Raw genomic sequence first — 55126 nt, forward strand, 5'->3', positions numbered from 1 at the left:
GACATGCGGTCCCTAGGGGCTTTGTCCCTGGCTCTGACAGCCCGTCGCGCAGAAACCCTGAAGGCGCGAGTATATGACGAGGACACTGCGCGTGTGGAAGTGCCTGCATCCGAGGGGAGAAACTGGATCCAAGCGATGGCAGATCCGTCGGGCGATCTGAACACACCGATGAAGGGCCCGCTGTCCAGCCTGCGCAGCGGCAGCGCAGACCTGCACAGGCTCGCCATTGCCTTGGCAAAATCCGCTCGCATGCTGCCCGCTGCTGTGCTTGTGCCTCTGAACGATCCGTCAGCTTTTGCGGCAAGCCACGGCCTGACCCTCATTTCACGCAGCGCGGCGGAACCGCTGCTGAGCAAAAGCTCCCCGTTGCACCCGGTAGCCGCTGCCCGCCTGCCGATGACGGCTGCAGAGGCCGGGCGGCTCCATATATACCGCCCCGAAGACGGCGCAGAGGAGCACTATGCAGTGGAAATCGGCCGCCCCGACCGCGGCAAGCCAGTACTCGTCCGGCTGCACTCGGCGTGCTTCACCGGTGACGTTCTGGGATCCCTCAAATGCGACTGCGGCCCGCAGCTGCAGGGGGCACTAGCACAAATGGGGGCGGAAGGCGCAGGTGTGCTTCTGTATCTCAACCAGGAAGGCCGTGGTATCGGCCTGGCCAACAAGATGCGGGCATATTCCCTGCAAGATCAAGGATTTGACACTGTCGAAGCCAACCATCGGCTCGGATTTGAAGATGATGAACGGGACTTTCGCTTGGGTGCAGCAATCCTGAAGAAGATGGGTTTTTCGCACGTGCGGCTGCTGACCAACAACCCCAACAAGATCGCAATGATGGAGAAAACGGGCATTCAAGTGGCTGAACGGGTGCCACTGAAAGTGGGGGAAAACGCCCACAATCAGCATTATTTGGCCACCAAGGCCCGCAAGTCCGGGCATATGCTGTAGTGACGCCTGCTGATTTGGTTCTGACCCCGGCAGGCGTCCGTTTTATGGGACGGGTGCTGCCCTGCACAATCGGCAAAGGCGGGTTGTCAGGTAACAAGCGTGAAGGCGATGGCGCGACACCGGTGGGTACTCACAGAATTGCAGGGATGCTTTTCAGGCCGGACCGCCTGCTCCAGCCGGCTCCTTGGGCGGTCCCAATTGGCCCCCGAGACCTATGGTCAGATGATTCCGCAGATGCCCTCTATAACCTTCAGGTGCGGGCACCCTATTGTTTCAGCCATGAAAACCTGCGCCGCGCAGACCCACTGTACGATCTGGTTCTGATCACCGACTGGAACTGGCCGGATGCCATTCCCGGCAAGGGATCAGCCATTTTCATCCATCAGTGGCGCCGCCCCGGTTATCCCACAGAAGGGTGTATTGCCTTTTCCAGAACGGACCTTCATTGGCTCGCTGCCAAGGTGCAAATCGGCACAAGGATCATTGTTCCTGATTTGGCTGGCGCCTGAGCTTTTCAATAGAATTCGCTTCAGTACGTGCGTTCGCCGAAAATTGCCGATCCGACCCTTACGTGCGTCGCGCCAAGGGCAATCGCTGTCTCGAAATCTCCACTCATCCCCATGGACAGGCCTTGCAAGTCATTCCGCTCGGCGATCTTGGCAAGCAACGCGAAATGCAAACTCGGCTCCTCATCCACGGGTGGGATGCACATCAGTCCCTTCACCGGCAGATTCAGCTTGCGGCACTCGGCAATGAAGCCATCCGCATCGGCCGGCATCACGCCTGCTTTCTGCTCCTCCTCACCAGTGTTCACCTGAACAAACAGGTCCGGGCATTTCCCCAACTCCTGCGCCAGCCGCGCGATTGTATTGGCCAGTTTGGGACGGTCCACTGAATGGATGCTGTCAAACAGCTCCATCGCTTGGCGCGCTTTGTTGGTTTGCAAGGGACCGATCAAATGCAGGTCGATACCTTCGAATTGCTCAGAAAAACCCGGCCATTTGCCAGCCGCTTCCTGCACCTTGTTCTCGCCAAAGCAGCGCTGCCCCTCCTCCAGCACCGCCTGAACCCGCTCGTTTGGCTGCACCTTTGACACTGCAACAAGCTGCACGCTGCCAGGTTCACGGCCGGCCTTTGCTTCAGCCTGGGCAATTCTCGATTTGATCTCTGCAAGCGGCATGGGTCCGGCCTCATCACTGTTTCGCCGCAAAAAACACTGTTTGCTCGGAAATGTTAAGAGGCAAAAAAAAAGGGCGGGTCCCAAAGGAACCCGCCCCGAATGTCACGCTAAGCGTGCTTCAGCTTAGAAGCTGAAGTGCACACCTGCCTGCACGGAGTTCTCACCAGTGTCAGCACCGGTGTTCACGTAGCCAGCGACGAAAGTTGCGCCGCCACCCAGGTCGTACTCGTAGTTGATGCCGAATGCGGTGTCGTCATTGCCTGCTGCAGTGTTTGCATCGCGGCTGCTGACCCAACCGATCAGGGTGGAAGCTGCGCCGATTTCAGCTTCGCCAACCAGAGTGATCGCGTCGGTAGCTTCGGTGGTGCCGTAGGACAGGGTTGCACCGTACTGGCCGAAGTCAGCACCGGCTGCCAGGAAGCCGACTTCGTCGTTGGCTGCAACGCTGGAGTCCTGGTAAGCACCAGTCACGAAGTAGTCGCCGAAGGAGTAGGACAGCATGATTGCGGTACGCTCTTCACCTTCGGTGGTGCCACCGGCGACAGCAGGGCTGATGGAGCCATCGGACGCGTCGGTGTCTGCTGCGGCAGCAGTAGTGACGGTGTCGTTCTGCTTCGAGTAGGAGATGTGACCGGTGAAGCCGCCAGCGGAGTAGATGGCTTCAACGCCGCCACGGCCAACGCCTGCGGAGGTGAAGGTGTCAAAGCTTGCGCCCTGGATTGCCAGGGAATTGAAGCCCATGCCGTCGATGCCGGTGCCAACCGAGGTGGTGTTCAGGTACAGGCCCGGTGCGGAGTCGATCGCGCCCCAGATGTTGCCAACGTTCACACGCAGACCGCCGTATGCGACGTGGAACTGCGGGCTGGACCAGCTGGCCGCACCTTGGGAACCGTCACGGTTTTCTGCCTGCGCGCGGATACGGCCGCCCAGGGTCACGCCACCGTCGGTTTCGGTCGAGACGTCGAACTGCAGACGGAAACGGCTGGTGATGTTGGTTTCGTCAGCGTCGGAAGCAGTCGCACCTGCAGCCGGAACCGGCGCACCTTCGTTTGCTTCGTTCCAGTCCAGACCAAAACGGCCGTAACCGGACACTTTAACTTCTGCCGCGGCCATGCCTGCGGTGGCGATCAGCGCGGTGGTCGCGAAGAGAACCTTTTTCATAGTTTTTCCCTCGGTTTCTATTCCACTGCCCAAACCGGGGAATCCGGCGTGGGTATGCCAAGGGGTTTCGCTCTTTCGCCCCCGTTTTGGCAAGACTTGGGAAAGCCGGGCGAAACGATGCGGCTCCGGATGGTGCAGCTTTGCCACAGTCCGCACTGCCCGGGTGCCTGAAACAGCCCCGATCCGTACTTCAGCCTGCCTCTAGCACGTGAAATCCTCCGCAGGAGCAGAGTCATAGAGACCAAAGCCCTTGCTCCGCCAGCGCCGCTTGCGTTAGGTGTTCGCGCAGAAAATGGCTCCGGGAGCGGTTATGAAATACGGAAAGACCCTGCGGGTATCAGTGATGGGCGCAATCTGCCTCAGCCTTGCGGCCTGCGGCGGAAGGGCAGACAAGTCGCCAGCAAGCACTGCGCGCACAACCAGCCACAAGGAAGAGATCCAGGGCGAAGCGACCAAATCCTCCGTCTTCGACTTCCTGAATGCCAAGCCGGACCAGACTGTTCAGGTGAACCGTTACCTGTGGACTGCCAGCCTGGATGTGCTGAGCTTTCTTCCCGTTCAGTCGGTTGATCCCTTCACCGGAGTCATCGTGACCGGATACGGCACCCCGCCCGGCGGCGGGCGGTCGTACCGCGCCACCATTCACATCAAGGATCCGGCATTGGACGCACGCTCCCTGAATGTTGCATTGCAATCCAAGGGCGGCCCGGTCAGCGCCAGCACCACCCGCGCGGTCGAGGATGCCATTCTGTCCCGCGCGCGCCAGCTGCGGATCGCGGACGGCAAACTCTGACCCTGCGCCCTCTGGAATCGCCGACCAAACCCCATTATCAGAAGCGCCGGGCCACCAGCCCGGCGTTTTCATGCAAAGGACCGCTCTGATGCCGCGTTACATAGCTCCTGAAATCGAAGCACGATGGCAGAAGGCCTGGGACGAGGCCGGGATTTTCCAGGCCAAACGTACCGGCGACAAACCCAAGTATTATGTACTGGAGATGTTCCCCTACCCGTCCGGCAAGCTGCACATGGGGCATGTGCGCAACTACACGATGGGCGACGTCATTGCGCGCTACAAGCTGTCGACCGGCCATAACGTGCTGCACCCGATGGGCTTTGACGCATTCGGCATGCCGGCCGAGAACGCCGCGATGGCCTCCGGCGGGCACCCCAAGGACTGGACCTATTCAAACATCGACACGATGGTGGAACAGATGAAACCGCTGGGACTGTCGCTGGACTGGTCCCGCATGTTCGCTACCTGCGATCCCGAATATTATGGCCAGCAGCAGGCGCTGTTCCTCGATTTTCTTGAAAAAGGCCTGGTCTACCGCAAGAACGCCGTGGTGAACTGGGATCCGGTCGACATGACCGTTCTGGCCAACGAGCAGGTCGAAAACGGCCGCGGCTGGCGCTCCGGCGCGCTGGTGGAGCGGCGCGAGCTGACCCAGTGGTTCTTCAAGATTTCCTACTTCTCCGAAGAGCTGCTGTCGGCGCTGGACGGCTTGGAAAACTGGCCCGCCAAGGTACGCCTGATGCAGGAAAACTGGATCGGCAAGTCACGCGGCCTGCAGTTCTCATTTGAACGCACCGACGGCGGCGAAGCGATTGAGGTTTACACAACCCGCCCCGACACGCTGATGGGCGCATCTTTTGTCGGCATTTCTCCCGATCACCCGATTGCCAAGACACTGGAAGCCGAATCGGACGAAGTTGCGGCATTTGTCGCCGAGTGCCGCAAGGGCGGCACCACCGAAGAAGCCATCGAGACGGCCGAAAAGCTGGGCTATGACACCGGCATCCGAGTCAAACACCCGCTGAACCCGGATTGGGAGCTGCCGGTCTGGATCGCCAACTTCATCCTGATGGATTACGGCACCGGCGCAATCTTTGCCTGCCCGGCGCACGACCAGCGCGACCTCGACTTTTGCCGCAAGTACGACCTGCCGGTGGTGGACACGTTCTTTGCTCTGGACAGCGGCGCGCCAGTCAAAAATGAAGCATTTGTTCCCCCGAAAACCGAGAAGGTCCGCTGGGTCGACCATTTCGCCGGCCTGACCGAGGCTACCGGCGAAGAAGCGATCAACACCACCGTCGATTTTGCGGAGAAGGCCGGCTGGGGCCAGGGCGTCACCAAATACCGCCTGCGTGACTGGGGCCTCTCCCGTCAGCGTTATTGGGGCTGCCCGATTCCCGTGGTTCACTGCGAAGGCTGCGGCGTTGTGCCGGAAAAAAAAGAAAATCTGCCGATTGCCCTGCCTTATGATGAAGGCGGCAAGCCGATCGACTTCTCTGTGCCAGGCAATCCGCTGGACCGTCACCCGACCTGGCGCAACTGCGCCTGCCCGTCCTGCGGCAAGCCGGCCCAGCGCGAAACCGACACCATGGACACATTCGTCGATTCGTCCTGGTACTTCGCCCGTTTCACCGCCCCGCGCGCCGAGACCCCGACCGACATGGCCGAGGCCGAATACTGGATGAACGTCGACCAGTACATCGGCGGCATCGAGCACGCGATTCTGCACCTGCTTTATTCACGGTTCTTTGCCCGCGCGATGCAGATCTGCGGCCACCTGCCGGAGAAATCCATCGAGCCTTTCGATGCGCTGTTCACCCAAGGCATGGTGACCCATGCTGCCTATTTGAATGCAGAGCGGAAGCAGCCCAATGGTCAAAAACTTTACCATTTCCCGGCTGACGTTCAAAGCGACGAGAATGGCAACTTCACCCTGCGCGAGACAGGCGAGAAGGTTTTGGTTGAGCCCTCGACTAAGATGTCTAAATCAAAACTAAATGTCGTGGACCCGCTGCACATAATCTCGTCTTTCGGCGCCGACACCGCACGCTGGTTCGTACTGTCCGATTCCCCGCCCGAACGGGACGTGGAATGGACTGCCTCAGGCGCAGAGGCCGCTCATAAACACCTGAACCGGGTCTGGAACCTGTGCGACCGGATCGGGGAAATGGACCGTACCGCAGAAGGTGAAGGTGACGAGGACCTGCTGCGCGAGATGCACAAATGCATCCGCGACGTGACACTGGGCATCGATTCCTTCGGCTTCAACGCGGCAATTGCCAAGCTTTACGCCTTCACGGGCACGCTCAGCAAATCCAAGGCCGGCTACAAGGCGCAGCGCGAGGCGGTTATGACCCTAGCCCAGCTGATGTCCCCAATGACCCCGCACTTGGCGGAGGACATCTGGAACCATCAGGGCGGCGAGGGCCTGTGCGCCACGGCACCCTGGCCGGTGGCAGACGAATCGATGCTGATCGAGGACACTGTGACCCTGCCGATCCAGATCAACGGCAAACGCCGCGGCGAAATCGAAGTCGCCAAAGACCTGGACAAGGCAGAGGTTGAAAAACTCGCGCTGGCGCACGAAGCTGTTCAAAAGGCGCTGAATGGCGGCGCTCCGAAAAAGGTAATCGTGGTGCCGGGCCGGATTGTGAATGTCGTTGCTTGATCGCAGAAGCCTGCTGCTGGCCCTGCCCCTGGTGGCTGCGGCCTGCGGCTTTACACCGGTTTACGCTCCAGGCGGAACCGGGTCTGAGCTGCACGGCAAGATCGAAGTTCAAGATCCTGAGGAAATCAAGGGCGCCAGCGGGGCTGACGCCTATTTCCTGGTGCAGAACCTTGAGCAACGCTTGGGCCGGGGCAGCAGCCCAGCTTATACGCTTGATCTGACGCTCAGCACCCGGGAAGAAGGTCAGGCAATTACTGCGGACAGCGAAATCACCCGTTATTCCGTCGTCGGGACCGCAAGTTTTTCGCTGACCCGGTTGTCAGACGGAAAGGTTGCATCCAGCGGGACTGTCCGTAACTTCTCCGGCTACTCCGCCACCGGCAGCACTATAGAAACGCTGGCAGGAGAAAGGGATGCGCACGAACGGCTGATGGTTGTTCTGGCAGACCAGATAACCGCACAGATCCTGGCAACCGCGGATCTCTCCGCTGCGGCTGAATGAAGCTCTCTCCACGCGAAGCCGACGGCTATTTCGCCAAGCCCGATCCAGGCAAGACAGGCATCCTGATTTATGGTGCCGACGCGATGCGCGTCTCCTTGAAACGCCAGCAGGTACTTGCAGCATTGCTAGGTCCCGGCGCTGAAGAGGAAATGAGGCTGACACGCCTGCCCGGCAGCGATCTGCGCAAGGATCCGGCCCAGCTCTTGGATGCAGTCAAAGCGGTCGGTTTCTTTCCCGGTGTCCGGGCGGTGTTTGTCGAAGGCGCCAACGACACCGCCACTCCCGCCATTGTCGCAGCACTGGAGGAATGGCAGCCGGGCGATGCACAGATCGTAGTCACAGCCGGGCAGCTGAAAGCGTCCTCAAAGCTGCGCAAAGCATTTGAGGGCCACGGCAACGCCTATGCGGTTGGCATTTACGACGACCCGCCCTCGCGTGCTGAGATCGAACGCATTCTGGGCGAGGCCGGCATCCGCGACGTGCCCGGCGAAAGCATGTCGGCGCTGACCGATATCGCCAATGATATCGGCCCCGGCGACTTTTCCCGCATGATCGAGAAGCTGGCGCTTTATAAACACGGTGACAGCAGCCCGCTGTCACTGGACGACATCGGCGCCGTCGCCCCGCAGTCGACCGAAGCCGCGCTGGATGACGTGCTCAACGTGGTCGCCGAGGGCCGCAGCCCCGAAATCGGCCCGCTGATCCGCCGCTTGCAGGCGCAGGGCACCAACGCTGTTACCCTCTGCATCGGCGCCACCCGGCATTTCCGCACACTCTACACCATCGCCTCCGCTCCCGGCGGCCCGGCCCAGGGCATCGGCCAGCTGCGCCCGCCGCTCTACGGCAAACGCCGCGACCGGATGCTGCGGCAGGCGCAGAACTGGGGCGCAAACCGGCTGGAAACTGCGCTGACGATCATCACCGACACCGATCTGGCTCTGCGTTCTGCCGGCCAGACAGCACCAGCGCTGGCCCTGATGGAACGGGCGTTGATCCGGCTTGCCATGCTCAGCCGCGCCCGCTGATCCCGAAACGCACCGTCCCGCTTGATCCGCCTTGCAGCGCCGCTCATCATGGCACCGTAAGAACAGGAGAAAGACGATGTATACGGTCACCGGCATTCCGCTTACCCGCACCTTCCGGGTGCTGTGGGCGCTTGAAGAGCTTGGTCAGGCTTACGAGCTGAGTCAGTATGGCCCCCGCAGCCCAGAAGTGCAGGCGCTGAATGTCTCTGGCAAGGTGCCGGTGCTGCAGGCGGAAGGTGAGGTCATCACCGATTCGACTGCTATAATCACTTACCTGGCTGACAAGCACGGTGCGCTGACCGCTCCCGCTGGCTCTATTGCGCGTGCCAAGCAGGACGCGATGACCCATCTTTTGCTGGACGAGGTCGATGCCGTCCTGTGGGCCGCTGCCAGACACAGCTTCATTCTGCCGCAGGAACAGCGGGTGCCTGAGGTGAAAGGCAGCCTGAAATGGGAGTTTGCCCACAATCTGTCGCGTCTTGAAAGCAAGATCACAGGCTCCTTCCTGATGGGGGAGGACTTCACCATCGCCGATATCATCTGCACCCATTGCCTGAACTGGGCGCGCAGCGCCAAGTTCCCGATCGAGAGTGAAAAGCTGCAAGACTACGGTAAACGGATGCGGGAGCGCCCGGCTTTTCAACGGGTGGCCGAACTCGCCAAGTAACCCGCCGCCGCCTGCCCTGCCCAGCGCCCGGTTGCCAGACAGGCGGTCAGAAGATAGCCGCCCGTCGGGGCTTCCCAGTCCAGCATCTCCCCGGCGCAGAAAGCTCCGGGGATTTGCTTCAGCATCAAGTTGCCATCCACAGCATCGCGGCAAACCCCGCCGGCGGTCGATATCGCCTCGTCCATAGGGCGCAACCCCGCGTGTTGCACCGGCAGCGCCTTGATCAGACTTGCCAGGGCCTGCGCCTCCTGCGGCAGCGGACGCCCGAATTCCTGCAGCAGCGCCACGGATGCCGGTGACAGCTTCAAAGCCTTGCGCAGGTGATTGGAGAAACTCACCTTGCCACGCGGGCGGGACAGGCGGCGGGCAACTTCCGCCTCTTCCAGATCCGGAAGCAGATCCATATGCAGCACCGCCCCCTCCCGCACCGCGGCACAGACGGAATAGATGCCTCCGCCCTCCAGCCCGCGCTGCGAAATCACCGCTTCACCGCGCGAAACCTGGCCGCCCGCCCGCAGCGCAATCCCTTTGAGCGGCTGGCCGAATTGCGGTGCCAAATGCTTGGACCACTCCACCAGCAGCCCGGCATTGGCAGGCTTGAATGGCGAGACTTCTACAGCTCGCTCCTGCAACAGCGGCCGCCACGCCCCGTCCGACCCCAGCCGCGCCCAGCTTGCGCCGCCAAGCGCCAGAACAACGGCACCTGCCTCAATCCGCACAGAACCGTCCGGCGTTTCAAATATTAGAGCTGAGCCGTCCCAGCCTGCCCAGCGCCAGCGGGTGCGGATCTGCACGCCATTGCCGCCCAAACGGCCCAGCCAAGCCCGTAAAAGCGGCGACGCTTTCATTACCTTCGGGAACACCCGGCCGGTAGAACCGGTGAACAGCTCGCTCCCCAGTCCCTGCGCCCAGACCTGCACGGCCTGCGCATCAAAGGCCCGGATCATCGGCTCCAGCCAGTCCGCCGCCTCACCGTAGCGGGTGATCAGCTGTTCGAAAGATTCGTCCTTGGTCAGGTTCAGGCCGGATTTACCCGCCATCAAGAACTTGCGGGCAGCTGACGGCTTGGCCTCAGCCACCAGCACCTGGTGCCCGGCGCGGCCCAGTTCTTCGGCAGCCATCAGCCCTGCTGGCCCGGCTCCGATCACCACTGCGTCCCACGCCTCTGTCATGCCATCCCCTTGCCAGCCCTTGCCGCCGGCGTGTCTAGTGCCCGCACGAAACCAGTTGAGGCTTGTGCATGTCTGATCCGTACTGCCCGCTGTGCGGCCGCCCCATCCCAAAGGGCGCGCCGCAAAGCCTGCACCATCTGATCCCAAAACTGAAAGGAGGCAAGGGCGGACCAACCGTTCTGCTGCATGACATCTGCCACCGCGAGATTCACGCCACGCTGACAGAGGCGGAACTGGCCCGCGACTTCAACACACCGGAAACGCTGCAAACCCATCCGCGGCTGGCAAAGTTCATCGCCTGGGTTCAGAAACGCCCGCCGGAATTCCGCTCACGCGTGCCCGGCAAGCGGCGCAAGCGCTAACTAATCTCAAGCCCCTTAAAGGCCGGGCTGTCACGCAGCTGCGCCCCGGGAATGTGCTGAAATTCCAGCGTTGTGTAGGGCCGCCGCCACAGCCATTCCCGGTTCGCCACCGACTGCAAGTCCGGGTCCGGCGGCGTCTCTTCGGTATAGGCCAGGAAATGCAGGTCGAAACCGAACTCCGCCACGTCCTGTACCGATAGCAGTTTCATGTCCGTGTGAAGGATCAGCTCAGCGGCGATGTCCCCGGTCCGCAATGTGATCTGCCCGACATGAGCCCCGCCGCCCAGAAGCTGAGCAGGATCACCAGCACCGTCAGGCCGGTTGCACAGGAAATCATGCTGCAACAGTTCCAAAGCGAACCCTTCAGGATCATGCAGATGCGCCATATAACCTATGTCGCGAAACTGATGCGGCGCCGATACCTCTATGCCCTTTTGCCGCAAGTGCTCACACGCAATATCCAGATTGGGCAGGCAGATGCCAATCTTCCAGAAGCGCTCATCGCGGGCATGAGGAGCCCGGGTTCCACCGGGCAGAAAGATAAGATCTGCGTCTTCACCTGCATAACCGGCCCGCCAGATCTCGCCGTCGGCCCAAGCCTTCATGCCAAACACATCCGCATAGAAGCCAGCCAGCCGCTTGGGGTCTTCGACTTGCAACTGGAGCCCTGAAAGCCGCTTCACCGGCACATCCGCAGGATGCCCGCCGCGACCTCCGGATTGGCCTCCAGCGAATGCGTCAGAAGATCACGGGCTGTGTCCATCAGTGCTTCCGGCTCAACGATCCGGTCCACCAATCCATAATCGTAGGCCTCCTGTGCCGTGATTTTCTGCCCGGCAGCCACAATCAGCTTGGTCCGGGCCGGCCCGATCAGTGCTGACATCCGACCTGCATCCGAAGGCTGCGGCAGGTAGCCGAGCTTCATGACCGGGTAGAAGAACTTTGCCGACGGCACCGCTATACGGATATCGCAGGCCAGCACCATACCATTTGCACCGCCCGCCAATGTGCCGTTCAGCGCAGCTACTTTGAGGCAGGGAACTGCTGCCATTGCCGCCGACAGCCGCTCCCATACAGGCGAGGTCGCAAGGCCTGCCCGCGCCTCCTCCAGATCGGCACCGGCGCTGAACACCTTGCCTGTTCCAGTCAGGATAAGCCCACGGGCCTCCTGCGCGCGTTCGGCGATCTCTGCCAGTTCCGTCAGCATCGACTCAGTCAAAGAGTTCGCCTTGTCCGGCCGGTTGACAGTGACAGTCCACAGCCCGTTTTCCGCGATCTCCAGCCCGATCATTTCAGGCCCACCCGCTGGCGGATGCCGTCCTCACGCAGAGAGACTTCCTGACCTATAAAGTCATCCGCATCCGGCGTGCACATCCACATAAGCGTCCGGGCGGGCCATTCGGCAGGAATGTGGTCTTCCCATTCCAGCTCGCTCACCGGGTTAATGCCGCTGGCCTTGATCTCCCGCTGCATCTGGGTCGCCACAGTTCCTGGCGACAAGCCCATAGCGCGGATACCATTTGCGCGCTCCTCTAAATCGAGCGCAGAGGTCAGCATCGCTGCGCCTGCCTTGGAAGAGCAATAAGCGCTCCACCCCTCCAGCGGCCGGTGCGCGGCGCCGGAGCTGACGGTGATTATGGTTCCGCCTCCCGATGGCTTCATCAGCGGCAGAGCAGCCCGCATACCGTTGAACACGCCTTTTAAGTTGATGTCGATCAGCTTACCCCAGCCCTCCGGCGATGCGTCCTCCAGCCGGGAAATCGGCTCGATCACACCGGCATTATTGATCAGGATGTCCAAACTGCCAAATTTCTGGTGCGCCGCGCCCAGCGCGGCCTCAATGGAAGCGTAGTCAGAAACGTCGCACGCAAATGTCAGCACATTCTTGCCGATCTCACCCGCAAGGTCCTGCAGTGCATCCGCATTCCTTGCCAGCAAGGCCAGATTGGCTCCAGCGGCGGCAAATACACGGGCGGCATCCGCGCCGATCCCGCGGCTGGCTCCTGTAATTGCAACTGTTTTTCCGTTGAATTCCATGCCCGCAACCTCCAAGTGACTGATAACCCAAGTGGTAAAGCGGTTAGGGGGAACGGTCCAGCCCAAGGCCCCCTTGACGGCACCGCCCGCCGGGCCGACGATGTTTTCAATTATCTCTCAGAGAAAGGTTCTCTAATGTCCGTTATTCTTGCGCGCGGCGGTGCCGCAGCGGCAATTTTGGTTGTTTCCGCTCAAGGCGCCCTCGCCGACCTGAGCGCACAGGACGTCTGGGCCGACTGGAAGGCGTATCTGACCAGCACCGGCTACACCGTCTCCGGAACTGAAGCTGTTTCAGGCAACACCCTGACCGTTTCCGATGTGTCCATGGCCATGCCGATCCCCGAAGAAGACGGTTCCGGCACCATCAGCTTCCCCGAAGTCCAGTTCGTTGAGAACGGCGACGGCACCGTCAATGTGCTGCTGCCCGCCGAGTTTCCGATGGGTTTTGAGTTCTCCGGCGATGGCGAAACCTTTGCAGGCAAACTGATCTATTCCCACGATGGCTCGCCGATGAAAGTCGCCGGTGATGCCGGGAACATGAGCTACGACTACAGCTCCTCCAAGGTGACCATGACGCTGAACGAGCTGTCAGCGGACGGTGAGCCAGTTCCCGCAGAGGTGGCAAAAGTTCAGGTCGAGATGAACGACGTTGTCACCAAAAGCACCATGAAGGTTGACGGGGGCCGCAGCTACGACCAGACCATGACCGCCTCCAGCCTCAGCTATGACATGGGTTTCAATGATCCCGAAGGCGAAGGCACCGGCGCATTCAAGGGCGCGCTGCAGGGCCTGAGCTTCACCGGCACCGGCACCGTTCCCGAAGGGCTGAAAAGCCCCGACATGGGTGCGCTGCTGAAAGCTGGCTTTGCCTTCGACGGCACGTTCACGTTCACCGGCGGCAATGGTTCTATCTCCGGCGTGGATGGCAGCGAAAGCTTCGCCATGGAAAGCAACTCCCAAGGCGGCGCCTTCACCGTTTCGATGGACAAGCAGCACCTGACCTACGACGTGTCGCAGGTTGCAACCAATGTGAACATCTCCGGCTCCGAGATTCCGTTCCCACTGGCGCTCAGCATGGCGGAGACCGGCTTCAAACTGATGATGCCGCTGGCCAAGTCTGAAGAAGAGCAGGACTTCGCACTTGGCGTTACCCTGCGCGACTTTGCAGTTCCGGAAATGCTGTGGGGCATGGTCGACCCGACCGGCCAGCTGCCGCATGACCCGGCAACCGTCATTCTGGACCTGGCCGGCAAAGGCAAGGTGCTGTTTGACCTGTTCGACACGGAAGCCATGGAAGCCGTGGAAAAGGGTGAGGAACAACCTGGTGAGCTGAACGCGCTGACCGTGAAGCAGCTGCAGGTTTCCGCTGCAGGTGCCGAGCTGACCGGCACCGGCGACTTCACCTTCAACAACGAAGACCTCACCAGCTTCGACGGCATGCCGGCACCGGCAGGTGAGGCCAACCTCAAGCTGGTCGGTGCAAACACCTTGATCGACAAGCTGATCGGCATGGGCCTGATGTCCGACAGCGACGCCATGGGCGCGCGGATGATGATGGGCATGCTGGCGATTCCGGGCGAAGGTGAAGACACCCTGACCTCCAAGATAGAAGTCACCGAAGACGGCCAGGTGCTCGCCAACGGCCAGCGCATCAAGTAACCGTCAAATCCTTTAGAAGATCTGGAAAGGGGCTGCCTCACGCAGCCCCTTTTTTGCACCCCGCACTTGCGGCATGTCGCTTCACTGGATAGCTCTTTTAAAGAGCAGAACAGAAGGTGCCCATGACCCAATTCCCCGAAGCGCTTTGCCACGCCCTGATTGATGCCGCCCGCAAGGCCGGTGCGGATGCCGCTGACGCCATGGCGGCCGAGGGCAGCTCTCTCAGCATCGAAGTCCGCGAGGGCAAGCTGGAACATGCGGAACGTTCCGAAGGCACCGATCTGGGACTGCGGGTGTTTGTAGGCAAACGTCAGGCGCTGGTCTCTTCCTCCGACATGCGGCCCGAAACCATCGCAGCGATGGCCGAACGCGCCGTTGCCATGGCCAGGGAGGCGCCAGAAGACCCTTATGCAGGCCTCGCTGACCCGTCTCAGCTTGCGAAGAATTGGAATTTGGCAGCACTGGAGCTGGAAGACCCGAGCGGCGAGCCTGAGCCAGCAACCCTGCAAGAGGACGCGCTTGCAGCCGAAACCGCCTGTCATGCGGTGGACGGTATCACACAGGTACAATCCGCGGCCGCCGGATATGGCTGCCATGTGGTGCATCTGGCAGCCACCAACGGTTTCTCAGGAGGCTATCAGCGCACCGGCCGGTCTCTATCCTGCACCGGGATCGCGGGCAAAGGTACCGGCATGGAGCGGGACCACGACGGCGATTCCCGAACCTTCCAGTCTGATCTGCGCAGCGCCGAAGAGATTGGCCGCACCGCAGGTGAGCGCGCAGTCGCGCGGCTGGGTGCCCGCAAGCCCAAGACCGGCAGCTTCCCTGTGTTATTTGATGAACGCATTTCCTCTTCGCTGATCGGCCATCTGATGTCCGCTGCCAACGGCGCCGCAATTGCCCGCGGCTCCTCCTGGCTGAAGGACTCGCTTGGCCAGCAGGTGCTGCCTGAGACGCTCTCTGTGGTCGAGGATCCGCATCGGCCGCGGATTTCCGGCTCCCGCCCCTTTGACGGCGAGGGTCTGGCGACCCGCCAGCGCACTGTTGTCGACAACGGCGTTCTGACCGGCTGGACGCTGGACCTGGCCTCAGCCCGAAAGCTGGGGCTGGAAAGCACCGGCAACGCCGCCCGCGGCATCGGTGGGGTGCCGTCGCCCTCGACCTGGAACATCGCGCTGACCCAGGGCGAAGCCAGCCGCGAAGATCTGGTCGCCCAGATGGGCACCGGCCTGCTGGTCACGTCGATGATCGGCTCCACCATCAATCCCAACACCGGTGACTATTCCCGCGGTGCATCCGGTTTCTGGGTGGAGAACGGCGAAATCGCCTATCCGGTCAATGAATGCACTATTGCAGGCAATCTGCACGACATGCTGCGCCGGATTGTGCCAGCCAATGACGCACGCACGCATCTGTCCACCGTAGTGCCCTCACTGCTGGTCGAAGGAATGACTCTTGCCGGCAACTGACCTTTCCCTGCTTGTAAAAGCGGCGGAACAGGCCGGAGACATCGCATGCCGCTACACCGGACCCGACGCCAAACGCTGGGACAAGCCCGGCGGTGCGGGACCAGTGACCGAAGCTGACCTAGCCGTAAACACCATGCTTGAAGACATGCTGCAGCAGGCACGGCCCTGTTACGGCTGGCTGTCGGAGGAGACGGAAGACAACGCTGCCCGCCTGACGCGCGATCGGGTGTTCATCATAGACCCGATCGACGGCACCCGCAGCTTTGCCGAAGGCTCCCGCACCTGGGCGCATTCCATCGCAGTTGCGGAACATGGTGAAGTGACGGCTGCGGTGATCTATTTGCCCCAGCGGGAACTGATGTACACCGCCGCCAAGGGACGGGGAGCGGCCTGCAATGGCAGCCCGATCAGAATTTCTTCTGCGACTGAGCTTGCGGACACCGAAATCCTGGCCGCCAAGCCCAATCTGCTTCCGCACCACTGGCAGGGCGGCACACCGCCTGCCTTCATCCGCAGCTACCGGCCATCGCTTGCTTACCGGCTAGCCAAAGTGGCAGACGGCCGGTTCGGTGCCATGCTGACCCTGCGCCCGAGCTGGGAATGGGACATCGCCGCCGGTGATCTTCTTGTGCGCGAGGCAAGCGGCACCATCACGGACAGGTCAGGCAGCCTGCTTTGCTTCAACAACCCGCACCCCCGGCTGAACGGAGTGGTTGCCGGAAACACGCCCCTGCACACGGCGCTGATGGCGGCGCTGGACCCGGCGGGGCCTGGCATCGCTGGACATTGAACCAGCTGCAGCTTATGCGGTCTGCGCCGCCCGCAAAGGCAAGGCTCAAGTTTTTCACAGACAACCCCGCATGTTGCAGCTACCTTTGGCCGGAAAAATCAAATCGAAACAGATGCAACGGCGAACCACAAATTCCAGCCGCCCTGCGGTGCTGCAGCCCCGCCCTCCGGGGGAACTGCTCTGGGTGCACGCGACAACACCAGAGCGCTACCTCGCGCTCTGCGACATCGGACGCCGTCTCAAGACCCTGCGCCCGGATCTGTCTGTGCTGGCCAGCTGGGAGCCGGGATTGCATCTGACCGGCACTGTTGGCTGCGACGTCCCGGTCGGCCCGCTGGCGGAAGACACCCTGGCAGAGGCCCGCGAATTCGTCGCGCATTGGCAGCCCGATGCCTGTATATGGACCGGTGCGCCGGCCCGGCGGGTCATGCTGCGGCATTTGCGTGACCAGGGTACAGGTGTGCTTCTGGCCGACCTTCTGGATAATGAACTGCCGCACCGCACCAGCCGCTGGCTACCGGATCAGCGGCGCAGGATGCTGGAAAGCCTGACTGGCATTCTGACACCATCCCAAACGGTTCGGGACCGGCTGATCAGGCTGGGCTTCCCGGCTGAAAGGCTGGAACTGGCCGGAAAGCTACGCGTGTCTGCCGTTCCCCCAGGCTGCAATGACGATGAACTGGCCTCCATGCAGGAAACCCTGGGCAGCCGCCCGGTCTGGTTGGCGGCCCACGTCAAACTGGACGAGCTGCCCCGCGTACTGGATGCCCACCGGTCCGCGTTGCGGCTGCTGCACCGCCTGCTGCTGGTGGTTGCACTGGACAATCCCTCGGATCTGGAAACGGCCCGTGACCTGGTGCAGAACAGCGGGCTTTCCTTTGCCGATTGGGAAGCCGGAGGCGAGCCGGAAGACTACAACCAGGTTCTGCTCACCGCCGGCGAGGACCTTGGCCTCTGGTACCGCTTGTCGCCGGTTGCGCTGATCGCCAGCAGCCTGGACCCGGCAGCCCAGGGGCAGTCGCCGCTTGATGCCGCTGCACTCGGGTGTGCGCTGATGCATGGGCCAGGCATCCACGCCCACCGGGAGCTTTACGAAAGGCTGACCAAGGCCGGCGCCGCAACCAGGGTGCAGACACAAGGCGAAATGTCCGACACTGTTGTTGCGCTTTCGGCACCGGACAAGGCAGCTGAGATGGCCCTGGCCGGCTGGCAAAGCGTTACCGAAAGTGCGGCCACAACAGACACACTCCTGGAGAAGGTCCAAGCCCTCCTGGATCAGCGCGAGGACAGCAATGCGGGCACCTGATTTCTGGCACAAGCCGCCGGGAGAATTCGATCTGCGGTCAACTCTGCTGGCTCCGCTGGGTTGGGCCTATGCGCACGCGACTGCATCCCGGCTGACAAAGTGCAATCCCGTTGCACCCGGTGTGCCGGTGATTTGCGTCGGCAACCTAAATGCTGGCGGCACCGGCAAAACGCCGACCGTAATTTGGCTGCTCGATACCCTGCGCAGCCTCGGTCACGAACCGCATGTGGTCACCCGCGGCCATGGCGGAACGCTGGAAGGGCCGGTTCAGGTGTTTCCCGGCAAGCACAAGGCAGCGCAGACCGGGGACGAGCCTCTGCTGCTGGCCGCCTTCGGCGAGGTGTGGGTAGCCAAGGACCGTGCAGCAGGCGCCCGTGCTGCAACAGAGGCAGGGGCAACGGTTATCGTTTTGGATGACGGGTTTCAGAACCCCGCAGTCGCCAAGGACCTGTCACTTATTGTGGTCGATGCCCAGCACGGTTTCGGCAACGGGCGCTGCCTGCCCGCAGGCCCCTTGCGTGAACCTGTTGCCACTGGGCTGAAACGAGCCAACGCAATTCTGTCACTGGGCGCGGAGCCGGCTCAGGAAGCTTTCACCGCGGTTTGGAGCGGCCGGATTCAAGGACTGCCGCATTTCACTGGCGCATTGGAGCCCCTGCAGACCGGCATGCCCTGGCACGGCACCCGGGTGCTGGCCTTTGCCGGTATTGGCCATCCGCAGAAATTTTTCAGCACTCTGCGCGACCTTGGGGCCGATATTGCCCGGTCTGAGGCTCTGGACGATCATCAGCCGCTGACCCCGGCGTTGATGAACCGTCTGGAAAACGAGTCCAAGCTGCTAAACGCGCAGCTGGTCACGACCGAGAAGGACGCCGTGCGGCTGCCGGACAGTTTCCGCTCCAAGGTCATTACCCTGCCTGTCCGCCTGCGTATCGCCGGAGATGAGGGACTGAAAGACATGCTGAAAACAGCCGCACCTGCACTCTGACTTGCCATAGCCCTGCAAAGAAAAAGCCCGGGCACCAGGCCCGGGCTATTATCGTTCTGCTTACTCGTGCTTAGCTTTCGAGTTCAGCATCCAGCAGTTTCTTGAAGTCTTCGTAAGACTGGTTCGAAACCTTCTCGCCGTTCAGAATGAAGGACGGGGTGGATTCGATCCCATGCTCAGTCGCATTTTCCTGATACCAGGTCACCAGAGTCTGCGCCTTCTCGCCGTCCTGCAGACAGGCCTCCAGCTGGTCGTTTTCGATGCCTGCCAAACGGCCAATCTTGCGCAGTTCATCAATGATCTCCGGCGCCCCGCCGGCCCGCGCCCATTCCGACTGCTCCTTGTAGATCAGGTCGGAAATGCCAAAGAACTTCTCCGGTCCGCTGCAGCGGGCAATCATCGAAGCCCACAGCCCGTAGCGGTCAAAATAAACTTCGCGGTAGATGAACTTCACCTTGCCGGTATCGATGTAATCCGCCTTCAGCTGCTTGAAGGTATTGTTATGAAAGCTCGCGCAGTGCGGGCAGGTATAGGATGCATATTCGATCAGCGTGACCGGCGCATCCTCGGCGCCCAAAGTCATCTCTGTTATGGTCGAGGTGTCTACTTCAGCTTCCTGCGCAAACGCGGCGCCAACCAGCGGATTTGCCGGCAGATTGCTCTGGCTGCCCAAACCCGACAGGGCATAACCGCCCGCAACCACCGCAACCGCGGCCACGACACCAGACATCAAACGGGTCATTTGAACCCCTTTCCTTGCGTTTTCTGTTTTGTCAGCACATTGCGCCCCAGACGCTCCAGGGCGGCGCGCAAATCGTCATTTTCCACCCCTTCGGCTGCCTTGCTGGCCTCAGCCGCATCCTGCGGGTCCGGCTGCAGCGGTGCTTGAACCTTGGGGGCATATTTGAATTCCACGCGTCCGTCGGAAAATCCCGTCGGTGCCGTTTGCGTGATCCGCACCTTGGAAATAGCGTTAAAACCATATACCGCGTTCACCCGCTCGCGAAGGCGTTCCTTTTGCATTTCGAGCATCGGCGCATTGGCCCCAGTGGTCAGAACCGTCAGCGTAGCACCAAAGGAGCCCCGTCCGTAGCCGATGTTCACGGGACGGGCCATCGCAGCAATATCCGGCCCGGCGATCTCCTCCCAATGGGTCAGCAGCCGGGACACCGCGAAGCCGCGGCTTTCGCCCGCTTTGCGGATCTGCTCACTGAGGAGCTTGGAGGTCCGGGAGAACCCGCGTGTGGTGCTGCGCCTGAATGCCATGATCTAGGTTTTGCTCGACTGCCCGCCCTATTGTAAAGAGCGGTTATGCAGGCGCCAGCCAAACCGCCGCCCAAGGAATAACGAATGCGTGACTTAAAGAGCGATTCCGCCGCAATGAGCGAAGAGCTGCTTGCGTGGTATGACGTGCATGCCCGCGAGATGCCCTGGCGTGTCAGCCCGGCGGCCCGCGCCGCCGGCAACCGCCCGGACCCTTACAGGATCTGGCTCAGCGAGGTGATGCTGCAGCAGACCACCGTGGCTGCCGTGCGCGATTACTTCCTGCGCTTCACCAACCGGTGGCCAACGGTTCTGGACCTGGCCGCCGCAGAAGACGCCGACGTGATGAGCGAATGGGCCGGCCTTGGTTATTACGCCCGCGCCCGCAACCTGCTGAAATGCGCCCGCGCGGTAGCACAGGATCACGGCGGCAGCTTCCCGGACAGCTACGAGGGCCTGCTCAAGCTGCCCGGCATCGGCCCTTACACCGCTGCGGCCATCGCCTCCATCGCCTTTGACCGCGCTGAAACCGTGCTCGATGGCAATGTCGAGCGGGTGATGGCCCGTGTTCACGACATCCACGACCCGCTCCCGGGCGTCAAACCGGTGTTGAAAGACCGTGCGGCGGAGCTCACACCAGTGCAGCGCCCCGGCGATTATGCTCAGGCGGTGATGGACTTGGGCGCCACCATCTGCACTCCCCGTAACCCGGCCTGCGGTATCTGCCCCTGGCGCAGTCCCTGTTCGGCCCGCATTGCCGGAACCGCAGCCAATTTACCCAAGAAAACGCCAAAGAAGCCAAAACCCACCCGGCATGGAATCGTTTATCTGGCGGAATCGGCCGACGGCACCTGGCTACTGGAACGGCGGCCGGACAAAGGTCTGCTGGGCGGCATGCTGGGCTGGCCCGGCTCGGACTGGAGCGATGCGCCCGTCCCGAACCCGCCCTTTGAAGCGGATTGGCAGGAACTGGCTGGAGAAGTGCGGCACACCTTCACCCATTTCCACCTGATCCTGCGCATTATGACCGCAGAACTGCCTGGCGGGTTCAATCAAAGTGCGGAACAGGAATTGATTTCACGCCACCATTTCCGCACTTCCAGCCTGCCCACGGTGATGCGCAAAGCCTTCGATCTATACAAAGGCCGCTAGGTTACCCCGCGCCCCTATTGGGTTTTCAAATGTCTGGGCATAGGGTTTCCCCAAACGCGCGCTGACTGATTTGGGAGACCTGGCATGATTGCCCCCGAAACTCTTTCCCGCTGGCAAAGCGCCCTGCCGTTCTGGATGTCTTTCCTGCTGCTGCCGCTGGTCTGGATCGCGGCGCTGCAGGGCGGCTGGGCACTGCTGCTGCCGCCGCTGGTCACCTGGCACCTGTTTGCGCTGCTGGACGGGATGTTCGGGCTCAACCTGGAAAACGCCGACCCGGAAACACCGGACAGCGACCTCAAGTGGTACAAGGCACTGACAGCGGCCTGGGTGCCGCTGCAGTTCATCACGCTGTTCGGGCTGATCTGGTACGTGAACGGCGCTGAACACCTGAATGGCTTTGAAAAGTTCGCCGCATTCTTCGGTGTCGGGGTTGTGACGGGCGCCGTCGGCATCAACTACAGCCACGAACTGATGCACCAGTCCAACCGGGTGGAACGCTGGCTGGGGGATATCCTGCTGGCGATGGTGCTGTACTCGCACTTCCGGTCCGAGCACCTGCTGGTGCATCATCGCTACGTCGGCACTCCGCGGGACCCGGTTACCGCCCGCTACAATGAGGGTTTCCATCGTTTCTATCCGCGGGTGCTGCGGCAGTGCTGGCACTCCGCCTTCCGTGCCGAGAAGGAGAAACTTGCCAAGAAAAACCGCCCCTGGACCGACCGCTCCAACCCGTTCTTCCGTTACTGGACCTTGCAGGCGGCCATGCTGCTGCTGGCCCTGATGCTCGGCGGGGTGACCGGCATCCTCCTCTTCCTGGTTCAGGCCGGCACCGCGATCTGGCAGCTGGAAGTGGTCAACTATGTCGAACACTACGGCCTAACCCGAAAACACCTGGGCGAGGGCAAATACGAACCTGTCCAGCCGCGCCACTCCTGGAACGCGGCGCACAAGGCATCGAACTGGCTGCTGATCAACCTGCAGCGCCACTCGGACCACCACTACAAGCCGAACCGCCGCTTTCCGCTGCTGCAGAACTACACCGAGGCTGACGCACCGCAGCTGCCATACGGCTATCCGGTAATGACCATTGCCGCGATGATCCCGCCCTTGTGGCGGCGGGTGATGAATCCGCGGGTGCGCCGCTGGCGGCAGACTTACTATCCCGAAATCACCAACTGGCACGCCTATAACAAAGCGCAGAACCCGATGCCGCGCTAGAGGTCAGGCCCAAGCAAAGACGGTCATCGGCTGATCCAGCCCGCGCACTTCCTGATCCGGATGGCGGGCTGCGCCGTCCAGAAGGTCCAGCCCCGCCAGTTCAGCCTTGACCTGCGCGGCCATTGTTTCGCTGACAACAATACTGGTTTGCAGCCTGCGCGTCAGGTTCTCCAGCCGCGCGGCGATGTTCACCGTCATGCCCAGGACCGCATATTCCAGCCGGTTGGCACCGATATCACCCAGCAGCGCCTCGCCATAATGAATACCGATCCCGGCCCGGATCTCGGGCTTCCCTTGTTTGGCGCGATCCCGGTTCCATCTCGAAAGCGAAGCCCGCATCGCGTGGGCGCAGGCCAGCGCGTTGGTGGCGTCCTGCTTGCCAGCCACCGGCGTGCCAAAGGTCGCCATCAGCCCGTCTCCCAGATACTTGTCCAGCGTGCCGTGATGGCGGAACACCTCCCGCTCCATCCGGCCGTGAAACTCGCGCAACAGATCAATCACCGCATGCGGATCCATGCCCGCTGACAGCCGGGTGAAGCCGATGATGTCTATGAAAAGCACAGCCACATTCTCGCTGCGCACCTGCTTCAGCGGTTCATCATTCTGGGACAGCTGCTCCACAACGTTGGGTGAAAAGTAGCGCGACAGGTTCACCCGCTCCCGTGTCAGGTTCGCGTTGCTGCGCAGCAGCCCATTGAACCGGCGCACCGAGAAACCCAGCGTCACTGCCACCAGGACAAAGACAAGCGCTTCCTGCACCCGCAATTTGACCACAAAGCTGTTCGGGTCAAAGAACTCTGCCAGTTCCGGCTCAAAGCCAAGGGCGGCGCCAACAGCCTCCGTCAGGCCAGGAACCGGGCTTGAGAACCACCAGACCAGCCCCAGCGCACTCAGCCACATCATCGCGGTCCAGGTTCCAATCGCAATCACCGTGCGCCAGGAATAGGCCATGGTACCCGCTGCAAGAATGATGAAGAAATACTGGAAGTTGTCGAACCTGTAGTGCATCGCCGCAGGAATTTCACGAACATCAAATGGATTGGGCACAACCAGCGCAAAGGTCATAACCGCAAGGTCAAGGAAGATCAGGAACAGCTCCAGCCGCGATTTGCCAACCTTTCCGGCCCGGCTGATGAACCAGCCGTTCAGGCACAGAAGCGCAAGAAGCCCGTGGTAATACAGCACACTCCAGACTGGGTTCAGAAAGACGATGAATACCGCAACAATCGGCAGCGCAATCCAGCGCGCGCGAACGGCCAGCTGCAGCCCGCGCCGCTTGTGCGCGTCCAGTGCAGCTTCCGCAAACCTGCCTTCCGCAGCGGAGAGTTCCTGACTGCCTGCGTCTTCTGCTCTGGCTGCACCGGTTCCGGTTGCAAATGCCGTATCGGTCATTGGCTCTCCCTCTTCCCGCTGGCTGTAGCAGGCATCGAACTTCAGATAGTGATCCTGCGGCAATCAGGAAATAGCGCATCGGACATCAATCATGCAAAAAACCCCGCCTGATCCAGGCGGGGCAAGGTGTGCGCCTGTGCAAATTGCACAGGCGCCTGCAATAGACTGTTGTGTTCTGAATAGCTCCGCGGCCGTCAGTTCTGCATTTCAGCCCGGATCTGCTGGCGCAACACGTCGATCGGCACGGTCTTGCCGTCGCGCTTGAAGCACCAGTAGGTCCAGCCGTTGCAGGACGGGGCGTTTTCCAGATGGGCACCCACCTGATGGATCGAACCCTTGATGTTGTCGCCAATCAGGGTGCCGTCTGCACGCACCTTGGCTTTGTGGCGGCGGTTCATCGAATAGAGCTCTTCGCCCGGGCGCAGCATGCCGCGCTCAACCAGCTGGCCGAACGGTACCCGCGGCGCCGCGCGCTTGCTGGCGGAAACCTCCAGCGCCTCGCGATCGAATTTGCGCACTGCCTTGATCCGCTTCTCCGCCACATTGCGGTAGGCTTCCTCGCGCTCGATGCCGATGAACTCGCGGCCCAGCATCTTGGCCACAGCACCGGTGGTGCCGGTGCCAAAGAACGGATCCAGAACCACGTCGCCCGGGTTGGTCGCGCCCACCAAGATCCGGTGCAGCAGCGATTCCGGCTTCTGCGTCGGATGTGCCTTATCACCGTTTTCGTCCTTCAGGCGCTCGTGACCGGTGCAGATCGGCAGCACCCAGTCGCTGCGCATCTGGATGCCCTCGTTCAGTGCCTTCAGCGCTTCGTAGTTGAAGGTGTACTTCGCGCCTTCGGACTTGGACGCCCAGATCATCGTCTCATGCGCGTTGGTGAACCGTTTGCCGCGGAAATTCGGCATCGGGTTGGACTTGCGCCAGATGACGTCGTTCAGCACCCAGTAGCCTTCGTCCTGCAGCACGGCGCCGACACGGAAGATATTGTGGTAGGAGCCGATCACCCAGATAGAGCCATTCGGCTTCAGCACCCGGCGCGCCGCCTTCAGCCACTCGCGGGTGAACTGATCATAAGCCTGAAAGCTGGAGAACTGGTCCCAGTGGTCATCCACAGCATCGACTTTGGAGTTGTCAGGGCGGTGCAGCTGGCCTTTCAGCTGCAGGTTATACGGCGGATCCGCAAAGATCAGATCAACCGAATTGGCCGGCAGACTGTTCATTGCTTCGACGCAGTCACCGCCAATAATCGTGTTTAAAGGGAGCGCTGCCGCGCCCTTTGTCATGGTTTTATTCATTGCTCTGCCTCATAACCGCGGCGCATTTTTGCGCTCATTAGGTTGTCCACAGGATGAGTCATCGCGGATTCGAGGTCAATTTGTTTATTATAACAACGCCCTACGGTTCACTCTTGATACAAGATATTGTGTACCGGCTTGAACGAGCGCCGATGATGTGGGGTTACGCCCAGCTGAACTAGCGCATCCCGGTGCTGTTTCGAGGGGTAGCCTGCGTTTTTCTCCCAACCATAACCCGGGAACTGTTGCGCCAAATCCACCATGATCCTGTCACGCGCCAGTTTTGCCAAAATCGAAGCTGCCGCGATCGTCACCGATTTGGCATCCCCCTTGACTACGGCCTCTGCCGGTAAGGCCAGCCCCTTGGGAATCAGGTTGCCATCAATCAGCAGGTAATCAGGCTGCGGATCCAGCGCCGCCACCGCACGCTCCATTGCCAGATGCGACGCGCGCAAAATGTTCAGGGAATCAATCTCTTCAACCGTCGCATGGGCAATTGCCGATTGGGCCGAAGACAGGATATTCCCTTCCAGTGCCTCTCGCTTTTTCAGGCTGAGCTTCTTGGAGTCGTTGAGTCCTTCAGGGATTGCGGCAATATCCAGCACCACCGCTGCAGCCGTGACCGGACCGGCCAGCGGGCCGCGGCCAACCTCATCAACCCCTGCAATTCTGAGGAAACCCCTTTCGCGGGCGTCGGCTTCAAGACTGTAATCCGGCTGTGTCATGCCCCTGACAATGCTAATTCCGGCACATGATGCAAGCAGACAAAAAAAGGGGGGCCGGAGCCCCCCAGTTTGCTGCTGCCCGAACCCGTTTTCCGGCTTACCGATTCACCATCCGGTAGCCATGTTTCTTCAGGCACCCAGGCTTGTACCCGGTACGGTTGCGCTGACCGTTCCAGAACGTCACCTTGCAGACCTGCGGCAGATCGTGCGTGTAGCCATAATTGCGATCAAGGCAGCGCTTCGCTGCCAGCGGACGGTTTTGGCTGTAGCGCGGGAAGTAGCGGACGCAGTGCGCCGGCAGATCATAGCGGCGCACGGACTGCGGCAGCGGTTTGACGTGGCCATCGTGACGGTTGCGGCCCTGGCGCCTGTGGTTGTTATGGCTGTGGTTCTGCGGCGGATTATAAGTGCGGGTCACCGCGTGATCATCTTTATCCCTGGAATGCTTGATGGCCGCACCAAGAATGCCAAGCAGCGCCAGACCGCCAAGAATTTTTGCGACATCATTGTCAGCGCGGGCGGGGGCTGCCGAGAAGCCTGTAATCGCAATGGCGGCTGCAACGATCAGGGCTATGAATTTGCGGTGCGGCTGGGGTCGGCATGTCTGGGCCATATCTGAACCTTTCAAGGAAATGAGCGGAACGCAAAATGCGCTTGATGCGCTCAGCCTGCTCCCATCCCCTTCAGACAGGCAATATCGGTGGCTTGTTATCGGATATCAGCCATTCCAACCCCCTGCGGTTATTGAATTTCAAGCAGTCCGGACGCAGGATGCCCGTATGAAACAAACCCTTCTGATCCCCGCTCTTGCGGCTTTCCTTCTGGCGCTTTCCGCTCCGGCACAAGCCGCTGACTGCTATGCCGACTACAAGGCCAAGCAGGACAATCCGCTGCGCCTGCACTACGGTGTGATTCAGCTGTCCGGCGCCTGCCAGAAACAAGCCGCTCGCAGTGAAATCCAGGCCCGCATCGCCCCGGCCGGGTGGACGTTGCTAAATGTCCTCTCCGTCTTTGGCCCCGAAGGTCTGCAGCAAAGGAAGGCTGATGCCGGACCCTACTATCTCAGTTTCTGAAGCCCGTGCCGCCGGCAGCAGGGTCATTACTCTCGGTATTGCCGCCATCGTCGCCCTGCTGGTCATTGCCGGCACGGTTCTGCTGCTGACCCTGCCTGACGCCAATGCCTTCAACGCCCGGGTCGAGCAGCTGTTCGTGGAAAATGACCTGACAACCCAGGCCGAAATCAAGCTGCTTGAAATCCTGGCCCAGTCCGGCACCGCCTTTGCTGACACTTTGACCAGCTACCGCATGGTGATCTTTGTGCTGCTGGTTTTTGCCACCGCAATGATGGTGGCAGCGCTGGCCGTGCTTGGCATGCTGGTGATGCTGAACCGCCGCATGGCCCAGATCGAACGCTCCGGCATCCAAGTAAACGAGCTGCTGATCAGCCGCGATGAGAACACCGTCTACCTCAACAGCATGGGGTTCAAGCTGACGCCCGCCGCGATGGAAACTCTCTCGGTTCTGGCCGAAGCCCGGCTGGACGATGACGTGCTGTCCGGCGCCGAGATCGAGGCGGTGATTTCGGGCCGTGCCTCCGCCGATTGCGAGGAAGCCGCCGGCGCCACCCGGATCAAGCGCCTGCGGGACACCCTGGGCAACCAGATGGTCAGCGAGCTTTTGGTCAAAAACATCGCCAAACGCGGCTATGTGCTGGCGATCAGCAAGGACGTGATCCGCATGGTCTGACCCCTCCGCTCCGTGCCGCTCAATATCACGTGTCCACCTCTAGAATTTTCCGGCACAGCCCCCAGATAGTTCAGAACCGGCCTGCGCCGGCCGGTCCTGTTGAAGCCGCTGAAGGGCACTTAAGACAAGGATCTCTGGGATGGACACACAGGTGCAGACCCGCAACCGGGGCTACGGCATTGTTGTCGAACCGCTGCAAGGCCTGGTCACCGCCCGGCGCGGCGGCACGGTTCTGGCGCAAAGCACCCAAGCCAAGGTGATGTACGAAACCCGGCTTCCTCCGGCGGTCTACTTCCCGGCGGACGACGTAACCGCCCCTCTGTCCGCTCATACTCCCCTGCAGACTTTCTGCCCTTTCAAAGGCACCGCAAGCTACCGCGATATCCTGCTGCCAGACGATGCCGTGCAGAACGCTGTCTGGGCCTACGAGGACGCCTTGCCCGAGGCCGCCGCCATTTCCGGCCACATCGGTTTCATGCCCAGCGCAGAGGTCGAATTCGATTTCGGCAGCAACACCGTGGAGATGCCGGATTACGGCAATATCTCCGGCCCGGTAATTGACTGGCTTTTGCGTGATGCCTCGATGGTGGCAACTCCGGAAGAACTGACCGCCGCGCTGGCAGAGAAATTCGTGGAGCAGGGCATCTACTTGTCCCGGCTCTCGGTCATGGCTTGGTCCCTGCACCCGCTGATCGCGGGAAAGAACTACATCTGGCAGAAGAAAACTGGCGAGGTCACGACCTACGCCCCCTCGTATGAGATCCACGACCACCCGGCATATCAGAACAGCCCGCTGCGCCATGTCTCCAACGGGCTGGGCGGGGTGCGGCACCGGCTGGACGCCTGCTGCACCGACGATGCTTTTCCCATTCTTGAGGATTTGCGCAAGGAAGGCGCCACCGACTATGTCGCGATGCCGCTGCGGTTCTCGGACGGGCGGATCAATGTGCTGACACTTACCAGCGACCATCCGAATGGTTTTTCGACCGCCAACCTGGGCCTGATTTTCGAATGCTCCGGGGTGATCGCCCGCTACTACGAGATCTTCATGCAGCGCGAGAATGCCCAGGCGCTGCTGGAAACATACGTGGGCAAGCGCACCGGCGCCCGGGTGCTCGGCGGCGAGATCCGCCGCGGCGACGGCGACGAAATTGACGCCGCCATCATGTTCTGCGATCTGCGCGGCTCCACCCGGCTGGAGGAGCAGCTGGGCCGCCGGGACTACATCGCGCTCTTGAACCAGTTCTTCGAGACCGCCTCGACCATCGTGCATGACCACGGCGGCGAAGTGCTGAAATTCATCGGCGATGCTGTGCTGGCCGTCTTCCCGGCGGGCAGCAACCCGGACAGGGCGCGCGCACAGGCCCTGGACAGCGCCCGCGCCATCGTCGCCCGGCTGGAAGAGATCGCCCAAGAGGAAGAAGGCCACCGCTGCGAGGCCGCCATCGGTATCGCCTATGGCCGGGTGACCTATGGCAACATCGGCTCGCGCGAGCGTCTGGACTTCACGGTAATCGGCCAGGCCGCCAATATCGCCGCCCGGCTGGGCGACTACGGAAAAACCGCTGACCACGCGATTGTCGTCAGCCGTGACATCTTGGGTGACACCTCTCAAGGCATCTCGCTCGGCGCAGTCAGCCTGCACAATGTCTCCCAGCCCGTCAGCTGCTTTGCAATTCAAGCCGGCGGAAATTCCCAGGCAGCTGCAGAGTAACCCTGCCACAGACAGTCCTCTCAGCCTCCCCTTCGGTACTGCCTCCAGGGCAGTGCCGTGCCCAAGGCTGCTTTGCCGGCATCTGTGATGCAGGCAACCGGCGCGGGAGCCCCTCCCGCCGCTCGATCAGCCCGCCGCCAAGGAGCGCTGCCCCGCATCGCCCATCGAGACCAGCAGCGGCGCCTCCGCCTGCCGCGCCTTGAAATCCGCCTTGGAAGTCATCCCCTGCCAGCCCACCTGCACCAGCGATTGCGCTGCCGCGCCGCCGAGTGTTGTACCCGGACCCGTCACGATAAACAGATCCGGCGCAAACTCATGGGCGGCATTCTGCACAGCGAGCGTGAAGTCATAGGGCTCCACCACCTGATGACCCAAAGTGTAATCCCACAGGGCCTGCGTATCCGTGGCACCCGGCCACCAGATCTGCCCGCGCCCGTCGATCAGCGGCACATCCGGCTGGGTGAACATCTCCGCGGTCAGGCGCCTGCGCCCCTCTGCCGCGACTGGCGCCTGCAGGCTGGTATGAAACCCGGCATGATTGGCCAGCCGCATCGGGAAACGTTCCTCGACCACCGGCACCGCCGTCTCGAACGCAGCCAGCCCGGCCTCGTTCCCGGCCAGCACCAGCATCCCGCCCAGATCAATCGACAGCGCCAGGTCATGCCCATCGCGAGCATCAATCTCTGCTGCCAGCGCCAATAGCTCTGCCTTGCGCGCAGGGTCGCCCTGCCAGTCCGGTCCGGCAAAAGGGTAAACCAGTTGGCCGCCGATCAGCTGTTCCTGCATCAGCGTGCCCATGGTGTTCACAACCTTGAACCCATCATCAGCGCTCAGCGCCCCGCCCGCCGCCAGCGCAATATACCAGCCCATCGAATTGCCGGTGACCGCAACAACCTCGATATCCTCCGCCAGCGACTGCGCATCCGCCAATGCGGACGCATAGATCAGCGGCGAGGCGATATCCCCGCGTGAATACTTCGACACGGAGAACCGCGTGGCCCCGTCCAGCGCGGTGATCTCTTCCTGCCCGGCCTCCCGGCGCTGCGCGTCAAAGCCCGCAAACAGCGCCGTCTTGTCCGCATGATGGCGGTGCAGGTAGCCCAGCTCTGCCTTGTTATAGGTGCCCCGGCCAGGGCAAATCAGGACGGCGGTGCGGGTCATTTCTTTCCTCCTGCCAGCGTCATTGCTGCCGATACAATGCTGTCCTTCGATGGCAGTGTCGCGCCATATGCCGGCCCGGTTGCAATGAAGCAATCTGTGGCGGCAATCCGCGCCGTTGGAATATCACTCTGTTCTGCAAACAGCGCCATCAGCGCCTCCGACTGGCTGCCGGTGATGCGGCATTCATCAACGATCAGCACGTCTTTGCAGCCATTCACTGCTTCCAGCAGCGCAGCATCCGGCAAGGGCGCCAGCCAGCGCAGGTCCACGATCCGGGCGTCAACGCCTTTCAACGCCAACTCTGCCTGCGCCTGGGCCGACAGATAGCGCCCGTTACCATAGGTCACGATGGCCAGATCGCTGCCATCCCCATGCACGCCAACCTCCCCCAGGCCAATGCGCCGGTCCGGCGACGGGTAGGTCCGCATCCAGCCGCCATCCTTGATCTCGTGCAGATCCCGCATCGGATACAGCGCGATGGGTTCGACAAAGACCACCACCCGCTGTTCCTCGCGCGCCAGACGCACCGCCTCGCGCATCATCATTACGGCCTCCGCCCCGTCCGATGGGCAGGCAATCACCAGCCCCGGAATATCGCGCAGCACCGCCAGCGAGTTGTCGTTGTGGAAATGGCCGCCAAAACCCTTCTGATACCCCAGGCCTGCAATCCGCAGCACCATCGGGTTTGAAAATTGCCCGTTGGAGAAAAACGGCAGCGTCGCCGCCTCGCCGCGCAGCTGGTCCTCGGCGTTGTGCAGATAGGCGAGGAACTGGATTTCCGGGATCGGCAGGAAGCCGTTGTGCCCCATGCCGATCGCCAGCCCCAGGATCGACTGCTCGTCCAACAGCGTGTCAATCACCCGGTCCGGCCCGAACCGCTGCTGCAGCTTCTGGCTGACGCCATAGACACCGCCCTTCCGGCCCACATCCTCGCCCATCATGACGATCTCGCCGTGCTCCAGCATCAGGTCGGTCAGCGCCCAGTTGATCAGGCGCGACATCGGCTGCGGCTCCTCCATCGCCCGCATGTCGCTGCCAAAGGCCGCGGCGCGTGCCTCGGCACTGGGGCCGTTGGTGGGCGCGCACTCCCGCTTGGGCGGGATCAGGCTGGCCGCTACATCCGCCGCGGTTTTCAGGTGCGGTCGCGACACCGCTTCCGCCCGGATCCGCTCCACCCGCGCGCAGGTGTCCGTATAGATCTTCAGCGCCTCCTCGGGACGCAGCGCGCCAGCCTCATCCAGCAGCCGGACCGAATGCAGCAGCGGATCGTTGGCCTCATCCGCCTCCACCTCTGCCTTTGCCATATAGGTGGTCGGCACATCCGCCCCGGCATGGCCATACAGCCGCACGGTGCGCAGATGCAGGAACGCAGGCTTCTTGCGCGTCCGCACATACGCCGCCGCCTCCTGCGCCACCGCATAAGCGTTGTAGATATCCAACCCGTCCGCCTGGAAATACTTGATGCCGGGCCGCCCGGCCATTGAGGCCTCGATCCAGCCCTTCGGCGTCTTGGTCGAAATGCCGATGCCATTGTCCTCGCAGACAAACAGTAGCGGCAGCGGTGTCGACTGCACCGAGGTCCAGCCCGCGGTATTGATTGCGCCCTGCGCGGTCGAGTGGTTGGCGGATGCATCGCCGAAAGAACACATGACAATGGCATCCTCCGGCAGCTGCTGATGCTCCGGCTGATGCCGCCTGGCGGCGCCGACAGAATAGGCGGCACCCACCGCCTTCGGCAGATGCGAGGCAATGGTCGACGTCTGCGGCGGGATCATCAGCGCCTTGGACCCCAGCACCTTGTGCCGCCCGCCGGACGTCGGGTCTTCGCTGGAACAGGCGAAGGACAGCAGCATGTCCCAGGCAATCCGCTGCCCCGGCACCTGATCGGCACGGGCGATCTGAAAAGCCGCATCGCGGTAGTGCAGGAACGCCATGTCGGTGGGGTGCAGCGCACGGGCCACCGCCGCCATCCCCTCGTGCCCGGAAGAGCCGATGGTATAGAAGCCCTGCCCCGCTTTCTGCATGTCCCGGCTGGTCAGATCCAGCGCCCGGCTCAGGACCTGCGCGCGGAAGGCGGAAACTGCTTCGGCTGCGGCCAGCGGCCCGGCTGGTGCAGCGCCTGCAGGCAGGTTCCCGGTCTTAACCCGGTCCAGGAAATTCTGATGCACGATCTGAGCGCGGTCCATGCGGCCTCCTTACGCTGACTGACCATGGCTTTATCCGCGAATCCGGAACTTGAAGCCAATGAGTTTGCGCAATGAATTCATTCCAAAACGGCATGAAAAATCCATCAATCAGTCCGAATTGTCACTTAACGGCTGGACGCGCCGCGCTTACGCCCAAAGCCGCAATTCACTGCACGCCCCGCAGTTGGCTTTGCCCGCCTTTTCCGTTTGACGGCTCCGTCAAACCATCTTATACGCCCTCCCAACGACACCTGCCCAGGTGGCGGAATTGGTAGACGCGCTAGCTTCAGGTGCTAGTGTCCGTATGGACGTGGAGGTTCGAGTCCTCTCCTGGGCACCATTCCCCGACAATGACAGCCCGCAGCCTCGTCCCAGAGCCGCCGCGCGGATATTCGGCCCGCGTAAACCAGCTTGCCTTCGCGCAGTTGAGTTTGCAGGCCAAAGCGCCTATTTCCTCTGAAACAGCCCCGGTGCGGTGAATATCAAAAGGGAATTCCAGTGGCCAATTACCTGTACAAGAGCGACCTGCCCGACGGGCTGGATCTCGGCCCCGTTGTCGCAATTGACTGCGAGACCATGGGTCTGAACCCCCACCGCGACCGTCTCTGCGTGATCCAGATGTCCGGCGGTGACGGCAATGCCCATATTGTTCAGGTGGAAAAAGGCCAGACTGAGGCTCCCAATCTGTGCCGGATGCTCGAAGATCCGAATGTGCTGAAGCTGTTCCATTTCGGCCGCTTCGACATTGCCGCGATGTACCACGCTTTCGGTGCCCTGGCTGCACCGGTCTACTGCACCAAGATCGCCAGCCGCCTGGTGCGCACCTACACTGACCGCCACGGGCTCAAGAACCTGACCCAGGAACTGTTGGGAATCGATATTTCCAAGCAGCAGCAGATGAGCGACTGGGGCGCAGAGGAACTGACCGATGCGCAACTCGACTATGCGGCCTCCGACGTCCTGCACCTGCACAAGCTGCGCGACGCGCTGGACAAGCGCCTGGCCCGCGAGGGCCGCACCGAAATGGCCCAGGCCTGCTTCGGCTTCCTCCCCATGCGCGCCAAGCTTGATCTGGCTGGCTGGCCCGAAATCGACATATTTGCCCACTCATGACCGATACAGAAAAATTCCTCGTCACTGCCCGGCAAGTGATCACAGATGAGGCCAAGGCGCTGGACGCCCTGGCTGAAGGTCTGGATGAGCGTTTTGCCGAAGCTGTTCAGCTGATCCTGCAAGCCAAGGGCCGCATCATCGTCAGCGGCATCGGCAAGTCCGGCCACATTGGCCACAAGATTGCCGCAACACTGGCGTCCACCGGCACGCCCGCCTATTTCGTACACCCGGCTGAGGCCAGCCACGGCGATCTCGGCATGCTGTCCGAAGGCGATGTTGTTCTGGCAATCTCGAACTCGGGCGAGGCGCCGGAGCTGGCCAACCTGCTGGCCTTCACCCGCCGCTTTGCGATTCCGCTGATCGGCCTGTCCAGCAAGATGGACAGCACCCTGATGAAACAGGCTGACGTGCACTTGCAAATCCCCTCGCTGGGGGAAGCCTGCGGTTTTGGCATGGTGCCCTCGATCTCCACCACACTGACGCTGGCGATGGGCGACGCACTGGCAATCGCGCTGATGAAGCACCGCGATTTCCGCCCGGAGAACTTCCGCGACTTCCACCCCGGCGGCAAGCTCGGTGCCCAGCTCAGCAAGGTGCGCGACCTGATGCACGCGGACAGCGCACTGCCGCTTGTCTCTAAAACCACCCCCATGGCTGACGCACTGATCGAAATCAGCCAAAAGGGGTTCGGCGTCGCTGGCGTTGCCGCAGCCGATGGCTCACTGGCCGGCATCATCACCGATGGCGACCTGCGCCGCCATATGGACGGGCTATTGGACAAGACCGCGGCTGAGGTGATGACTGCGGACCCCGCCACAATTGCGCCCGGAGCCATGGCACAAGAGGCGGTTGCGGTGATGAACCAGCGCAAGATCACCTGCCTGTTTGTGGTGGACCTGGAGACCGGAAGAAAGGCCGAAGGCCTGCTGCATATCCACGACTGCCTCCGCGCAGGACTGGGCTGACACGGGACCCGGGAGCGCATCATGGACAGCCATTCCAGAGCCGTCGCATATCTCAAGGTGCTGCTGCCGTTGGCGGCACTGGTTCTGCTGTCAACGCTGTTTCTGATCTCGCGCGGGGTGAACACGGATGCGGTGATCCCCTTTGCGCAAAAGGAAATCGAGGACCGGATGAGAGGCCAGCTGGTCACCGCTCCTTTCTTTTCCGGCACCACCGCAAAAGGCGATGAGATTCTGGTGACCGCCTCTACGGCTCGCCCTGGCCGTAACGGTGCGCCCGCGATAGCCAGCGATATGTCCGCGGAAATCAATCTGGCAGAGGGCGGCAAGATCACGCTGGCCTCCGAAACTGGGGCCATCAATCCGGCCCAGGATACTGCCCGTTTTACAGGAAACGTTGTAATTACCTCGGCCGATGGTCTGGTCGTCGAAACCGAGGAACTGAATTCTATTCTCAGCGGTTTGTCAGCCAGCAGCCCCGGACCGGTCCGCGCGACCGGCAACATCGGCGTTCTGACCGCAGGCAATATGCAGATCGAAGCAAAAACCGGCGGCGGGCCGGTCCATATGCTGTTCAAAAACGGGGTGAAGCTGTTATATCAACCCCAGCAACCGGAAAGATAACCTGTGTCTTATTTGCGCGCATTGATTTTCAGCCTGCCTCTCGCGGTATTTCCCGGCCTCGCACTGGCACAAACAGCCTCCGTGGCCTTCGGCGCGGTCAAGGCCGACCCGAGCCTGCCGGTTGAGGTCACCGCCGACAACCTTGCTGTGAACCAGGCCGACGGGTCGGCTGAATTCACCGGCAATGTCCTGATCGTGCAGGGCGTCATGCGGCTGTCCGCCGACACGGTTCTGGTTATCTACAAGACGGCAGAAGAAAGCGGCGGCGAAGGCGGCATCGAACGGCTGGAGGCCACCGGCAACGTGGTTCTGGTCAGCGGCCCGGACGCTGCCGAGTCTCAGTACGCAGAGTACACCATCGACCGCGGAACGGTCGTGATGACCGGCAACGTGCTGCTCAATCAGGAAAACGGGACGCTTGCCTCGAACCGGTTGGAGGTGAACCTCACCTCCGGCACCGCGCAGATGGCCGGCCGCGTGAAAACCATCCTCAACCCGAACGGTGGCAGCAACTGATGGCTAAACCAGACCTGAAAGTGACGGAAGGCTCCTCCGGGCTGCGCATCGAACGGCTGCGCAAATCCTACCGCAAGAAGGTTGTGATCCGGGACGTCTCCCTGTCTTTGAACCGGGGTGAGGTGGTGGCCCTGCTTGGCCCCAACGGCTCTGGCAAGACCACCAGTTTCTACACGATTGCCGGCCTGGTGTTTCCCGAAGCCGGCACCGTGACCATTGACGGCCAGAACGTGACCGGCCTGCCGATGTACCGCCGCGCGCGCCTGGGCATCGGCTACCTGCCGCAGGAAATGTCGATCTTCCGCGGATTGTCGGTGGAGGACAACATCTCTGCCGTTTTGGACATCTCGCAAAAGCACGAGCACAAACGCCGCGAGCGGCTGGAAGAACTGCTGTCGGATTTCTCGATCGAGCACCTGCGCCGCGCGCCTGCGCTGGCGCTGTCGGGCGGTGAGCGCCGGCGCGTCGAGATCGCCCGCTGCCTGGCCGCCAACCCGAAATACCTGCTGCTCGATGAGCCTTTCGCTGGCGTCGACCCGATTTCCGTCGGGGACATCCGCCACCTGGTGGCAGACCTCAAGAAACGCGGCATCGGGGTGCTGATCACAGATCATAACGTGCGCGAAACGCTGGAAATCGTCGACCGCGCCTATATCCTGCACGATGGCCAGGTTCTGATGTCCGGCAGCCCCGAAGAAGTGGTGGAAAACGAGAACGTCCGCCGCGTCTATTTGGGCGATAACTTCCGTATTTCCTGACCCTCTTCCGCACCTCCGCGGCAGCGAATAACCGCCGCAAACCCGGGCTTCTTTTTTCGCGTTATCCATTGACTCTCCCGCTGTCTTGCCGTGGAATTGACCCATGGCATACGCGCAGTCCGATGCAGTCCGAACAACAGCCTTGGCGACAAGGCCCGGATGGATGCAACCGGACGGCTGGCCTGCCCCCCGGTTCCGGACCTGACGTGACACCGCCAAGGATTGCCTTGGCGGCAGGCCCGGCCGCAATAAATTGTGAAGGAGATCACATGCGTTACAAAATCAGCGGCAAACAGATCGACATCGGCGACGCTCTGCAGGTTCATGTGCAGAATGAGCTGGGTTCGGCCGTACAAAAATACGCCGAGCGCCCAACCGACGCGACTGTGGTCTTTTCCCGTTCGGCGCATGAATATGTATGTGAAGCAACTGTCCATCTGTCGACCGGGCTGAGCGCGCAAGCAAAAGCCCACGAAACCGAAATCTACGCGGCCTTCGACGCCTGCTGCGAGAAAATGGAAAAGCAGCTGCGCCGCTACAAGCGCCGCCTCAAGGATCACCACAAGGACCGCAGCGAGCCGGTTGAACATCTGGGCGCCAACTCGTATATCCTCGCCTCTGAAGAAGCGGATTCCGAACCGGACTCGCTGCAGCCGATCATCGTCGCCGAAATGGAGACCCGCATCCCCTCCCTGTCAGTCGGGGAAGCGGTGATGCAGATGGAGCTGGCAGGAGCCCCGGTACTGGTCTTCCGCAATGAAGGCAAAGACGGGTTGAATGTGGTCTACCGCCGCGATGACGGCAACATCGGCTGGATCGATCCGTAAACACACCTAAGGCATCGGCGCCCCCTAAGGGGCGCCGGAACGGAGCAGAAACATGCAGATTTCCAGCATCCTCAAGCCAGAGGCCGTCCGGGTTATCGGTGCGGTCTCCAGCAAGAAGCGCTTGTTCCAGGAAATCGCGGATGTCGCTCAGTCAGCCTACGGGCTGGACGCGCAGCCCACGGTCGAGGCGTTGCTGGATCGCGAAAGCCTCGGCCCCACCGGGGTCGGCCATGGCGTCGCCCTGCCGCATGCCCGCCTCGACACCATCAGCGAGGTCTGCGGCACCTTCCTGATCCTGGAAAAGCCGCTGGACTTTGGCGCGGTGGATCGCCAGCCGGTGGATATTGCCTTTGCCCTGTTCGCACCCGAAGACGCCGGAGTCGAGCACCTGAAGGCATTGGCGCTGGTGTCGCGCACCCTGCGCGAACAGAGCTTCTGCACCAAGCTGCGCGCCAACCATGATCCGGCCACGCTCTATACCATCCTGACCGAAGGCCAATCCGTCCAGGCGGCCTGAAGCATCAGGAAGCGCTGACGGCGCGGCCCCGGCATTCCCCGGAATTATTGCAGCTCTCCAGTTGCGGCAGGTCTCCCGCCTGTCATAGGCTGCCTGCCGGCTGCACTCTTTCCATTGGGCCGGGCCCGGACCGCAGCCTGCGGCCCGTGCGCAGGAGCCCCTTCTGTGAGGCAGGATAAGAGAGGTCAGCTCTGGCGCCACCAGGGCCCGAAGCCAAAGGCCAGGTAATCGCGCTGATAAACAGAAGCGATCAGCGCTTCCAGCTCCGCATCATAGATATCCGCCAAGGCAAAAGGCGTCTCAGGCTCGGCTTCCGGGACCGCCTCCGGCTCCATCCGGCCCAGCTTGCGGGCCAGCGCAGGCAGGTCTTCGCCCATCTCGTCCTCGCGGATCAGCAGATCCGGCGGGCCCAGTTCGGCGAACCCGGCCAGTGCCTGGGCTTGCGTTGCCCACTCCGCATCCAGCCGCACCGGGGTTTGCCCGGCAAGGCTGGCGCGCACAAACTCCAGAAACCCGGCAAAGGCATCACGGTGCTGGGCCCGCGAATAACCGGCATCTGGCCCCGCCTCCGGAATCGGCAGTTTGAACTGTCGCCGCAGCGTGTTGCGGATCTGCCGGTAGCTGCCCTCACCTGCATTCAGGATGCGGCGGCAGAACACCGCATGCGCCCGCGCCGCCGGGTGGCGCAGCACCGTAAAGCTGCGGAAACCCTTATTGCCGCGCTTCCACTGGCGCAGCTGTTTCTGGTTCATGCCCTGGATCAGCCCGTCCAGAGCCACATGGTCCAGGCCGGCCATCCATTGCACCACGCCGGCCTCCGGTCCGCCCTTCAGGGGCAGATACAGGATCGGCGTCACGGTCCCCGCCACGTAGCCCGGCACCGCCGGGCCGCGGCGCGGTTCGAAATTCGGGGTCCGCGTCAGATTGAACCGGTCCATGCCGGCCAGCGCGTCCTGCATTTCTTCCGGATTGGCCACCTTGGCCAGAACCGGTGCCGGGTTCTGCCGCTTGAGACTGCTGTCAAGCGCCTCCAGTTGCTGCGGAACGCCCAGCCAGCGGGCCAAACCGTTCATCACTTCAAGGCTCTGCAAGTCTTCGTAGGCCACGTAAAACGCCGTTTGCCCCAGCGCCTGCAGCCGGTTCAGGAGGCGGACCTGGAATTCCTGCAGCGCCTCCACGTGGGCCGCGAACTCCGCTGCGTCAAACCGCGCCTTGGCGTCCTTGCGCCGCTTCACATCGGTCAGTTTCCACTGGCCGGTTTCCTGAGCGATCTTCCACGAGACATAGCTGTCGAGCGGGTTGCGGGTCAGGATGATCTTGGCACAGCGCGGATCCTCCAGCATCAGGTCCAGCACCCGCGGGTCGTGATCGTGGAAGTAGCGAAAGCCTCCCAGAACGCCTGGCTCTGCCTTGATTTCCTGGATCAGCCGCTCAGGATCCGCGTCCCGCATCGCCTGGGTCATACCCAGAATTTCTGTCCTGCTCGGATAGCCGATGAAATGCGGATTGAACGCCTCGCCATGGCATGTCAGCCGGTCAAATGCATTCAGGTTGCTTTCCAGGAAATTGGAGCCGGTCCGCATTTCGGCAAAGACGGCGAAGTAATCAAAGGAGGGCTCAGACATAATGGATTATCGCACCAGATAAGGTTTGCGCTGCGGCTTGGACGGGCTTGCAGGGCTGTGTTCGACCGGAAAGTCCCCCATCAGATAGGGGTGCATGCCCTGGTTCTTCAGATTCTGCAGAAACTGCCCGAAGCCTTCAAGGTCCGTCATCCTGGGGGCTTCGCTTAAATGCCGGGCCGACAGCGGACCGATTTCGTCAGCTATGGTCTGCAAAGGCTCCATCGGGGCTTCAACAAACTCTGCCATGGTCCAGATCCGCACCCGCGCCTTGGTCCATTGGGAGCGCAGGATCTGCAACTGCTTCGCTTCTCTCTGCTGCAGCCTGGCCGCCTCCTGGCGCAGTTCCGTGAAATTGCGGCTGGACTTGAACAGCGGAATCGCCCAGGCACCGCTGATGACTGAGACCTGCGCGTTGGTATCCCGCGCCACCAGCCAGTTCACCGCCTGATTGCTGCGCGGCCCGAACTGAAAGCACTGCCTCTCGCCGCGGGTGTTCCAGATCAGGCTGGTCAGAAAGCTTTCCGGGTTATAGTCGCGCAATCCGGCGCTGCTGTTCAGGCAGCCGTTGATCAGGCTCTGCCCTTCAGAGAATTCAGCCCCATCCGGCGCGAAGATATGCCCGTGCACCTTGCTGCCGGTCGTGCGCGCCAGCCAGGTTTCGAAATCCTCGAACAGCTCGGAAAACCCTTGAAAAACCGAGTAAGGGCTTGAAGTGACCCCATTCTCGGAGCCATGGCCGGGAAACCGGCTCTGCATATAGAGGCCGGGCCGTCCGCGGGTGCGCCGCTCCACCGCCTTGGCAAAGATCCGGTCGATCTTGCCGGGGTTCGGTTCCGTCCGCTTCATTGCCGCTGCCTGATCGCTCAGGAAGGCCTGATAGAGCCTGTTTGCATGCGGCCAGATCTTGCGCGCGACAAAACAGTCCGAGCGGCGCAAAAGCTGCAGATGATCGTCGTAGAAGATATGCGGCTTGCCCTGGAAATCGAACTTGCTCAGCGTTAGGGAGCGGCTTTCGATGTTGCTGGAGTGCAGCCGCGCCAGGGTCTGGAAATAGCTTTCATCCGGGATCCAGACCTTGCGGAAATAAGTGTCATAGACCGGGCGCTCCGGATCCTGCAGGATCGCCGTCAGGGTCTTGCGCGTCAGGCACCACCACTGGCTGCCCATATGCGGCACCAACCCGGACGGGATCCGCCGCTTGAAGCGAAGTTTGCGCTGCAGGCTGACATAACGGTCGAACAGGTAGCGGTGCTTTTTCCAGGAAAACGGGAACCGCAGCGTGAACCGCTCGTGGCTGAGACCGCCTACGATCCAGGGCACATCCGCGGTGGTGGCACTTTCGATGAAATCGGTGTCCGGGCGCACAGCCAGGTAATCGGCCAGTTCCTGCACCGGCCTCAGCGGCAGGCAAGAACCGGAGGCCAAATAGACATGGCGCACATCCGGAAACTCCGCCAGCATCACTTCCGACGCCGACTGCGAGGCCGCCACGATGCCCCAAGTACCCCATTCGCAGCGGTGGCGCGCGGAGAACCGCACCAGCGGATTGCCATCCAGCGACTGACAGAAGCGGTCGAACACCGCACGGCTGACATTGCGGTCCACATGCAGCACCACCGGGCAGCCCGCTGCGGTCCAGTGGCCCACCACCTGCGCCGCGCGGTCCAGCGCCGTGTGCACCAGCATGACCACACCGACCGAATTCATGCCCAGTTCCCCTTGGACATCAGCCCCAGAATCTCAAGCTGGCGCCAATTGATGTATTTCTCGCTCCATTTGCACCACAGTTCCGGCTGATCTGCCAGCCTGGCGGCATAGGCCTTGTATTCCGCCGATCCGCCGTAGTGCTGGCGGCGGGTCAGTTCCTCCTCGGCCTTGGCGGTGAACGTGTCCAGGAACTTGGCGTGCAGCAGCATGCCGCTGGCTTTCTCTCCGCCATCGGTCTCATAGACCTGATTCAGCCCGCGCGGCAGCAAGGCATGGGTGGAGCTGGCATAGGCATAGCGCCGGTGCCATTTGACCAGCGGAATCTTGTTCAGCGCCGGTGCCTTCTTGGGCGCATCGGCAAAGAACACCCGCGCCCGCGGCCCCCCCTGGATCCACAGGTTGCCGTATTCCAGGTTGCGGCTGATGGTGTAATTGCCGCTGTCGAACCAATGGGCGATCTCCAGCGGGTTCTGCCCGGCCTGATACGGCACCTCACTAATCCGGCCCTTGGGGTACACATCCAGAAGCATCGCCGAAAAGCTGCGGATTGCCGAATTGTCCAGCCAGTCGGTCAGCGCCCGGATCGGCCTTGTGTCGCAAAACGGGTAGATGAAGAACTCATCCGGATCGACCACCAGCACCCAGTGATCATGCGCGTATTTGCGCTTGAGGTAATTCATCCAGTCGATTCCGAAACCCGCGCGCTTGTAGCTGGCAGCGGTGTGCCACAGCGAGACATCCTCCATCCCGCGCAAGTATTCCACCGTGCCGTCGGTGGAGTCATTGTCCACGAACAGGAAATGATCGATTCCCATGCCGCGGTAGTACTGGAGGAAATAGGGCAGCCGGATCTGCTCATTGCGCATGGTGCAGACCAGCAGGATATCACTTGGCCGGATCGCCCGGGTGTGGTCCTGCAGCGCGGTCAGCTCACCGGATTTGCGCACCGCGCGGACCAGCCGCCGCTTGCGCCGCAACCGCATCCGGTAAGAATCCCAAAGCCCCACGTTTACTCCAAACCATTTTCCAAGGAGCGCACCCACCTGCCCCGGCCTTCTGGCCACCGGCAAGTTTCCGCGCAATATGTCACGCGCTCAGTGTATTAACAATGGATTTAGAAACAGTTACGCGGGCGCACGGCGCAGCTGCAACAGTCAGGAATTCCTGTCCCTCTCGTTACCAGTCGACCGGCACCATCAATCCCAGCGCGGCCAACTGATCCGGCCCCTGATACCGTACCGCCCCGGCGTGCCACATATCCGGTGCACCGGTGATCCGGTCATAGTAGAAGTCAAACAGATGCGGCGTATGGAAATGCTGCTGCCGCTGCTTTTCCGTTGCCGATTTGGAAACAATCTCCGGCAGGAACTTCGTATGCAGCAGCACTCCGGAGGGCGACGTGCCGCCCGGCCCGTCGTACAGCCCGTTCATCTGCGGCGGCAGCATGGAATGGGTGGAATTGACGTATGCGTAGCGCCGGTTCCAGCGCACCAGCGGCAGCTTGTTCAGCGTCGGCGAGTGTTCCGGCTGATCGCGGAAAAACATCCTTTCACGCGCCCCGCCCTGAACCCACAAATTGCCCTTCGGCTGCTGCCGCACCGCCCGGTAGGGGCCTCCGTCGAACCATTGCAGAACCTCGCAGGGGTCCTGCCCCGGTGCATAGGTCTGGCTGTCCAGCGGCCCCTTGGGATACAGGTCCAGCATCAATGCGCCGAACCCTTCACGGCCGTCCTGCTCCAGCCGCTGCGTCAGGTCGCTCAGGCCGTGCGCCTCCATCCCGGAAAAGACCAGCAGCTCATCCGCATCCACGGTCAGGCACCAGCGCCGGTGGCCGTGCCGGATCAGCAGCCAGCCCAGCCAGTCTAGGCCAAAGCGCGTGTCCCGGTAGCTGGCCTCTGTGCGCCACAGGGAGACATCCGGCTGCTCGGCCAGCATCTCAGCACTGCCGTCATCGCTGCCATTGTCCACCACAAGGAAATGCGCGGCGCCCATCCGCCGGTAATGTTCCAGAAAATAGGGCAGCCGGGTGATCTCATTGCGCAGCACGGTAAAGACCAGAACACCCTGTCCGGGGATCTCCCGGGTGCGGTCCGCCACCTTCTGCAGCTGATGGCGCGCGCGCAGGGCCCGCCAAAGCAACCGCCGCCGCTTCCACCGCAGCCTATAGGCCCCGGTGAGGCCCAGCGGCGGCAGATCAGGGGCGGCGGACTGTGCCATCCTCAGCTCTCGTAATGGCCTGTCTTATGCCACTTCCAAGCGTCGGCAATCATCGTTTCCAAGGTGGAGCGGCGCGGCTCCCAGCCCAGATCAGTGATCGCGCGGGTCGATCCCGACACCAGCTTGGTGCAGTCACCCGCCCGGCGCGGGCCGGTTTTGCAGGGCACCGCCTGACCTGTCACCGCCTCGGCCTTGTCCATCACCTCGCGCACCGAGAAACCGCTGCCGGTGCCCAGGTTGAACACCTGGCTGCCCTTGCCGTCCTCCAGCCACTTCAGGCCCAGCACATGCGCGTCCACCAGGTCGCAGACATGCACATAGTCGCGAATGCAGGTGCCGTCCGGAGTATCGTAGTCGGTGCCAAAGATGGTAAGTGCTTCGCGCTTGCCGGCAACCGCATCCAGCACCAGCGGCACCAGATGGGTCTCGGGGCGGTGGAACTCACCCACCTCCGCCTCAGGGTCGGCACCCGCTACGTTGAAATAGCGGAAGATCACCGACCGCAGCCCGTGCGCGGTGCCGAAATCCTTCAGGATATCCTCCACCGCGCGCTTGGAGGCGCCATAGGCATTCAGCGGCAGCTGCGGGGTATTTTCATCCAGCACAACATTGTCATGCTCGCCATAGGTGGCACAGGTGGAGGAGAACACGAAGTCCAGACAGCCCGCTGCCACCGCGGCCTCAATCAGGTTGAGCGACCCGCCGGTGTTGTTGGCCCAGTAACGGCCCGGCTCGCTCATCGCCTCACCGACCTGACTCAGCGCCGCAAAATGCATCACGGCAGCCGGCTGATACTTGGCGAACACTTCATCCAGGCGGGTGCGGTCAGTCAGGTCTCCCTTCTCGAAGGGGCCGAACTTGACCGCGTCCTGCCATCCGGTCACCAGGTTGTCATAGGTCACGGGCGTGTAACCCGCCGCCTTCAGCGCCTTGCAGGCGTGCGAGCCGATGTATCCGGCGCCGCCGGTCACGAGGATATTGGTCACTGTCTCTGCCCCATGCAAACAAAGCCGCCCCGAAGGGCGGCCAGTGTGGTTACTGCGCGGCCTTGCCGACCTGCGCGATCTCGGTGATGTAGTTCATCAGATCGTCCCGCAGCTCATCGCGCGCCAGCGCAAAGGCCACGGTTGCCTGCAGGAAGCCCGCCTTGGAGCCGCAATCGAACCGCTGGCCGCGGAAGCGGTAGCCGTAGACCGGCACGTCCTGGGCAATGTCTTCTGCGATCGCGTCGGTCAGCTGGATCTCGCCGCCGGCGCCCTGCTTCATCTTGTTGAGGTTCTTCAGAACCGACGGCGCCAGGATATAGCGGCCGATGACCGCCAGGTTCGACGGCGCCTCTTCCATCTTGGGCTTCTCGACCATCCCGTTGGCGGCAACCACCTGGCCCATATCGTCCTTCACGTCGAGCACACCGTAGGACGAGGTCTTCTCCGGCGGGACCTCCATCGCGGCAACCATGTTGCCGCCGGTTTCCTCATAGGCCTCGACCATCTGCTGCAGGCAGGGTTTCTCTGCCGCGATCACGTCATCCGGCAGGATCACCGCAAAGGGCTCATTGGCGATCAGGCGGCGGGCACACCAGACGGCATGGCCCAGGCCCAGCGCCTTGTGCTGGCGGATATAGGCAATCGCGCCGGATTCCATGTCGGTGCTCTTGAGGATGTCCAGCAGATCATCCTTGCCCTTCTTACGCAGTTCCTGCTCCAGAACCGGCGAGTGGTCAAAGTAGTCCTCCAGCGCGCCTTTGCCGCGCGAGGTGACAAAGATGAATTCCTTGATCCCGGCAGCGCGCGCCTCGTCGATGGCGTATTGCACCAGCGGCCGGTCGACCAGTGTCATGATTTCCTTGGGCACGGATTTGGTTGCAGGCAGGAACCTGGTGCCCAGGCCCGCAACCGGAAAAATCGCTTTGGTTACTTTTTTACGCATGATGTTCTCTCTGTACTCAAATTCCGCGCAGGACACAGGCACATGCACAAGACGCAGCAATACTCGTGCGCATCATACCCGGCTGTCTCCAAAAAAATGTGAAGCAACTGCCCGCTGCCCCCTGCTGCCGTTCAGAGGCAGCATCCCGTTTGTTCTGTTTCTCATTACCATACAGCACTCATTCGAGCCCCATCTTCTTCATCATGGCTTCCAGCCGCGGCACGTCCTCCGGGTTGTTCAGCTCCCAGAACTCGCGGCCGCGCGCCTCCACCTCTACACACAGCACCTTGCGCCCGTTCTCAAGAAACCGCAGCTGCTCCAGCCCTTCGAGCCGTTCCAGCGGCCCTGTATCCCAATCAGGATACGCCGCCAAGGCATCCGGGCGGTAGGCATAGACGCCGACATGGTGAAAGACCGGCGTATTTTCGCCATCACCGTAAGCCTGACCGCAATAAGGCACCACCTCCTTGGAGAAATAGAGCGCACTATGGTCCGCGGCAAATACTGCAGTGGTGCCGCCGACCCGGCCGGCCTTGCGGTCGGCCAGCAGGCTGTTCAGCGTCTCGCCGTTGCAGCGCAGCACCGGCGTTGCCAGCCCCATGCCCGGCGCAGCCCGAAGCCCGGCCACCAGGTCCTCGACAAACCAATGCGGTGTCAGCGGCGCGTCCCCTTGCAGATTCACCACAATCTCATAGCCGCCGCCCAGCGCCGCATGCGCCTCCGCGCAGCGCTCGGTGCCGTTGGCGCAGGTTTCAGAGGTCATCACCACCTCGGCGCCAAAACCCTCCGCGGCCTGTTTGATACGATCGTCATCCGTGGCTACGACCACCCGGTCCACACCCTGAACCGAGCAGGCCGCCCGCCAGGACCGCTCCACCAGAGAGCGCTTCTCGCCGCTGGCCCCGGTCAGCGGCACCAGCGGTTTGCCAGGATAGCGGGTGGAGGCATAGCGGGCGGGGATGACGATCAGAACGGACATCAGGCTTCCTTCAGTTCCACAGCTGGTGCATAGGCGATGAAGAACGGGTTCGCATAGCCCTCTTTACCGTATTTCAGCGGGGAGTGATCGTCAAAACGCACCACCTTGCCGCCAGCGCCAGCGAGCACCGCATGGCCCGCCGCGGTGTCCCACTCCATGGTGCGCCCGACCCGCGGATAGAGATCCGCCTCGCCGGTGGCAACCAGGCAGAACTTCAGCGAAGAACCGGCGCTTTTGCTGTCCTTGACGCTGTACTTATTGATGTAGTCATCAGTGGCCTGATCGCGGTGCGATTTGGACGCCACCACCATCAGCGCCGAATTGTCGCTTTCGGCGACCCGGATGGCGCGGGTCTCGCCGATGGTCTCCGGATCAAAGGCGCCGGTCTCTTCAACCGCGCTGCCATCGGCCAGGGTAAAGAACATCCGCTGCCGCGCCGGCGCATAGACCACGCCCCGCGTCGGCACACCCTTTTCCACCAGCGCGATGTTGACGGTGAAATCGCCGCGGCGATGGATGAATTCCTTGGTGCCGTCCAGCGGGTCGACGATCAGGAAGGTTTCGCCGCGCTCCTTGTGCGAGGCCGCCTGTTCCTCGGTGACCAGCATCATGTCCGGAAACGCTGCCCGCAGCCCGGCCGAGATCAATGCATCCGCCGCCTCATCCGCTTCGGTCACGGGGCTGTCGTCGGATTTCACTTTCACGTCGAAATCGTCGGAATTGTAGATCTCCATGATCTTCGCGCCGGCCTCGATGGCCAGCTTGCGGATCACGGGCACCAGGTTTTCATAGGTCACGCGGGTCTCCCTGATACGGGTTTAATTGAAAATTTGCCTGTTGCCCCTTATGATCCGCAGACAGCAGAACGGCAAGCAGCCGCATCAGATAAGAGCAGAGAACGCAGGTTCATGTTTCAGCAGCGCACACAGCCTTCCTGGATGTCCGGCTTCTTCGCCTTGTGCGAGGTGGTGTTCCATTCGACCGTGCGCAGTGTCCGCTCCAAGCACAACAATGCATTCATCGCGCTTGGCTTAAATCTGCTGCAGACGATTTTGTTCGTGCTGGCCTTCTATGTCATGTTCGCGGTTCTGGGTCTGCGGGGTGCCGCCCTCCGCGGCGATTTCCTGCTCTACGTGATGTCTGGGGTTTACCTGTTCATGGTCCACACCAAGACTGTCAGCGCTGTTGCCGGCGCCGAGGGCCCCAGCAGCCCGATGATGCAGCACGCGCCGATGAACACGATGGTCGCCCTGCTGTCCGCCGCCATTGGCGCGCTCTATATTCAGGTTCTGTCGCTGATCATCATCCTGTTTGCCTATCACGTCGCCTATACGCCTGTGCACATCGAGGAACCCGTCCCCGCATTCGGCATGGTTCTGCTGTCCTGGATCACCGGATTCAGCGTCGGGCTGGTGTTTCTGGTGCTGAAACCCTGGGCGCCGAGTTTTGTCAGCATCCTGATGATGATTTACCAGCGCGCCAACATGATTGCCTCGGGCAAGATGTTCCTGGCCAACACCCTGCCCGGCTTCATGCTGGCGATGTTCGACTGGAATCCGCTGTTTCACTGCATTGACCAGGCCCGCGGCTTCGTCTTTATCAACTACAACCCGCATTTCAGCTCCTGGCAGTATGCGGCCTGGGTGGCGCTGGTGCTGATCGTGATTGGCCTGATGGGCGAATTCTACACACGCCGTAACGTGTCCCTCAGCTGGAATGCGCGGCGATGAGGGGACTGCGCGCAGCAGCCGTTCTCTGTCTGGGCTTCCTGGCAATGCCAGCCGCGGCGCAGGAGTTTCCCGCACTCCACAATGTCACCGGCGTTGCGTCGGACGATGTGCTGAACATCCGCAGCGCCCCCTCCGCCGGTTCTGAAATCATCGGAACCCTGGCACCGGATCAAACCGGAGTGGAAGTGGTCCTGGCGGATGGCAGCGGCAAATGGGGCCTGGTGAACAGCGGTGAGCAATCCGGCTGGGCCGCCCTGCGGTATCTGGACCGGATATCTTCCAGCAATTGGCACGAGCAACCGGAACAGGCTCTGGAATGCTTCGGCACAGAACCCTTCTGGTCTTTGACCCTGGATGAGGCTGCCAGTTTCAGCACTCCGGACAGTCCGGGCACCCCTGTCACACTGGTGGCACGGGAACCGGCCGCAGGCCGCAGCGGCAAATCCGGCTTCCTCGCTGCAAGCCGGAGCGGCAGCGAAACGCCCGCCCCCGAAGCGATCAGCCTGTCCGGCACCCTGACGGCACAGCATTGCTCCGATGGCATGTCTGACCGGATCTACGGCATTTCGATCGACCTTCTGCGCCTGCGCAACACGGGCCGGCTCGACGTCCTGACCGGCTGCTGCTCGCTGCTGCCCTAGCCGCCGGCCCCAAGACTTTTCAGCAAAAGTCTTGGCAAAAGTTTTCCGCCACGTCAGCCTCATGTCACCACCCGCAGCGTCAGGTTGATCCGTCCGCCTTTTGGCAAGAGGCGCGAGGACTTGAATCGGATCCGGTCCACTCCGTGATAGGTCAGCCGCGCCTCGCCCCCCATCACAACCACATCGCCCGAGCTCAGCCAGACCGATTCTGTCCTGCCGCCCCGCGTTTGGCTGCCGATCCGGAACAGCCCGTCGTCCCCCAGCGAGATTGAGACCACGGGAAAGGAGAAATCCGCCTCATCCTTGTCCTGGTGCGGCCCCATCTTCGCGCCCTCGCCGTAGTAATTCAGCAGGCAGCATTCCGGCTGCCGCTCCAGCCCGGTCAGCTCCGTCCAGATATCCAGAACCTCCGGCGGGATTGCAGGCCATTCCCGGCCCGCGGGATGCTGTTCCGCATAACGGTAGCCCTTGGCGTCCGAATACCAGCCGAATTGCCCGGCCGAGGTCATCCGCACCGACATCTGCCCGCCGCCGGGCACCTTGGGTGAAAACAAGGGCGCCGCCTTCAGCACCGGCCGCAAGGCCTCGATCAGCGCCGCCTGCCGGACGCCATCGAGATACCCCTTGTGAACATCAAATCCGCGCACCCGCAGCAGGGTCATTGCCGTTCATCCATCCTTAACCATGCCCCTTGCAAAAAAGCGCATTGATTCACGCCTCCGGGCGTGCCTGAGCGCTTGCAGGGCCGTTTTCACGTCCCTATATACGCCGGGACGCGGCAAGGTGCAGACCAAACCGCAAAACAATCGGGGCCGGGATGCCGCAACGGGTTCAGGCCTCGGGTAATCGCCTTGAGTAGTAAAAAGGGATCGCAAATGAGCAAAGTTATCGGCATCGACCTGGGTACCACCAACTCCTGCGTGGCCATCATGGACGGCTCCCAGCCCCGCGTGATTGAAAACGCCGAGGGCGCGCGCACCACCCCGTCGATCGTTGCCTTCACCGACGACGAGCGCCTGGTCGGCCAGCCGGCCAAACGCCAGGCCGTCACCAACCCCGACAACACCGTGTTCGGCGTCAAGCGCCTGATCGGCCGCCGGTTCGACGACCCGGCCGTCGCCAAAGACAAGAAGATGGTGCCGTTCTCCATCGTCAACGGCGGCAACGGCGACGCATGGGTCGAAGCCAAGGGTGAGAAATACTCCCCGTCGCAAATCTCCGCCTTCACTCTGGGCAAGATGAAGGAGACCGCGGAATCTTACCTGGGCGAGGAAGTCACCCAGGCGGTCATCACCGTGCCTGCCTATTTCAACGACGCCCAGCGTCAGGCCACCAAAGACGCCGGCAAGATCGCGGGCCTCGAAGTGCTGCGCATCATCAACGAGCCGACCGCGGCTGCGCTGGCCTATGGCCTGGACAAGGAAAACACCCAGACCATCGCCGTCTATGACCTCGGCGGCGGCACCTTCGACGTGACCATCCTGGAAATCGACGACGGCCTGTTCGAAGTGAAGTCGACCAACGGCGACACCTTCCTGGGTGGCGAAGACTTTGACATGCGCATCGTCAACTACCTGGCGGATGAGTTCAAAAAGGAAAACGGCGTCGATCTGTCCAAGGACAAGATGGCCCTGCAGCGCCTGAAGGAAGCCGCAGAGAAAGCAAAGATCGAGCTGTCCTCCACCTCACAGACCGAGATCAACCAGCCGTTCATCTCGATGGACCCCTCCTCGGGCCAGCCGCTGCACATGGTGATGAAGCTGACCCGCGCCAAGCTGGAAAGCCTGGTCTCCGACCTGATCAAGCGTTCGATGGACCCCTGCAAGGCGGCCCTCAAGGACGCAGGCCTCTCCGCCTCCGACATTGACGAGGTGGTTCTGGTCGGCGGTATGACCCGGATGCCGAAAGTCATCGAAGAGGTCTCCAAGTTCTTCGGCAAGGAGCCGCACAAGGGCGTGAACCCGGATGAAGTGGTTGCCATGGGCGCCGCCATCCAGGCCGGCGTTCTGCAGGGCGACGTCAAGGACGTGGTGCTGCTCGACGTGACCCCGCTGTCGCTCGGCATCGAAACCCTGGGCGGTGTCTTCACCCGCCTGATCGACCGCAACACCACCATCCCGACCAAGAAGTCGCAGGTGTTCTCGACCGCGGAAGACAACCAGAACGCCGTGACCATCCGCGTGTTCCAGGGTGAGCGTGAAATGGCAGCCGACAACAAGATGCTCGGCCAGTTCAACCTCGAGGAAATCCCGCCGGCACCGCGCGGCATGCCGCAGATCGAAGTGACCTTTGACATCGACGCCAACGGCATCGTGTCGGTCGGCGCCAAGGACAAGGCGACCGGCAAGGAACAGCAGATCACCATCCAGGCATCGGGCGGCCTGTCCGACGAGGACATCGAAAAGATGGTCAAGGACGCCGAGGACAACGCCGAGGCGGACAAGGAACGCCGCGAGCTGATCGAAGCCAAGAACCAGGCCGAGTCGCTGATCCACTCCACCGAGAAATCGGTGGAAGAGCATGGCGACAAGGTCGATCCCTCCACTGTTGAGGTGATCGAGCTGGCCGTGGCTGCGCTTAAGGACGAGCTGGAGAACGACAAGGCAACCGCCGACAAGATCAAGTCCGGCATCCAGAACGTCACCGAAGCCGCCATGAAACTGGGCGAAGCGATCTACAAGGCGCAGGCCGAAGAAGGCGGCGACGACGAACCGGCTGCTGCTGACGAAGCTGCAGGCCCGGCTGACGACGACATCGTCGATGCCGAGTTCGAAGACCTGGACAACGACAAGCGCTAACGCCTGAGCACTCAGGCCAAGGCGGGCCGGTCCGACCCCGGACCGGCCCATTTTCGTTGAGGCAGATGGGGTAACCGATGTCAAAACGTGACTATTACGACGTTCTGGGCGTGGCCAAAGGCGCCACCGCAGACGAAATCAAAAAAGGCTTTCGCAAGAAGGCCAAGGAACTGCACCCCGACCGGAACTCCGATAATCCGGACGCCGAGGCGCAGTTCAAGGAAGCCAACGAGGCTTATGACGTCCTGAAGGACGCCGAGAAAAAGGCGGCCTACGATCGCTTTGGCCATGCTGCCTTCGAAAACGGCATGGGCGGCGGCCAGCGCGGCGGCGGCCAGGGCTTTGGCGGCGGCGATTTCTCCTCCGCTTTCTCCGACGTGTTCGACGACCTGTTCGGCGATTTCATGGGCGGCCAGCGCGGCGGCGGCGGCGGGCGCCAGCGCGCATCGCGCGGTGCCGACCTGCGCTACAACCTGCGCGTCTCGCTGGAGGAAGCCTTTGGCGGCCTCCACAAGACCATCAAGGTGCCTGCCTCGGTCTCCTGCACCTCCTGCGAGGGCACCGGGGCTGAGGGCGGCGTGGAACCCACCACCTGCCCGACCTGCTCCGGCATGGGCAAGGTCCGCGCGCAGCAGGGCTTCTTCACCGTCGAACGCACCTGCCCGACCTGTTCGGGTCTCGGTCAGATCATCAAGAACCCGTGCAAATCCTGCCACGGCCACGGCCGCGTCGAAAAGGACCGCTCGCTGTCGGTGAACATCCCGGCAGGCGTGGAAACCGGCACCCGCATCCGCCTCGCGGGCGAAGGCGAAGCCGGCCTGCGCGGCGGCCCTCCGGGCGATCTTTACATCTTTGTCGAGGTCGGCCCGCACAAGCTGTTTGAGCGTGACGGCAACAACCTCTACTGCCGGGTGCCTGTCAGCATGGCCAAGGCGGCGCTTGGCGGCTCCATCGAGGTGCCGACCATTGACGGCGGCCGCGGCCGGGTGCAGATCCCCGAGGGCAGCCAGTCCGGCCGCCAGATGCGCCTGCGCGGCAAGGGCATGCCGGCGCTGCGCGGCGGTGCCACCGGCGACATGTTCATTGAACTGGCGGTGGAAACCCCGATGAACCTCACCGCCCGCCAGAAAGAGCTTCTGCGCGAGTTTGAGGACATCTCCGAGGAAAACACCAACCCCGAATCCCGCAGCTTCTTCTCTTCGGTGAAAAGTTTCTGGGATGGTATGAAGGGGTGAGGCCCGTCTAGGAAACCGTCCGGGGGACGGTTTCAGGGCCGAACGGGCGGAGCCCCGGCCACTGGCCTCAAGCGACACATTCAAAAGCGCCCCGCTTGGGGCGCTTTTCTTTTGCGGATCCTTTACGAAATCCCCGGACCAGACGCCTCACGCTGCGCTGCGGCGGTGCACAGGAGGTGTACAGGGGGTGCACGCCTGTCACCCCCTTGCTGCCGCTCCCCTGCGGCGCCCATTAACACTTCCTCAACCATGATGGCCGCACCATGGCGCCATGGCACAGGACCCCGCCTTCGAGGACGTCTCCCTGCCGCTGTTTCCCGGCAGCGAGGAGGCCCCTGCGGCCCCGCTCTCCCCCGGCCGCCTGCCCTCCTACATCAAGGACCACCGCGCCCGCCTGCGCGAACGTTTCATGGCTGGCGGCGCCGCTGCGATGCCCGATTACGAGTTGCTGGAACTGGTCCTGTTCCGCTCCATCCCGCGCCGCGACGTGAAACCCCTGGCGCGGCAACTGCTTGATACTTTTGGCGATTTCAATCGCGTGGTGACGGCCTCACCGGAACGGCTGGCGCAAGTGAAGGGCATCGGCGACGCCGTCATCACCGACCTCAAGGTGCTGGAGGCCGCCGCCCACCGCATGGCCCGCGCCCGGGTGATGCAACGGCAGATAATCTCCAGTTGGGACGCCCTCCTGGACTATTGCCACACCACCATGGCGCATCGCGAAACCGAACAGTTCCGCATCCTGTTCCTGGACCGCAAGAACGTCCTGATCGCCGACGAGGAACAGGCCCGCGGTACCGTCGACCACGTCCCGGTCTACCCCCGGGAGGTCGCCAAACGCGCCCTGGAACTCAACGCCAGCGCCTTGATTCTGGTACACAATCACCCGTCCGGAGACCCCACCCCCTCGGACAGCGACATCGCCATGACAGATCAGATTCAGGCCGCGCTGACGGCGCTGGGAATCACCTTGCACGATCACCTGATCATCGGAAAATCCGCCGAACTCAGCTTCCGCGCCCAAGGCTACCTGTAGCGGTATGTTCGTGTCATGATCAGCGGTTTAGGGAGGAAGTGGTGAGCCGTGCAGGATTCGAACCTGCGACCCACTGATTAAAAGTCAGTTGCTCTACCAACTGAGCTAACGGCCCACTTCTTCGTCGCGGTCTAAGTGTTTTTCCCAAGAGGTTCAAGCACTTATTTCGCTTTGGTCCGGCGTGGCGGTGTGTGTCACGCTGTCCCGATAGGCGGCGTATCTAGGGCCAGTGCGGCGGGGGGTCAACCCCTTTTTTCAACTTTTCTCGCCGAAGGCTGGATTCATCTTCGCCCCGGGTCTATATGCCCGCCATGAGCACCTCGGCAGACATAAAAATCCACTTCATGAAGATGCACGGGCTGGGCAACGACTTCGTCGTTGTCGACGCGCGCGTGCAGGACATTGCCATCACCCCGGCGATGGCCAAGGGAATCGCGCACCGCCAGTTCGGCGTCGGCTTCGACCAGCTGACGGTGATTTCAAACGGGCCCGGCGACGCGCATCTGACCTTCTACAACGCCGACGGCTCCACCTCCGCGGCCTGCGGCAACGCCACCCGCTGCATTGCCCGCCACCTGATCCAGGAAACCGGCAAGCCGGAGCTGCACCTGACCACCGACCGCGGCGACCTTTACGCCCGCGATGCCGGTAACGGCCTTACCTCCGTCAACATGGGCGCGCCGCAGCTGGACTGGCAGGACATCCCGCTGGCCGAGGAAACCGATACGCTGGAGCTGCCGATCGAAGGCGGCCCTACAGCCACCGGCATGGGTAACCCCCATTGCACCTTCTTTGTCGAGGACGCCGAGGTCATCCCTCTAGCAGAGTTCGGTCCCCGCTACGAACACCACCCGCTCTACCCGCAGCGCACCAATGTGCAGGTTGCCCAGGTGACCGGCCCCGACCGCATCCGCATGCGCGTCTGGGAGCGCGGTGTGGGTGTGACACTGGCCTCAGGCTCCTCCTCCTGCGCAACGGCCGTTGCGGCCGCCCGGCGCGGCCTGACGGGCCGCAAGGTGCAGATCGACCTGGACGGTGGCACCCTGTGGATTGACTGGGCCGAGGACGGCGTCTGGATGACCGGCCCGACCATGCATGTCTTCGACGGCAGCTTCACCCGCGAATTCCTGGAGTCGCTGGCATGAGCGTGCCCAAGTTCACGACCCTCGGCTGCCGTCTGAACGCCTATGAGACCGAGGCGATGAAGGAGCTGAGCCAGCAGGCAGGCCTGGAGAACGCCGTGGTGGTGAATACCTGTGCGGTAACTGCCGAGGCCGTGCGCAAGGCGCGCCAGGAGATCCGCCGCCTGCGCCGCGATAATCCCGAGGCG

Annotated in this window: 56 protein-coding genes, 2 tRNA genes and 1 pseudogene (2 of these 59 only partly in view); 34 read left to right on the plus strand and 25 right to left on the minus strand. The window is 62.0% G+C overall.

The window, feature by feature from the left end; translation table 11 throughout:
• Positions 1-948: the 3' portion of a GTP cyclohydrolase II gene (gene ribA, locus RA26_RS14850; RefSeq protein WP_039185032.1), read on the plus strand. 141 nt of this gene lie to the left of the window's left edge; the window shows 948 of its 1089 coding nt (coding positions 142-1089); its start codon lies off the left edge, out of view; it ends in the stop codon at positions 946-948.
• On the plus strand, positions 948-1457 hold the full coding sequence (locus tag RA26_RS14855; RefSeq protein WP_193747624.1) for a L,D-transpeptidase family protein: 510 nt from the start codon (positions 948-950) through the stop codon (positions 1455-1457). Before ribA ends, RA26_RS14855 begins: the two co-directional genes overlap by 1 nt.
• 20 nt (positions 1458-1477) lie before the next feature.
• Here RA26_RS14855 and RA26_RS14860 read toward each other — a convergent pair whose 3' ends face one another.
• Together RA26_RS14860 and RA26_RS14865 are read right to left on the minus strand one after the other, a co-directional pair.
• A complete protein-coding gene (locus RA26_RS14860) occupies positions 1478-2128 on the minus strand; it encodes a YggS family pyridoxal phosphate-dependent enzyme (RefSeq protein WP_039184783.1) in 651 nt (216 codons plus the stop codon).
• 123 nt (positions 2129-2251) lie between these two features.
• Positions 2252-3289 carry a porin gene (locus RA26_RS14865; protein ID WP_039184784.1) on the minus strand — a complete coding sequence of 346 codons (1038 nt, stop codon included), beginning with the start codon at positions 3287-3289 and terminating at the stop codon, positions 2252-2254.
• 310 nt (positions 3290-3599) lie between these two features.
• On the opposite strand from RA26_RS14865, the gene RA26_RS14870 reads away from it, so the two are divergent.
• The 5 genes from RA26_RS14870 to RA26_RS14890 all read left to right on the plus strand — a co-directional run bounded on the left by RA26_RS14870 (position 3600) and on the right by RA26_RS14890 (position 8944).
• Complete coding sequence (locus RA26_RS14870; RefSeq protein ID WP_039184786.1) at positions 3600-4082, plus strand: DUF3576 domain-containing protein; 483 nt, start codon at positions 3600-3602, stop codon at positions 4080-4082.
• Positions 4083-4170: 88 nt separating this feature from the next.
• Positions 4171-6750 (plus strand): leucine--tRNA ligase, encoded by a 2580-nt coding sequence (gene leuS / locus RA26_RS14875; protein ID WP_039184789.1) that lies wholly within the window; start codon positions 4171-4173, stop codon positions 6748-6750.
• Positions 6737-7252 carry an LPS assembly lipoprotein LptE gene (gene lptE / locus RA26_RS14880; RefSeq protein WP_039184790.1) on the plus strand — a complete coding sequence of 172 codons (516 nt, stop codon included), beginning with the start codon at positions 6737-6739 and terminating at the stop codon, positions 7250-7252. Before leuS ends, lptE begins: the two co-directional genes overlap by 14 nt.
• Complete coding sequence (holA, locus tag RA26_RS14885) at positions 7249-8277, plus strand: DNA polymerase III subunit delta (RefSeq protein WP_039184792.1); 1029 nt, start codon at positions 7249-7251, stop codon at positions 8275-8277. The genes lptE and holA overlap by 4 nt, the downstream gene beginning before the upstream one ends.
• Positions 8278-8353: 76 nt before the next feature.
• A complete protein-coding gene (locus tag RA26_RS14890) occupies positions 8354-8944 on the plus strand; it encodes a glutathione S-transferase family protein (RefSeq protein WP_039184795.1) in 591 nt (196 codons plus the stop codon).
• Here RA26_RS14890 and RA26_RS14895 read toward each other — a convergent pair.
• Positions 8917-10116, minus strand: a complete 1200-nt coding sequence (locus tag RA26_RS14895; RefSeq protein WP_039184797.1) for a TIGR03862 family flavoprotein — start codon at positions 10114-10116, stop codon at positions 8917-8919. The two genes, RA26_RS14890 and RA26_RS14895, sit on opposite strands and share 28 nt — an antisense overlap.
• 68 nt (positions 10117-10184) lie before the next feature.
• Between RA26_RS14895 and RA26_RS14900 the strand changes: the two genes are divergently transcribed.
• A complete protein-coding gene (locus RA26_RS14900; RefSeq protein ID WP_039184798.1) occupies positions 10185-10478 on the plus strand; it encodes an HNH endonuclease in 294 nt (97 codons plus the stop codon).
• Here the strand turns inward: RA26_RS14900 and RA26_RS23195 are convergent.
• From RA26_RS23195 to RA26_RS14915, 4 genes and pseudogenes are all read right to left on the minus strand, one after another.
• Complete coding sequence (locus tag RA26_RS23195) at positions 10475-10687, minus strand: hypothetical protein (protein WP_241482658.1); 213 nt, start codon at positions 10685-10687, stop codon at positions 10475-10477. The two genes, RA26_RS14900 and RA26_RS23195, sit on opposite strands and share 4 nt — an antisense overlap.
• Before the next feature lie 195 nt (positions 10688-10882).
• Positions 10883-11083: pseudogene (locus tag RA26_RS23200) on the minus strand (VOC family protein); the annotation flags it as partial.
• A 74-nt stretch (positions 11084-11157) separates the two neighbouring features.
• A complete protein-coding gene (locus RA26_RS14910; protein WP_039184800.1) occupies positions 11158-11769 on the minus strand; it encodes an enoyl-CoA hydratase/isomerase family protein in 612 nt (203 codons plus the stop codon).
• Positions 11766-12515 carry an SDR family oxidoreductase gene (locus RA26_RS14915; protein WP_039184803.1) on the minus strand — a complete coding sequence of 250 codons (750 nt, stop codon included), beginning with the start codon at positions 12513-12515 and terminating at the stop codon, positions 11766-11768. The genes RA26_RS14910 and RA26_RS14915 overlap by 4 nt, the downstream gene beginning before the upstream one ends.
• Positions 12516-12650: 135 nt before the next feature.
• Here RA26_RS14915 and RA26_RS14920 point away from each other — a divergent pair, with 135 nt between their 5' ends.
• From RA26_RS14920 to lpxK, 5 genes are all read left to right on the plus strand, one after another.
• On the plus strand, positions 12651-14174 hold the full coding sequence (locus RA26_RS14920; protein ID WP_039184805.1) for a DUF2125 domain-containing protein: 1524 nt from the start codon (positions 12651-12653) through the stop codon (positions 14172-14174).
• A 122-nt stretch (positions 14175-14296) separates the two neighbouring features.
• The gene (locus RA26_RS14925; protein WP_039184807.1) at positions 14297-15643 is read left to right on the plus strand and encodes a TldD/PmbA family protein; all 1347 of its coding nucleotides are present in this window, start codon (positions 14297-14299) and stop codon (positions 15641-15643) included.
• Positions 15630-16433 carry an inositol monophosphatase family protein gene (locus RA26_RS14930; protein WP_039184809.1) on the plus strand — a complete coding sequence of 268 codons (804 nt, stop codon included), beginning with the start codon at positions 15630-15632 and terminating at the stop codon, positions 16431-16433. The genes RA26_RS14925 and RA26_RS14930 overlap by 14 nt, the downstream gene beginning before the upstream one ends.
• A 112-nt stretch (positions 16434-16545) precedes the next feature.
• Entirely contained in the window at positions 16546-17739 is a 1194-nt protein-coding gene (locus RA26_RS14935; protein WP_039184811.1) for a 3-deoxy-D-manno-octulosonic acid transferase, read from the plus strand.
• Complete coding sequence (gene lpxK / locus RA26_RS14940) at positions 17726-18727, plus strand: tetraacyldisaccharide 4'-kinase (protein ID WP_039184813.1); 1002 nt, start codon at positions 17726-17728, stop codon at positions 18725-18727. The genes RA26_RS14935 and lpxK overlap by 14 nt, the downstream gene beginning before the upstream one ends.
• Positions 18728-18797: 70 nt before the next feature.
• Here the strand turns inward: lpxK and RA26_RS14945 are convergent, their stop codons facing one another.
• Both RA26_RS14945 and RA26_RS14950 read right to left on the minus strand, forming a co-directional pair.
• Positions 18798-19469: a DsbA family protein gene (locus RA26_RS14945; RefSeq protein WP_039184815.1), complete on the minus strand. Its 672-nt coding sequence runs from the start codon at positions 19467-19469 to the stop codon at positions 18798-18800.
• Positions 19466-19993 (minus strand): DUF721 domain-containing protein, encoded by a 528-nt coding sequence (locus RA26_RS14950; protein ID WP_019297604.1) that lies wholly within the window; start codon positions 19991-19993, stop codon positions 19466-19468. Before RA26_RS14950 ends, RA26_RS14945 begins: the two co-directional genes overlap by 4 nt.
• Before the next feature lie 84 nt (positions 19994-20077).
• On the opposite strand from RA26_RS14950, the gene mutY reads away from it, so the two are divergent.
• Together mutY and RA26_RS14960 are read left to right on the plus strand one after the other, a co-directional pair.
• On the plus strand, positions 20078-21142 hold the full coding sequence (gene mutY, locus RA26_RS14955; RefSeq protein WP_039184818.1) for an A/G-specific adenine glycosylase: 1065 nt from the start codon (positions 20078-20080) through the stop codon (positions 21140-21142).
• Positions 21143-21226: 84 nt separating this feature from the next.
• Positions 21227-22360: an alkane 1-monooxygenase gene (locus RA26_RS14960; RefSeq protein ID WP_039184821.1), complete on the plus strand. Its 1134-nt coding sequence runs from the start codon at positions 21227-21229 to the stop codon at positions 22358-22360.
• Between the two features lie 3 nt (positions 22361-22363).
• Here RA26_RS14960 and RA26_RS14965 read toward each other — a convergent pair whose 3' ends face one another.
• The 4 genes from RA26_RS14965 to RA26_RS14980 form a co-directional block, all read right to left on the minus strand.
• The gene (locus RA26_RS14965; protein WP_039184823.1) at positions 22364-23752 is read right to left on the minus strand and encodes an adenylate/guanylate cyclase domain-containing protein; all 1389 of its coding nucleotides are present in this window, start codon (positions 23750-23752) and stop codon (positions 22364-22366) included.
• Positions 23753-23946: 194 nt separating this feature from the next.
• Positions 23947-25050 (minus strand): site-specific DNA-methyltransferase, encoded by a 1104-nt coding sequence (locus RA26_RS14970; protein WP_039184826.1) that lies wholly within the window; start codon positions 25048-25050, stop codon positions 23947-23949.
• A gap of 107 nt (positions 25051-25157) precedes the next feature.
• Entirely contained in the window at positions 25158-25775 is a 618-nt protein-coding gene (locus RA26_RS14975; RefSeq protein ID WP_039184829.1) for a ribonuclease HII, read from the minus strand.
• A 97-nt stretch (positions 25776-25872) separates the two neighbouring features.
• Entirely contained in the window at positions 25873-26388 is a 516-nt protein-coding gene (locus RA26_RS14980) for a hypothetical protein (RefSeq protein ID WP_039184831.1), read from the minus strand.
• 166 nt (positions 26389-26554) lie between these two features.
• Here RA26_RS14980 and RA26_RS14985 point away from each other — a divergent pair, with 166 nt between their 5' ends.
• The 3 genes from RA26_RS14985 (at position 26555) to RA26_RS14995 (ending at position 29235) form a co-directional block, all read left to right on the plus strand.
• A complete protein-coding gene (locus tag RA26_RS14985; protein ID WP_039184832.1) occupies positions 26555-26848 on the plus strand; it encodes a hypothetical protein in 294 nt (97 codons plus the stop codon).
• The gene (locus RA26_RS14990; protein WP_039184834.1) at positions 26820-27521 is read left to right on the plus strand and encodes a winged helix-turn-helix domain-containing protein; all 702 of its coding nucleotides are present in this window, start codon (positions 26820-26822) and stop codon (positions 27519-27521) included. The genes RA26_RS14985 and RA26_RS14990 overlap by 29 nt, the downstream gene beginning before the upstream one ends.
• Before the next feature lie 139 nt (positions 27522-27660).
• Positions 27661-29235: a DUF427 domain-containing protein gene (locus tag RA26_RS14995; RefSeq protein WP_039184836.1), complete on the plus strand. Its 1575-nt coding sequence runs from the start codon at positions 27661-27663 to the stop codon at positions 29233-29235.
• Between the two features lie 126 nt (positions 29236-29361).
• Here the strand turns inward: RA26_RS14995 and RA26_RS15000 are convergent, their stop codons facing one another.
• Positions 29362-30396 (minus strand): acyl carrier protein, encoded by a 1035-nt coding sequence (locus tag RA26_RS15000; protein ID WP_039184837.1) that lies wholly within the window; start codon positions 30394-30396, stop codon positions 29362-29364.
• Complete coding sequence (locus tag RA26_RS15005; RefSeq protein WP_039184839.1) at positions 30393-32582, minus strand: thiamine pyrophosphate-dependent enzyme; 2190 nt, start codon at positions 32580-32582, stop codon at positions 30393-30395. The genes RA26_RS15000 and RA26_RS15005 overlap by 4 nt, the downstream gene beginning before the upstream one ends.
• A 58-nt stretch (positions 32583-32640) precedes the next feature.
• On the opposite strand from RA26_RS15005, the gene RA26_RS22990 reads away from it, so the two are divergent.
• The 9 genes from RA26_RS22990 (at position 32641) to RA26_RS15045 (ending at position 37899) form a co-directional block, all read left to right on the plus strand.
• A complete protein-coding gene (locus RA26_RS22990; RefSeq protein WP_193747625.1) occupies positions 32641-32793 on the plus strand; it encodes a hypothetical protein in 153 nt (50 codons plus the stop codon).
• A gap of 42 nt (positions 32794-32835) precedes the next feature.
• Positions 32836-32922, plus strand: a tRNA-Leu gene (locus RA26_RS15010).
• Between the two features lie 158 nt (positions 32923-33080).
• Positions 33081-33695, plus strand: a complete 615-nt coding sequence (locus RA26_RS15015; RefSeq protein WP_039184841.1) for a ribonuclease D — start codon at positions 33081-33083, stop codon at positions 33693-33695.
• Entirely contained in the window at positions 33692-34660 is a 969-nt protein-coding gene (locus tag RA26_RS15020) for a KpsF/GutQ family sugar-phosphate isomerase (protein WP_039184843.1), read from the plus strand. Before RA26_RS15015 ends, RA26_RS15020 begins: the two co-directional genes overlap by 4 nt.
• A 21-nt stretch (positions 34661-34681) precedes the next feature.
• Complete coding sequence (gene lptC, locus RA26_RS15025) at positions 34682-35281, plus strand: LPS export ABC transporter periplasmic protein LptC (RefSeq protein ID WP_039184845.1); 600 nt, start codon at positions 34682-34684, stop codon at positions 35279-35281.
• 3 nt (positions 35282-35284) lie between these two features.
• Positions 35285-35797 (plus strand): LptA/OstA family protein, encoded by a 513-nt coding sequence (locus tag RA26_RS15030; RefSeq protein WP_039184847.1) that lies wholly within the window; start codon positions 35285-35287, stop codon positions 35795-35797.
• Complete coding sequence (gene lptB / locus RA26_RS15035) at positions 35797-36555, plus strand: LPS export ABC transporter ATP-binding protein (protein WP_039184848.1); 759 nt, start codon at positions 35797-35799, stop codon at positions 36553-36555. The genes RA26_RS15030 and lptB overlap by 1 nt, the downstream gene beginning before the upstream one ends.
• Before the next feature lie 269 nt (positions 36556-36824).
• Positions 36825-37382, plus strand: a complete 558-nt coding sequence (gene hpf / locus RA26_RS15040; RefSeq protein ID WP_039184851.1) for a ribosome hibernation-promoting factor, HPF/YfiA family — start codon at positions 36825-36827, stop codon at positions 37380-37382.
• Between the two features lie 52 nt (positions 37383-37434).
• On the plus strand, positions 37435-37899 hold the full coding sequence (locus RA26_RS15045; RefSeq protein WP_039184852.1) for a PTS sugar transporter subunit IIA: 465 nt from the start codon (positions 37435-37437) through the stop codon (positions 37897-37899).
• A 185-nt stretch (positions 37900-38084) separates the two neighbouring features.
• On the opposite strand, the gene RA26_RS15050 is transcribed toward RA26_RS15045, so the two are convergent.
• From RA26_RS15050 to cysQ, 8 genes are all read right to left on the minus strand, one after another.
• The gene (locus RA26_RS15050) at positions 38085-39524 is read right to left on the minus strand and encodes a sulfotransferase family 2 domain-containing protein (RefSeq protein WP_039184855.1); all 1440 of its coding nucleotides are present in this window, start codon (positions 39522-39524) and stop codon (positions 38085-38087) included.
• A 6-nt stretch (positions 39525-39530) separates the two neighbouring features.
• Positions 39531-41231, minus strand: coding sequence for a DUF5927 domain-containing protein (locus tag RA26_RS15055; protein WP_039184857.1), 1701 nt, complete (start codon positions 41229-41231; stop codon positions 39531-39533).
• The gene (locus RA26_RS15060; protein ID WP_039185040.1) at positions 41228-42214 is read right to left on the minus strand and encodes a glycosyltransferase family 2 protein; all 987 of its coding nucleotides are present in this window, start codon (positions 42212-42214) and stop codon (positions 41228-41230) included. Before RA26_RS15060 ends, RA26_RS15055 begins: the two co-directional genes overlap by 4 nt.
• Positions 42215-42407: 193 nt before the next feature.
• Entirely contained in the window at positions 42408-43448 is a 1041-nt protein-coding gene (locus RA26_RS15065) for a glycosyltransferase family 2 protein (protein WP_039184859.1), read from the minus strand.
• Between the two features lie 2 nt (positions 43449-43450).
• Positions 43451-44434, minus strand: a complete 984-nt coding sequence (galE, locus tag RA26_RS15070; RefSeq protein WP_039184860.1) for a UDP-glucose 4-epimerase GalE — start codon at positions 44432-44434, stop codon at positions 43451-43453.
• A gap of 49 nt (positions 44435-44483) precedes the next feature.
• The gene (galU, locus tag RA26_RS15075; RefSeq protein ID WP_039185043.1) at positions 44484-45377 is read right to left on the minus strand and encodes a UTP--glucose-1-phosphate uridylyltransferase GalU; all 894 of its coding nucleotides are present in this window, start codon (positions 45375-45377) and stop codon (positions 44484-44486) included.
• Positions 45378-45555: 178 nt separating this feature from the next.
• Complete coding sequence (locus RA26_RS15080) at positions 45556-46356, minus strand: 3-deoxy-manno-octulosonate cytidylyltransferase (protein WP_039184863.1); 801 nt, start codon at positions 46354-46356, stop codon at positions 45556-45558.
• A complete protein-coding gene (gene cysQ / locus RA26_RS15085) occupies positions 46356-47153 on the minus strand; it encodes a 3'(2'),5'-bisphosphate nucleotidase CysQ (protein ID WP_039184864.1) in 798 nt (265 codons plus the stop codon). Before cysQ ends, RA26_RS15080 begins: the two co-directional genes overlap by 1 nt.
• A 111-nt stretch (positions 47154-47264) precedes the next feature.
• Here cysQ and RA26_RS15090 point away from each other — a divergent pair, with 111 nt between their 5' ends.
• Positions 47265-48086, plus strand: a complete 822-nt coding sequence (locus RA26_RS15090) for an ABC transporter permease (protein WP_039184867.1) — start codon at positions 47265-47267, stop codon at positions 48084-48086.
• Positions 48083-48727, plus strand: coding sequence for an SH3 domain-containing protein (locus RA26_RS15095; protein WP_039184868.1), 645 nt, complete (start codon positions 48083-48085; stop codon positions 48725-48727). Before RA26_RS15090 ends, RA26_RS15095 begins: the two co-directional genes overlap by 4 nt.
• Before the next feature lie 59 nt (positions 48728-48786).
• On the opposite strand, the gene RA26_RS15100 is transcribed toward RA26_RS15095, so the two are convergent.
• On the minus strand, positions 48787-49389 hold the full coding sequence (locus RA26_RS15100; protein WP_039184869.1) for an alpha-ketoglutarate-dependent dioxygenase AlkB family protein: 603 nt from the start codon (positions 49387-49389) through the stop codon (positions 48787-48789).
• Positions 49390-49578: 189 nt separating this feature from the next.
• On the opposite strand from RA26_RS15100, the gene dnaK reads away from it, so the two are divergent.
• From dnaK to radC, 3 genes are all read left to right on the plus strand, one after another.
• On the plus strand, positions 49579-51525 hold the full coding sequence (gene dnaK, locus RA26_RS15105) for a molecular chaperone DnaK (RefSeq protein WP_275041644.1): 1947 nt from the start codon (positions 49579-49581) through the stop codon (positions 51523-51525).
• Positions 51526-51602: 77 nt separating this feature from the next.
• Positions 51603-52760: a molecular chaperone DnaJ gene (dnaJ, locus tag RA26_RS15110; RefSeq protein WP_039184872.1), complete on the plus strand. Its 1158-nt coding sequence runs from the start codon at positions 51603-51605 to the stop codon at positions 52758-52760.
• Positions 52761-53031: 271 nt separating this feature from the next.
• Positions 53032-53796, plus strand: coding sequence for a RadC family protein (radC, locus tag RA26_RS15115; RefSeq protein WP_039184874.1), 765 nt, complete (start codon positions 53032-53034; stop codon positions 53794-53796).
• Positions 53797-53835: 39 nt separating this feature from the next.
• Here the strand turns inward: radC and RA26_RS15120 are convergent.
• A tRNA-Lys gene (locus RA26_RS15120) sits at positions 53836-53911 on the minus strand.
• Between the two features lie 187 nt (positions 53912-54098).
• Between RA26_RS15120 and dapF the strand changes: the two genes are divergently transcribed.
• Positions 54099-54941, plus strand: a complete 843-nt coding sequence (gene dapF, locus RA26_RS15125) for a diaminopimelate epimerase (protein ID WP_039184877.1) — start codon at positions 54099-54101, stop codon at positions 54939-54941.
• Positions 54938-55126: the beginning of a tRNA (N(6)-L-threonylcarbamoyladenosine(37)-C(2))-methylthiotransferase MtaB gene (gene mtaB / locus RA26_RS15130; RefSeq protein ID WP_039184882.1), read on the plus strand. 1074 nt of this gene lie beyond the right edge of the window; the window shows 189 of its 1263 coding nt (coding positions 1-189); its start codon is at positions 54938-54940; the stop codon falls past the right edge of the window. The genes dapF and mtaB overlap by 4 nt, the downstream gene beginning before the upstream one ends.

Source organism: Leisingera sp. ANG-M7, assembly GCF_000813965.1.
In the GTDB taxonomy this organism is placed as follows: Bacteria; Pseudomonadota; Alphaproteobacteria; order Rhodobacterales; family Rhodobacteraceae; genus Leisingera.

What these genes read in the sequence shown, in the direction of transcription:
- RA26_RS14860 (WP_039184783.1), bottom strand. Translation starts at nt 2,128, where the DNA reads ATGCCGCTTGCAGAGATCAAATCGAGAATTGCCCAGGCTGAAGCAAAG.
- RA26_RS14865 (WP_039184784.1), bottom strand. Translation starts at nt 3,289, where the DNA reads ATGAAAAAGGTTCTCTTCGCGACCACCGCGCTGATCGCCACCGCAGGC.
- RA26_RS14870 (WP_039184786.1), top strand. Translation starts at nt 3,600, where the DNA reads ATGAAATACGGAAAGACCCTGCGGGTATCAGTGATGGGCGCAATCTGC.
- leuS (WP_039184789.1), top strand. Translation starts at nt 4,171, where the DNA reads ATGCCGCGTTACATAGCTCCTGAAATCGAAGCACGATGGCAGAAGGCC.
- lptE (WP_039184790.1), top strand. Translation starts at nt 6,737, where the DNA reads ATGTCGTTGCTTGATCGCAGAAGCCTGCTGCTGGCCCTGCCCCTGGTG.
- holA (WP_039184792.1), top strand. Translation starts at nt 7,249, where the DNA reads ATGAAGCTCTCTCCACGCGAAGCCGACGGCTATTTCGCCAAGCCCGAT.
- RA26_RS14890 (WP_039184795.1), top strand. Translation starts at nt 8,354, where the DNA reads ATGTATACGGTCACCGGCATTCCGCTTACCCGCACCTTCCGGGTGCTG.
- RA26_RS14895 (WP_039184797.1), bottom strand. Translation starts at nt 10,116, where the DNA reads ATGACAGAGGCGTGGGACGCAGTGGTGATCGGAGCCGGGCCAGCAGGG.
- RA26_RS14900 (WP_039184798.1), top strand. Translation starts at nt 10,185, where the DNA reads ATGTCTGATCCGTACTGCCCGCTGTGCGGCCGCCCCATCCCAAAGGGC.
- RA26_RS23195 (WP_241482658.1), bottom strand. Translation starts at nt 10,687, where the DNA reads ATGAAACTGCTATCGGTACAGGACGTGGCGGAGTTCGGTTTCGACCTG.
- RA26_RS14910 (WP_039184800.1), bottom strand. Translation starts at nt 11,769, where the DNA reads ATGATCGGGCTGGAGATCGCGGAAAACGGGCTGTGGACTGTCACTGTC.
- RA26_RS14915 (WP_039184803.1), bottom strand. Translation starts at nt 12,515, where the DNA reads ATGGAATTCAACGGAAAAACAGTTGCAATTACAGGAGCCAGCCGCGGG.
- RA26_RS14920 (WP_039184805.1), top strand. Translation starts at nt 12,651, where the DNA reads ATGTCCGTTATTCTTGCGCGCGGCGGTGCCGCAGCGGCAATTTTGGTT.
- RA26_RS14925 (WP_039184807.1), top strand. Translation starts at nt 14,297, where the DNA reads ATGACCCAATTCCCCGAAGCGCTTTGCCACGCCCTGATTGATGCCGCC.
- RA26_RS14935 (WP_039184811.1), top strand. Translation starts at nt 16,546, where the DNA reads ATGCAACGGCGAACCACAAATTCCAGCCGCCCTGCGGTGCTGCAGCCC.
- lpxK (WP_039184813.1), top strand. Translation starts at nt 17,726, where the DNA reads ATGCGGGCACCTGATTTCTGGCACAAGCCGCCGGGAGAATTCGATCTG.
- RA26_RS14945 (WP_039184815.1), bottom strand. Translation starts at nt 19,469, where the DNA reads ATGACCCGTTTGATGTCTGGTGTCGTGGCCGCGGTTGCGGTGGTTGCG.
- RA26_RS14950 (WP_019297604.1), bottom strand. Translation starts at nt 19,993, where the DNA reads ATGGCATTCAGGCGCAGCACCACACGCGGGTTCTCCCGGACCTCCAAG.
- mutY (WP_039184818.1), top strand. Translation starts at nt 20,078, where the DNA reads ATGCGTGACTTAAAGAGCGATTCCGCCGCAATGAGCGAAGAGCTGCTT.
- RA26_RS14960 (WP_039184821.1), top strand. Translation starts at nt 21,227, where the DNA reads ATGATTGCCCCCGAAACTCTTTCCCGCTGGCAAAGCGCCCTGCCGTTC.
- RA26_RS14965 (WP_039184823.1), bottom strand. Translation starts at nt 23,752, where the DNA reads ATGACCGATACGGCATTTGCAACCGGAACCGGTGCAGCCAGAGCAGAA.
- RA26_RS14970 (WP_039184826.1), bottom strand. Translation starts at nt 25,050, where the DNA reads ATGAATAAAACCATGACAAAGGGCGCGGCAGCGCTCCCTTTAAACACG.
- RA26_RS14975 (WP_039184829.1), bottom strand. Translation starts at nt 25,775, where the DNA reads ATGACACAGCCGGATTACAGTCTTGAAGCCGACGCCCGCGAAAGGGGT.
- RA26_RS14980 (WP_039184831.1), bottom strand. Translation starts at nt 26,388, where the DNA reads ATGGCCCAGACATGCCGACCCCAGCCGCACCGCAAATTCATAGCCCTG.
- RA26_RS14985 (WP_039184832.1), top strand. Translation starts at nt 26,555, where the DNA reads ATGAAACAAACCCTTCTGATCCCCGCTCTTGCGGCTTTCCTTCTGGCG.
- RA26_RS14990 (WP_039184834.1), top strand. Translation starts at nt 26,820, where the DNA reads ATGCCGGACCCTACTATCTCAGTTTCTGAAGCCCGTGCCGCCGGCAGC.
- RA26_RS14995 (WP_039184836.1), top strand. Translation starts at nt 27,661, where the DNA reads ATGGACACACAGGTGCAGACCCGCAACCGGGGCTACGGCATTGTTGTC.
- RA26_RS15000 (WP_039184837.1), bottom strand. Translation starts at nt 30,396, where the DNA reads ATGACCCGCACCGCCGTCCTGATTTGCCCTGGCCGGGGCACCTATAAC.
- RA26_RS15005 (WP_039184839.1), bottom strand. Translation starts at nt 32,582, where the DNA reads ATGGACCGCGCTCAGATCGTGCATCAGAATTTCCTGGACCGGGTTAAG.
- RA26_RS22990 (WP_193747625.1), top strand. Translation starts at nt 32,641, where the DNA reads ATGAGTTTGCGCAATGAATTCATTCCAAAACGGCATGAAAAATCCATC.
- RA26_RS15020 (WP_039184843.1), top strand. Translation starts at nt 33,692, where the DNA reads ATGACCGATACAGAAAAATTCCTCGTCACTGCCCGGCAAGTGATCACA.
- lptC (WP_039184845.1), top strand. Translation starts at nt 34,682, where the DNA reads ATGGACAGCCATTCCAGAGCCGTCGCATATCTCAAGGTGCTGCTGCCG.
- lptB (WP_039184848.1), top strand. Translation starts at nt 35,797, where the DNA reads ATGGCTAAACCAGACCTGAAAGTGACGGAAGGCTCCTCCGGGCTGCGC.
- hpf (WP_039184851.1), top strand. Translation starts at nt 36,825, where the DNA reads ATGCGTTACAAAATCAGCGGCAAACAGATCGACATCGGCGACGCTCTG.
- RA26_RS15045 (WP_039184852.1), top strand. Translation starts at nt 37,435, where the DNA reads ATGCAGATTTCCAGCATCCTCAAGCCAGAGGCCGTCCGGGTTATCGGT.
- RA26_RS15050 (WP_039184855.1), bottom strand. Translation starts at nt 39,524, where the DNA reads ATGTCTGAGCCCTCCTTTGATTACTTCGCCGTCTTTGCCGAAATGCGG.
- RA26_RS15055 (WP_039184857.1), bottom strand. Translation starts at nt 41,231, where the DNA reads ATGAATTCGGTCGGTGTGGTCATGCTGGTGCACACGGCGCTGGACCGC.
- RA26_RS15060 (WP_039185040.1), bottom strand. Translation starts at nt 42,214, where the DNA reads ATGCGGTTGCGGCGCAAGCGGCGGCTGGTCCGCGCGGTGCGCAAATCC.
- RA26_RS15065 (WP_039184859.1), bottom strand. Translation starts at nt 43,448, where the DNA reads ATGGCACAGTCCGCCGCCCCTGATCTGCCGCCGCTGGGCCTCACCGGG.
- galU (WP_039185043.1), bottom strand. Translation starts at nt 45,377, where the DNA reads ATGCGTAAAAAAGTAACCAAAGCGATTTTTCCGGTTGCGGGCCTGGGC.
- RA26_RS15080 (WP_039184863.1), bottom strand. Translation starts at nt 46,356, where the DNA reads ATGTCCGTTCTGATCGTCATCCCCGCCCGCTATGCCTCCACCCGCTAT.
- RA26_RS15090 (WP_039184867.1), top strand. Translation starts at nt 47,265, where the DNA reads ATGTTTCAGCAGCGCACACAGCCTTCCTGGATGTCCGGCTTCTTCGCC.
- RA26_RS15095 (WP_039184868.1), top strand. Translation starts at nt 48,083, where the DNA reads ATGAGGGGACTGCGCGCAGCAGCCGTTCTCTGTCTGGGCTTCCTGGCA.
- RA26_RS15100 (WP_039184869.1), bottom strand. Translation starts at nt 49,389, where the DNA reads ATGACCCTGCTGCGGGTGCGCGGATTTGATGTTCACAAGGGGTATCTC.
- dnaJ (WP_039184872.1), top strand. Translation starts at nt 51,603, where the DNA reads ATGTCAAAACGTGACTATTACGACGTTCTGGGCGTGGCCAAAGGCGCC.
- radC (WP_039184874.1), top strand. Translation starts at nt 53,032, where the DNA reads ATGGCACAGGACCCCGCCTTCGAGGACGTCTCCCTGCCGCTGTTTCCC.
- dapF (WP_039184877.1), top strand. Translation starts at nt 54,099, where the DNA reads ATGCCCGCCATGAGCACCTCGGCAGACATAAAAATCCACTTCATGAAG.